Source organism: Streptomyces sp. NPDC002884 (genome assembly GCF_040295245.1).
In the GTDB taxonomy this organism is placed as follows: domain Bacteria; phylum Actinomycetota; class Actinomycetes; order Streptomycetales; family Streptomycetaceae; genus Streptomyces.
In genome coordinates this window covers 114,643-167,337 of record NZ_JBEOVB010000017.1, presented here as the reverse complement: position 1 = coordinate 167,337, position 52,695 = coordinate 114,643, and the positions used below count along the sequence as shown (strand labels likewise).

At 71.6% G+C, this 52,695-nt stretch carries 48 protein-coding genes (1 of these 48 only partly in view); 19 read left to right on the top strand and 29 right to left on the bottom strand.

Going from position 1 to position 52,695, the window contains the following annotated elements; genetic code table 11:
• Nucleotides 1-658 precede the first annotated feature (658 nt).
• Nucleotides 659-1,696, top strand: coding sequence for a tryptophan--tRNA ligase (gene trpS, locus ABT070_RS29335; protein WP_351764877.1), 1,038 nt, complete (start codon nucleotides 659-661; stop codon nucleotides 1,694-1,696).
• Here the strand turns inward: trpS and ABT070_RS29330 are convergent.
• Entirely contained in the window at nucleotides 1,624-2,604 is a 981-nt protein-coding gene (locus tag ABT070_RS29330; RefSeq protein ID WP_351764887.1) for a GlxA family transcriptional regulator, read from the bottom strand. The two genes, trpS and ABT070_RS29330, sit on opposite strands and share 73 nt — an antisense overlap.
• A 102-nt stretch (nucleotides 2,605-2,706) precedes the next feature.
• On the opposite strand from ABT070_RS29330, the gene ABT070_RS29325 reads away from it, so the two are divergent.
• Nucleotides 2,707-3,294, top strand: a complete 588-nt coding sequence (locus tag ABT070_RS29325; RefSeq protein WP_351764876.1) for a cysteine hydrolase family protein — start codon at nucleotides 2,707-2,709, stop codon at nucleotides 3,292-3,294.
• Nucleotides 3,295-3,308: 14 nt separating this feature from the next.
• Here the strand turns inward: ABT070_RS29325 and proC are convergent, their stop codons facing one another.
• From proC to ABT070_RS29310, 3 genes are all read right to left on the bottom strand, one after another.
• Nucleotides 3,309-4,121: a pyrroline-5-carboxylate reductase gene (gene proC, locus ABT070_RS29320; RefSeq protein ID WP_351764875.1), complete on the bottom strand. Its 813-nt coding sequence runs from the start codon at nucleotides 4,119-4,121 to the stop codon at nucleotides 3,309-3,311.
• A 256-nt stretch (nucleotides 4,122-4,377) separates the two neighbouring features.
• Nucleotides 4,378-5,184: an ABC transporter permease gene (locus tag ABT070_RS29315; protein ID WP_351764874.1), complete on the bottom strand. Its 807-nt coding sequence runs from the start codon at nucleotides 5,182-5,184 to the stop codon at nucleotides 4,378-4,380.
• Nucleotides 5,181-6,056: an ABC transporter ATP-binding protein gene (locus ABT070_RS29310; RefSeq protein ID WP_351764873.1), complete on the bottom strand. Its 876-nt coding sequence runs from the start codon at nucleotides 6,054-6,056 to the stop codon at nucleotides 5,181-5,183. The genes ABT070_RS29315 and ABT070_RS29310 overlap by 4 nt, the downstream gene beginning before the upstream one ends.
• A 552-nt stretch (nucleotides 6,057-6,608) precedes the next feature.
• Here ABT070_RS29310 and ABT070_RS29305 point away from each other — a divergent pair.
• Nucleotides 6,609-7,997 (top strand): SulP family inorganic anion transporter, encoded by a 1,389-nt coding sequence (locus ABT070_RS29305; RefSeq protein WP_351764886.1) that lies wholly within the window; start codon nucleotides 6,609-6,611, stop codon nucleotides 7,995-7,997.
• On the opposite strand, the gene ABT070_RS29300 is transcribed toward ABT070_RS29305, so the two are convergent.
• From ABT070_RS29300 to ABT070_RS29290, 3 genes are all read right to left on the bottom strand, one after another.
• A complete protein-coding gene (locus ABT070_RS29300) occupies nucleotides 7,961-8,749 on the bottom strand; it encodes a class I SAM-dependent methyltransferase (RefSeq protein ID WP_351764872.1) in 789 nt (262 codons plus the stop codon). The genes ABT070_RS29305 and ABT070_RS29300 overlap by 37 nt on opposite strands.
• A gap of 153 nt (nucleotides 8,750-8,902) precedes the next feature.
• On the bottom strand, nucleotides 8,903-9,487 hold the full coding sequence (locus tag ABT070_RS29295) for an EamA/RhaT family transporter (RefSeq protein ID WP_351764871.1): 585 nt from the start codon (nucleotides 9,485-9,487) through the stop codon (nucleotides 8,903-8,905).
• A 385-nt stretch (nucleotides 9,488-9,872) separates the two neighbouring features.
• Nucleotides 9,873-10,196 carry an SH3 domain-containing protein gene (locus ABT070_RS29290; protein WP_351764870.1) on the bottom strand — a complete coding sequence of 108 codons (324 nt, stop codon included), beginning with the start codon at nucleotides 10,194-10,196 and terminating at the stop codon, nucleotides 9,873-9,875.
• Nucleotides 10,197-10,378: 182 nt separating this feature from the next.
• Here ABT070_RS29290 and ABT070_RS29285 point away from each other — a divergent pair, with 182 nt between their 5' ends.
• Nucleotides 10,379-12,538 (top strand): serine/threonine-protein kinase, encoded by a 2,160-nt coding sequence (locus ABT070_RS29285; RefSeq protein WP_351764869.1) that lies wholly within the window; start codon nucleotides 10,379-10,381, stop codon nucleotides 12,536-12,538.
• 91 nt (nucleotides 12,539-12,629) lie between these two features.
• Here the strand turns inward: ABT070_RS29285 and ilvD are convergent, their stop codons facing one another.
• From ilvD to ABT070_RS29265, 4 genes are all read right to left on the bottom strand, one after another.
• Nucleotides 12,630-14,483, bottom strand: coding sequence for a dihydroxy-acid dehydratase (gene ilvD, locus ABT070_RS29280; RefSeq protein WP_351764868.1), 1,854 nt, complete (start codon nucleotides 14,481-14,483; stop codon nucleotides 12,630-12,632).
• 157 nt (nucleotides 14,484-14,640) lie between these two features.
• A complete protein-coding gene (locus ABT070_RS29275) occupies nucleotides 14,641-15,246 on the bottom strand; it encodes a TetR/AcrR family transcriptional regulator (protein ID WP_351764867.1) in 606 nt (201 codons plus the stop codon).
• Complete coding sequence (locus tag ABT070_RS29270) at nucleotides 15,243-16,100, bottom strand: sugar phosphate isomerase/epimerase family protein (protein ID WP_351764866.1); 858 nt, start codon at nucleotides 16,098-16,100, stop codon at nucleotides 15,243-15,245. Before ABT070_RS29270 ends, ABT070_RS29275 begins: the two co-directional genes overlap by 4 nt.
• A 205-nt stretch (nucleotides 16,101-16,305) precedes the next feature.
• Nucleotides 16,306-17,238 (bottom strand): Ppx/GppA family phosphatase, encoded by a 933-nt coding sequence (locus tag ABT070_RS29265; RefSeq protein ID WP_351764865.1) that lies wholly within the window; start codon nucleotides 17,236-17,238, stop codon nucleotides 16,306-16,308.
• Between the two features lie 71 nt (nucleotides 17,239-17,309).
• On the opposite strand from ABT070_RS29265, the gene ABT070_RS29260 reads away from it, so the two are divergent.
• Nucleotides 17,310-18,188, top strand: a complete 879-nt coding sequence (locus ABT070_RS29260) for a DUF3109 family protein (protein WP_451101601.1) — start codon at nucleotides 17,310-17,312, stop codon at nucleotides 18,186-18,188.
• A 115-nt stretch (nucleotides 18,189-18,303) separates the two neighbouring features.
• Here ABT070_RS29260 and ABT070_RS29255 read toward each other — a convergent pair whose 3' ends face one another.
• Entirely contained in the window at nucleotides 18,304-20,124 is a 1,821-nt protein-coding gene (locus ABT070_RS29255; protein ID WP_351764864.1) for a hypothetical protein, read from the bottom strand.
• A gap of 386 nt (nucleotides 20,125-20,510) precedes the next feature.
• On the opposite strand from ABT070_RS29255, the gene radA reads away from it, so the two are divergent.
• On the top strand, nucleotides 20,511-21,920 hold the full coding sequence (radA, locus tag ABT070_RS29250; RefSeq protein WP_351764863.1) for a DNA repair protein RadA: 1,410 nt from the start codon (nucleotides 20,511-20,513) through the stop codon (nucleotides 21,918-21,920).
• Between the two features lie 93 nt (nucleotides 21,921-22,013).
• Nucleotides 22,014-23,138 carry a DNA integrity scanning diadenylate cyclase DisA gene (gene disA, locus ABT070_RS29245; RefSeq protein WP_351764862.1) on the top strand — a complete coding sequence of 375 codons (1,125 nt, stop codon included), beginning with the start codon at nucleotides 22,014-22,016 and terminating at the stop codon, nucleotides 23,136-23,138.
• Nucleotides 23,139-23,168: 30 nt separating this feature from the next.
• On the opposite strand, the gene ABT070_RS29240 is transcribed toward disA, so the two are convergent.
• Nucleotides 23,169-24,011, bottom strand: a complete 843-nt coding sequence (locus ABT070_RS29240; protein WP_351764861.1) for a hypothetical protein — start codon at nucleotides 24,009-24,011, stop codon at nucleotides 23,169-23,171.
• 258 nt (nucleotides 24,012-24,269) lie between these two features.
• Between ABT070_RS29240 and ABT070_RS29235 the strand changes: the two genes are divergently transcribed.
• The 5 genes from ABT070_RS29235 to cseC all read left to right on the top strand — a co-directional run bounded on the left by ABT070_RS29235 (nucleotide 24,270) and on the right by cseC (nucleotide 29,057).
• A complete protein-coding gene (locus ABT070_RS29235) occupies nucleotides 24,270-25,202 on the top strand; it encodes an HhH-GPD family protein (protein WP_351764860.1) in 933 nt (310 codons plus the stop codon).
• 300 nt (nucleotides 25,203-25,502) lie between these two features.
• Complete coding sequence (locus ABT070_RS29230; RefSeq protein ID WP_069773156.1) at nucleotides 25,503-26,045, top strand: SigE family RNA polymerase sigma factor; 543 nt, start codon at nucleotides 25,503-25,505, stop codon at nucleotides 26,043-26,045.
• Entirely contained in the window at nucleotides 26,030-26,692 is a 663-nt protein-coding gene (locus ABT070_RS29225; RefSeq protein WP_351764859.1) for a hypothetical protein, read from the top strand. Before ABT070_RS29230 ends, ABT070_RS29225 begins: the two co-directional genes overlap by 16 nt.
• A gap of 300 nt (nucleotides 26,693-26,992) precedes the next feature.
• Entirely contained in the window at nucleotides 26,993-27,694 is a 702-nt protein-coding gene (gene cseB, locus ABT070_RS29220) for a two-component system response regulator CseB (RefSeq protein WP_351764858.1), read from the top strand.
• A gap of 28 nt (nucleotides 27,695-27,722) precedes the next feature.
• Nucleotides 27,723-29,057, top strand: a complete 1,335-nt coding sequence (gene cseC, locus ABT070_RS29215) for a two-component system sensor histidine kinase CseC (protein ID WP_451101605.1) — start codon at nucleotides 27,723-27,725, stop codon at nucleotides 29,055-29,057.
• A gap of 225 nt (nucleotides 29,058-29,282) precedes the next feature.
• Here the strand turns inward: cseC and ABT070_RS29210 are convergent, their stop codons facing one another.
• Nucleotides 29,283-30,869, bottom strand: coding sequence for an MDR family MFS transporter (locus ABT070_RS29210; protein WP_351764856.1), 1,587 nt, complete (start codon nucleotides 30,867-30,869; stop codon nucleotides 29,283-29,285).
• Nucleotides 30,870-31,034: 165 nt separating this feature from the next.
• Here ABT070_RS29210 and ABT070_RS29205 point away from each other — a divergent pair, with 165 nt between their 5' ends.
• The gene (locus tag ABT070_RS29205; RefSeq protein ID WP_351764855.1) at nucleotides 31,035-31,622 is read left to right on the top strand and encodes a TetR/AcrR family transcriptional regulator; all 588 of its coding nucleotides are present in this window, start codon (nucleotides 31,035-31,037) and stop codon (nucleotides 31,620-31,622) included.
• 11 nt (nucleotides 31,623-31,633) lie between these two features.
• Here ABT070_RS29205 and ABT070_RS29200 read toward each other — a convergent pair whose 3' ends face one another.
• Nucleotides 31,634-32,218 carry a M23 family metallopeptidase gene (locus ABT070_RS29200; RefSeq protein ID WP_351764854.1) on the bottom strand — a complete coding sequence of 195 codons (585 nt, stop codon included), beginning with the start codon at nucleotides 32,216-32,218 and terminating at the stop codon, nucleotides 31,634-31,636.
• 518 nt (nucleotides 32,219-32,736) lie between these two features.
• Here ABT070_RS29200 and ABT070_RS29195 point away from each other — a divergent pair.
• On the top strand, nucleotides 32,737-33,390 hold the full coding sequence (locus ABT070_RS29195) for an HAD family acid phosphatase (protein WP_351764853.1): 654 nt from the start codon (nucleotides 32,737-32,739) through the stop codon (nucleotides 33,388-33,390).
• A gap of 93 nt (nucleotides 33,391-33,483) precedes the next feature.
• Here the strand turns inward: ABT070_RS29195 and ABT070_RS29190 are convergent, their stop codons facing one another.
• The gene (locus ABT070_RS29190) at nucleotides 33,484-36,012 is read right to left on the bottom strand and encodes an ATP-dependent Clp protease ATP-binding subunit (protein ID WP_351764852.1); all 2,529 of its coding nucleotides are present in this window, start codon (nucleotides 36,010-36,012) and stop codon (nucleotides 33,484-33,486) included.
• Between the two features lie 430 nt (nucleotides 36,013-36,442).
• On the opposite strand from ABT070_RS29190, the gene ABT070_RS29185 reads away from it, so the two are divergent.
• Entirely contained in the window at nucleotides 36,443-37,084 is a 642-nt protein-coding gene (locus ABT070_RS29185) for an SCO3374 family protein (RefSeq protein WP_351764851.1), read from the top strand.
• Here ABT070_RS29185 and ABT070_RS29180 read toward each other — a convergent pair.
• The 10 genes from ABT070_RS29180 to ABT070_RS29135 all read right to left on the bottom strand — a co-directional run bounded on the left by ABT070_RS29180 (nucleotide 37,063) and on the right by ABT070_RS29135 (nucleotide 45,330).
• Entirely contained in the window at nucleotides 37,063-37,398 is a 336-nt protein-coding gene (locus ABT070_RS29180; RefSeq protein WP_351764850.1) for a histone-like nucleoid-structuring protein Lsr2, read from the bottom strand. The two genes, ABT070_RS29185 and ABT070_RS29180, sit on opposite strands and share 22 nt — an antisense overlap.
• A gap of 226 nt (nucleotides 37,399-37,624) precedes the next feature.
• Nucleotides 37,625-38,173 carry an amino-acid N-acetyltransferase gene (locus tag ABT070_RS29175; RefSeq protein ID WP_020132477.1) on the bottom strand — a complete coding sequence of 183 codons (549 nt, stop codon included), beginning with the start codon at nucleotides 38,171-38,173 and terminating at the stop codon, nucleotides 37,625-37,627.
• A gap of 9 nt (nucleotides 38,174-38,182) precedes the next feature.
• Entirely contained in the window at nucleotides 38,183-38,623 is a 441-nt protein-coding gene (locus tag ABT070_RS29170; RefSeq protein ID WP_351764849.1) for a BlaI/MecI/CopY family transcriptional regulator, read from the bottom strand.
• Between the two features lie 147 nt (nucleotides 38,624-38,770).
• Nucleotides 38,771-38,950 carry a hypothetical protein gene (locus ABT070_RS29165; protein WP_351764848.1) on the bottom strand — a complete coding sequence of 60 codons (180 nt, stop codon included), beginning with the start codon at nucleotides 38,948-38,950 and terminating at the stop codon, nucleotides 38,771-38,773.
• Between the two features lie 51 nt (nucleotides 38,951-39,001).
• The gene (locus tag ABT070_RS29160; protein ID WP_351764884.1) at nucleotides 39,002-39,691 is read right to left on the bottom strand and encodes a hypothetical protein; all 690 of its coding nucleotides are present in this window, start codon (nucleotides 39,689-39,691) and stop codon (nucleotides 39,002-39,004) included.
• Nucleotides 39,692-39,833: 142 nt separating this feature from the next.
• On the bottom strand, nucleotides 39,834-40,631 hold the full coding sequence (locus ABT070_RS29155) for a type III pantothenate kinase (RefSeq protein WP_351764847.1): 798 nt from the start codon (nucleotides 40,629-40,631) through the stop codon (nucleotides 39,834-39,836).
• A 16-nt stretch (nucleotides 40,632-40,647) separates the two neighbouring features.
• The gene (gene nadC, locus ABT070_RS29150; protein ID WP_351764846.1) at nucleotides 40,648-41,649 is read right to left on the bottom strand and encodes a carboxylating nicotinate-nucleotide diphosphorylase; all 1,002 of its coding nucleotides are present in this window, start codon (nucleotides 41,647-41,649) and stop codon (nucleotides 40,648-40,650) included.
• Between the two features lie 5 nt (nucleotides 41,650-41,654).
• Nucleotides 41,655-43,370 (bottom strand): L-aspartate oxidase, encoded by a 1,716-nt coding sequence (locus ABT070_RS29145; RefSeq protein WP_351764845.1) that lies wholly within the window; start codon nucleotides 43,368-43,370, stop codon nucleotides 41,655-41,657.
• Entirely contained in the window at nucleotides 43,367-44,368 is a 1,002-nt protein-coding gene (panC, locus tag ABT070_RS29140; protein ID WP_351764844.1) for a pantoate--beta-alanine ligase, read from the bottom strand. Before panC ends, ABT070_RS29145 begins: the two co-directional genes overlap by 4 nt.
• A complete protein-coding gene (locus tag ABT070_RS29135; protein WP_351764843.1) occupies nucleotides 44,365-45,330 on the bottom strand; it encodes a Rossmann-like and DUF2520 domain-containing protein in 966 nt (321 codons plus the stop codon). Before ABT070_RS29135 ends, panC begins: the two co-directional genes overlap by 4 nt.
• A 197-nt stretch (nucleotides 45,331-45,527) precedes the next feature.
• Between ABT070_RS29135 and ABT070_RS29130 the strand changes: the two genes are divergently transcribed.
• Both ABT070_RS29130 and ABT070_RS29125 read left to right on the top strand, forming a co-directional pair.
• Nucleotides 45,528-46,706: a threonine aldolase family protein gene (locus ABT070_RS29130; RefSeq protein ID WP_351764842.1), complete on the top strand. Its 1,179-nt coding sequence runs from the start codon at nucleotides 45,528-45,530 to the stop codon at nucleotides 46,704-46,706.
• Between the two features lie 204 nt (nucleotides 46,707-46,910).
• A complete protein-coding gene (locus ABT070_RS29125; RefSeq protein ID WP_351764841.1) occupies nucleotides 46,911-48,017 on the top strand; it encodes a DUF5937 family protein in 1,107 nt (368 codons plus the stop codon).
• Between the two features lie 93 nt (nucleotides 48,018-48,110).
• On the opposite strand, the gene ABT070_RS29120 is transcribed toward ABT070_RS29125, so the two are convergent.
• Together ABT070_RS29120 and ABT070_RS29115 are read right to left on the bottom strand one after the other, a co-directional pair.
• Nucleotides 48,111-48,782 carry a response regulator gene (locus tag ABT070_RS29120; RefSeq protein WP_351764840.1) on the bottom strand — a complete coding sequence of 224 codons (672 nt, stop codon included), beginning with the start codon at nucleotides 48,780-48,782 and terminating at the stop codon, nucleotides 48,111-48,113.
• A 98-nt stretch (nucleotides 48,783-48,880) separates the two neighbouring features.
• A complete protein-coding gene (locus tag ABT070_RS29115) occupies nucleotides 48,881-50,083 on the bottom strand; it encodes a sensor histidine kinase (RefSeq protein WP_351764839.1) in 1,203 nt (400 codons plus the stop codon).
• A 118-nt stretch (nucleotides 50,084-50,201) separates the two neighbouring features.
• Here ABT070_RS29115 and ABT070_RS29110 point away from each other — a divergent pair, with 118 nt between their 5' ends.
• Nucleotides 50,202-51,299: an SAM-dependent methyltransferase gene (locus tag ABT070_RS29110; protein ID WP_351764838.1), complete on the top strand. Its 1,098-nt coding sequence runs from the start codon at nucleotides 50,202-50,204 to the stop codon at nucleotides 51,297-51,299.
• Between the two features lie 31 nt (nucleotides 51,300-51,330).
• On the opposite strand, the gene ABT070_RS29105 is transcribed toward ABT070_RS29110, so the two are convergent.
• A complete protein-coding gene (locus ABT070_RS29105; protein ID WP_351764837.1) occupies nucleotides 51,331-52,482 on the bottom strand; it encodes an NADH-quinone oxidoreductase subunit D in 1,152 nt (383 codons plus the stop codon).
• Between the two features lie 43 nt (nucleotides 52,483-52,525).
• Here ABT070_RS29105 and ABT070_RS29100 point away from each other — a divergent pair, with 43 nt between their 5' ends.
• Nucleotides 52,526-52,695 carry the 5' portion of a PH domain-containing protein gene (locus tag ABT070_RS29100; protein ID WP_351764836.1) on the top strand. Its footprint extends 334 nt past the window's final position, so only the first 170 of its 504 coding nucleotides appear in the window; the start codon lies at nucleotides 52,526-52,528; the stop codon falls past the right edge of the window.

Below are 52,695 nucleotides of genomic sequence, written 5' to 3'. Positions count from 1 at the left end.
TTTGTACTCACCCGAGAGACTCTCTCAGGCTTTCCTCCGGGCGCTTCCCTTCGGTCTTGCGTTTCCGACTCTATCAGATCTTTTCTCGACCCGATCTCCTCGGTGCTTTCCAGGTTCTCGCTTTCGCGTTTCCCTTTCCGGCGGTTCCGACTCTATCAGATCCTTTCGGCGCTGATTCCCAGTCAGAGGGGGTTTGTCTTCCCGGCTGTTGGGCCGTTCCGACGAGTGAGACTTTAGCGGATTCCCGTCCCCCGAAGCCAATCGGGGTCCTGCGTCCTTTCGAACACGGATTCCTCATTCGTGAATACACACGCCAACGACACGACGGCAGACGAATCGACTGTACGTCGAGAAGTGGTTGGTACTTACGGAATGGCTGTCCGGGGACCGACCGGGGTCGGCGCTCACGTCGAACAACTCGGAGAACACTACGTAGCCGGTCGGGGTGTGTCAACTCATGTCCCTCGGACACCCCGCAGGCGTACTCTCACGGACATGACTACGCGTACGTGCACCCAGCTGTGGTGGGCCGCCTGACGGCGGCCGTGCTCACGTATGCACTCAACGGCCGCCGCTTCGGCGGCCGTTGTCGTTTCTCCCTCCAGGGTTCCAGGGGGTCGGCCGGCCGGAGCGGCGGTCTCGACCAGGAGGTGGAGAGATGAAGCGGGTCTTCAGCGGGGTCAAGCCGACCGGGCATCTGACGCTGGGGAACTACCTGGGGGCGCTGCGGCAGTGGGCCGAGGTCGACCAGCACCGGGCGGACTCACTGTTCTGTGTCGTCGATCTGCACGCGCTGACCGTGGACCACGATCCGGCACGGGTGCGCCGGCTCAGTCGGCAGGCGGCGACGCTGCTGCTGGCGGCGGGACTGGATCCACAGCTGTGCACCGTGTTCGTGCAGAGTCATGTGGACGAGCACGCGCGGTTGTCGTATCTGCTGGAGTGCGTGGCCACGGACGGCGAGATGCGGCGGATGATCCAGTACAAGGAGAAGTCCGGGCGGGAGCGGGCGCGCGGGGGCAGTGTGCGGCTGTCGTTGCTCACCTATCCCGTGCTGATGGCGGCGGACATCCTCGCCTACGGGGCCGACGAGGTTCCGGTGGGCGACGACCAGGCCCAGCACGTCGAGCTGACCCGTGATCTGGCGGTGCGGTTCAACCAGCGGTACGGGCACACGTTCGTCGTGCCGAAGGCCACGCATCCGGCGGTGGCGGCGCGGGTGATGAACCTGCAGGAGCCGACGTCGAAGATGGGCAAGAGCGACGACTTCGGGCCGGGGATCGTCTATCTGCTCGACGAGCCCGATGTGGTGCGCAAGAAGGTCATGCGGGCCGTCACCGACAGTGGGCGGGAGGTCGTGTACGACCGGGAGGAGCGGCCGGGGCTCGCCAATCTGCTGGAGATCCTCGCCGCGTGTACGGGCGGGGAGCCGGAGGCGCTGGCCGGTGCCTATGCCTCGTACGGCGCGTTGAAGAAGGACACGGCCGACGCGGTGGTCGAGGTGCTGCGGCCGGTGCAGGCCAGGCACAGCGAGCTGTGCGCGGATCCCGTCCATGTGGAGGGGGTGCTGCGGGACGGGGCGGCGAAGGCTCGGGCCATGGCCCGGCCCGTCGTGGACAGCGCCTATCGCGCGATCGGGTTGCTGCCGCCCGCGCCGGAGCCGGCCACGGATCGGGTGCTGAACGCGGTGCGGTAGGCGCGTGGGCTGGTGGCGAGGCGCGATGCGAAGTGCTGGCGCATCGTGACCTCGCTGCCGAAGCCGGAGCGCCGGGCCACCTCGGGCATGGGGAGGTCGGTGCGTTCGAGGAGTTTCTGGGCCGCCGCGATGCGCTGGTCGAGGAGCCAGCGCAGGGGGGTGGCGCCGGTCTCGGCCGTGAAGTGGCGGGCGAAGCTGCGGGGGGACATTCCCGCCCGCGCCGCCAGGCCGGCGACGGTGAGTGGTTCGTGCAGGTGGCGCAGGGCGTGGTCGCGTACGGCGGCGAGGGTGTCGGCGTCCCGGTCCGCGCGCGGGGTGGGGTGTTCGATGAACTGGGCCTGGGTGCCGGTGCGGATGGGCGCGGTGACCATCGAGCGGGCGATGGTGGCGGCCGCTTCGGCGCCGTGGGAGCGGCGGACCAGGTGGAGGCAGAGGTCGATGCCGGCTGCCGTGCCGGCGGCGGTCCAGATGTTGTCGTCCTCGATGAAGAGGGCGTCGGGGACGACGTTCACCAGGGGGTGGTGTGTGCGGAGGAGGTCGATCAGGCCCCAGTGGGTGATCGCTCGGCGGCCGTCGAGGAGGCCCGCCTGGGCGAGGGTGAAGGCTCCGCCGCAGAGGGCCGCGAGGGTGGTGCCGCGGGCGTGGGCGCGGCGGAGGGCGTCCAGCACGGGGGCGGGTGCGGGGGTGACGTGGTCGTCCAGGCCGGGGACCAGGATCAGGTCGGCTCGGGAGAGCCAGCCGAGGGTGCGGTCGGGGGCGAGGGCCAGGCCGCCGCGCATCGGGACGGAGGCGCTGTCGACGGCGACGCGGCGCAGGTCGAAGGCGGGGGCGCCGCGGTCGGTGCGGTCGGTGCCCCAGACCTCGGTGATGACGGAGACGTCGAAGGCGCGGATGCCGGGAAAGGCCATGAGGGCGACGCGGTACGCAGGGTCCACGCTTGGCAGTAAACCATCGATCGCTGTCTTCTGACCCGCTGGGGCGCGGGCGGTCCCGGCGGCAGGATCGAGGGCATGGATATCGCGGAGAACGCAGCGCTGGTGGTCGTCGATGTACAGAAGGGCTTCGAGGAGCTGGACTTCTGGGGGGCGCGGAACAATCCCGGGGCGGATGACAACATCGCCGCGCTCATCGACGTATGGCAGGGGACGGGGCGGCCGGTCGTGTTCGTGCGGCACGACTCGGTGAAGCCGGGGTCGCCGTTGCGGCTGGGATACGAGGGGAACGAGTTCAAGGAGTACGTGGAGGAGAGGCGGGGGAAGGGCGCCGGGGCCGAGCTGTTCCTCACGAAGACGGTGAACTCGGCGTTTCTCGGGACGCCGGATCTGGGGGCCTGGCTGACCGCGGAAGGGGTCTCGCAGATCGTGGTGGCCGGGATCCAGACCAACATGTGCGCGGAGACGACGGCGCGGATGGGCGGCAATCTCGGGTACGACGTGCTGTTCGCGTACGACGCGACGTACACGTTCGACCTGGAGGGGCCGTTCGGCTGGCGGCGGAGTGCGGACGAGATCGCGCAGGCGTCGGCGGTGTCCCTGCACGGGGGCGGGTTCGCGCGGGTGGTGACGACCGAGGAGCTCGTGGGGGCGGCCGGTGCCTGACCGCCCCGGCGACGTCAGTCCTTCTTGCCGGAGGCCAGTTCGCGGCTGCGGTCGCGGGCGGCCTCGAGGGCGGCGATGAGGGCGGCCCGTACGCCGTGGTTCTCGAGTTCGCGGATGGCGTTGATGGTGGTGCCCGCGGGGGAGGTGACGTTCTCGCGGAGCTTGACCGGGTGTTCGCCGCTGTCGCGGAGCATCGTCGCGGCGCCGATCGCGGACTGGACGATGAGGTCGTGGGCCTTGTCGCGGGGCAGGCCGAGCAGGATGCCGGCGTCCGTCATGGCCTCGACCAAATAGAAGAAGTACGCCGGGCCGGAGCCGGAGAGCGCGGTGCAGGCGTCCTGCTGGGACTCGGGGACCCGGAGGGTCTTGCCGACGGCGCCGAAGATCTCCTCGGTGTGGGCGAGGTGGGCGGCGGTGGCGTGGGTGCCGGCGGAGATGACGGACATGGCCTCGTCGACGAGGGCGGGGGTGTTCGTCATGACGCGGACGACCGGGGTGCCGGTGGCGAGGCGCTCCTCGATGGAGGCGGTGGTGATGCCCGCGGCTCCGCTGATGACCAGGCGGTCGGCCGGGACGTGCGGGGCGAGCTCGTCGAGGAGGGCGCCCATGTCCTGCGGTTTGACCGTGAGGATCAGGGTGTCCGCGTGCTTGGCGGCCTCGGCGTTGGTGACCGGCGTGACTCCGTGGCGGGTGCGGAGTTCTTCGGCCCGTTCCGGGCGGCGGGCGGTGACGAGGAGGTCGGCGGGGGCCCAGCCGCCTCGGATCATGCCGCTGAGAAGGGCTTCGCCGATCTTGCCGGTGCCGAGGACTGCGACTTTCTGGGTCATGGCTGGGGGGTCCTCCGGAGGTGTGCGTCGTCCGTCGTCCGGGATCATCCTCGCACCGGGGTGGGGGGACGGGGGTGGGTGTCCGGTGGGCGGACGGCGGTTTCCTCGCCCCCGCCGCTCCTTCCCGTTCCCGTTCCCGTCTCCGTTCCCGTCCCTGTCCCTGTCCCCGGGAGCCGTGCCCCCAGATCTCCTTTCGGCCTGAACGGCCTCGTCCTCGAACGCCCGACGGGCTGGAGGGGCTGGAGGGGCTGGACGGTCACGCTGTGCGGCGTCGGAGGGTCGCCGCGCCCAGGCAGAGGACCAGAAGGGCGCAGCCGCCGACGATGAGGACGTCCCGTACGAAGGTGGCCGTCATGTCGGTGTGGGTGAGGACCTCGTTCATGCCGTCGACCGCGTAGGACATGGGGAGGACGTCGGAGACGGCTTCCAGCGCGGGGTGCATGGTGTCGCGCGGGGCGAAGAGGCCACAGAGGAGCAGTTGCGGGAAGATCACCGCCGGCATGAACTGGACCGCCTGGAACTCCGAGGCCGCGAAGGCCGAGACGAAGAGGCCGAGGGCGGTGCCGAGGAGGGCGTCGAGGAGGGCGACCAGGAGGAGGAGCCAGGGGCTGCCCGTGACGTCCAGGTCGAGGAACCAGACCGCCAGGCCGGTGGCCAGGGCCGACTGGATGATCGCGAGGATGCCGAAGGCGAGGGCGTAGCCGGCGATCAGGTCGCCTTTGCCGAGGGGCATGGCGAGGAGGCGTTCGAGGGTGCCCGAGGTCCGTTCGCGCAGGGTGGCGATGGAGGTCACCAGGAACATCGTGATCAGCGGGAAGATGCCCAGGAGGGACGCGCCGATGTTGTCGAAGGTGCGCGGGCTGCCGTCGAAGACGTAGCGGAGCAGGAACAGCATCACGCAGGGAATGAGGACCAGCAGCGCGATGGTGCGCGGGTCGTGGCGCAGTTGGCGCAGGACCCTGGCCGCGGTGGCGGTGGTGCGGGAGAGGCTCAGGGCGCTGGTGGTGGGTGCGGGGGCCGGAGCGGCGGTGGTGGCGGTGGTGGTGGGTGATGCCGTGGTCATCGGGTTGTCTCCTTCGTGCGGGTCTCCGCCGTGCGGGTCTCCTTCGTGCGGGCTGCCTCTGTCGCCGCGTCCACCAGGTGCAGGAAGGCCGACTCGACCGTGTCGGCGCCGGTGCGGGTGCGCAGGGCCTCGGGGGTGGCGTCGGCGAGGATCTCGCCCTCGCGCATCAGGAGCAGGCGGTGGCAGCGCTCGGCCTCGTCCATGACGTGCGAGGAGATGAGGAGGGTCGCGCCCCGGGTGGCGGCGATGTCGTGGAAGAGGTTCCACAGGTCGCGGCGCAGGACCGGGTCCAGGCCGACGGTCGGTTCGTCGAGGACCAGGAGCTCCGGGGTGCCCAGCAGCGCCACGGCCAGGGAGACACGGTTGCGCTGGCCGCCTGAGAGGTTGCCGGCGAGGGCGTCGGCGTGGGTGGTGAGGTCCACGTCGGCGATGGCCCGGGTGACGTTCTCGTGGCGGCGGTCCGCTGCCGCTCGGCCCGGGTCGAGGATCGCGGCGAAGTAGTCGAGATTCTGGCGGATCGTCAGGTCGTCGTAGACGGAGGGGGCCTGGGTGACGTAGCCGATGCGGGTGCGGAGCGTGGGGTGGCCCGCGGGGCGGCCGAGGACGTCGAGGGTGCCGGTGACCTTGTCCTGCGTGCCGACGATCGAGCGCATGAGGGTCGACTTGCCGCAGCCGGAGGGGCCCAGCAGGCCGGTGATCTGGCCGCGGGGGACGGTGAAGTCGAGGGTGCGCAGGACCGTGCGGGGGCCTCGCACGACGGTCAGGTTCTCGGCCCGTACGGCGGGCGCGGCGGGCACTGCGGGCACGACAGCGGGTGGGGCCAGGGTTGTGTCCTCGCCCGGTGGGCGGGAGTCCGGGTTAAAATTCATCATGCGATGAATAATGCTCCGGGGTGCGCGGAGGCGTCAAGTGGCGCCAAGTGGCGCCGACGGGTGGGGGCATCGGCGTGCGTGTGGAGTGGCGGTGCGGGGGTGTGGGGTGGCGGTGCAGGGGTGTGGGGTGGCGCGGGCGTGTGGGGATGACTCAGGCGCAGGGGTGGTGGCTCGGGCGCAGGGGGTGGTGCGGGTACGTGGGGGTGGCCTCGGCGCAGGGGGGTGGTGCGGGTACACGGGGGTGGCGCGGGCGCAGGGGGGTGGTGTTGGAAGCGGATGTTCCGGTTCCTTCGCTTTCGTGTTCACCAGGCCGCCACAGGAACCTCCCGTCCGGCCGGGCGTTTCAACTGACAATGGAATTCATGCGCTGCTGGAGCGTCGCCATCGCTCTCGCTCCGGTCCGCGCAGCTTCGTCGCCGTGCCCTCCCCCGGTGCGGCGCGCCCACGCATCTCCCGTTTCCTCCTGGAGGTGCCGCTGTGTCGCTCCGTGGTGTCCGCAAGGCTGATCTGTTCGCTTCCTTCCTCGTGTTTCTCGTCGCGCTCCCCCTCTGTATGGGCATCGCCGTGGCCTCCGGTGTGCCCGCCGAGCTGGGGCTGATCACCGGCATCGTCGGCGGGCTGGTCGTCGGGGCGCTGCCCGGCGGCAGCCTTCAGGTGAGCGGGCCGGCGGCCGGGCTGACCGTGCTCGTCCACGAGGCCGTGCAGCGGTACGGCCCGGCGGCGCTCGGCGTGCTCGTGTTCGCCGCCGGACTGGTGCAGCTCGGGCTCGGCGCGCTCCGGCTGGGGCGGTGGTTCCGGGCCGTGTCGGCGGCCGTCGTGCACGGGATGCTCGCCGGGATCGGGCTGGTGCTGGTCACCGGGCAGCTGTACGCCCTCGGGGACGCGGCCGCTCCGGCGGGCGGGCTCGACCGGCTCACCGGGTTGGTGTCGCTGCCCGGGCGGGTGGATCCAGTGGCGTTGTCAGTGGGCGGTGCCACCATGGTCGTGTTGCTGCTGTGGGGGCGGTGGCGGCGCGGTGCGCGGCTGGTTCCGGCGCCGTTGGTCGCGGTGGCGTCGGCGGCGTGCGTGACATGGGTGTTCGACCTGGATGTGCGGCGGGTCCAGGTGCAGGGGCTGTGGAATGCCGTACGGGTGCCGGAGGCGGCGGATCTCGGACGGCTGACGGAAGTGGGGGTGATCGGGACCGTAGTGGCGTTCGCGCTGATCGCGTCGGCGGAGTCGCTGTTCGGCGCCGCGGCGGTGGACCGGCTGCCCGACGGACGGGGGACGGACTACGACCGGGAGTTGATGACACAGGGCGCGGGCAACGCCGTCTGCGGGGTGCTGGGCGCGCTGCCGATGACGACCTTCATCGTGCGGAGCGCGTCCGCGGGAGCCGGGGGTGCCGTCTCCGAGAGGGCGCGGACGGGGGCGCGGACCAAGGCCTCGCGGGTGCTGCACGGGGTGTGGCTGCTGCTGTTCGCGGCCGCGCTGCCCGGCGTGCTGGGAACCGTTCCGGTCGCGGCGCCGGCCGGGCTGCTCGTGTACGTCGGCTGCAGGCTGGTGCCCTGGCGGGAGGCACGGAAGCTGTGGCACGGGCAGCGCGCGGAGGCTGTCGTGCTCGGGGTCACGGCGGTGGCGATCGTGGCGGGGAACCTGTTCCAGGGGGTGTTGGTCGGGCTGGCGCTGGCCGTGGCGAAGACGGCGTGGGAGATCAGCCATGTGCACATCGAGACGGAGGACCGGGAAGACGCCGGGCTCGTCGTACGGGTGCTGGGACACGCGACGTTCCTGCGGCTGCCGAAGCTGCTGGACGCGTTGGACGCGCTGCCGCACGACCGCGCGGTACGGCTGGAGTTGGGCGGGCTGCGGCACGTGGATCACGCGTGTGCGGCGGCCCTGGACGGGTGGGCCGCCGCGCGCGGTCAGGCTCTGGTCGCGAACAGCAGGATGACGTCGTAGACCTCTTCGACGAGTCCGTCAGGGAAGGCCCGCATCAGGTGGTCGCGTTCCTCCGCGAGGAAGGCGGTGCTCGCCTCCTCGCCGTGGACGAGGAACAGCGAGTGGCTGCCGAGGTTGGCCAGGTGCGTGTCGACAGGGACGCGGCGGCTCCAGCGGACCTCACGACGGATCAGTCCGAGGCGGCCGGTGGGGTCGACGACCCGGGCGTTCACGTTCCTGGTGTTCGCGGGGGTGCTCTCCCCGAAGTACCGGTCGACGCGCCGGGCCGCCTCCGCGAGCCAGGGCACGTCGAGGGCGTCGGTGTTCCACCACAGCGCCAGCGCGCCGCCCGGGCGCAGGACGCGCAGGGCCTCCGGGACCGAGCGGGCCGGGTCGGTCCAGTGCCAGGACTGGGCGTAGGTGAGGAAGTCGAGGGAGGCGGTGGCCAGCGGGAGGTGGTTGCCGTCGCCCCGGACGATCGGCACGCCGGGCAGGGTCCGGCGGAACTGTGCGGCCATGCCGTCCCCGGGCTCCACGGCGATGACGTCGGCGCCTCGGGTGTGCAGCAGGGCGGTCGCTATGCCGGTGCCGGCCCCGATGTCCGCGACCCGTGCGCCGGTGAGGGGGCGGCCGGCGAGGTCCTCGATGGTGTCGAGGAGCGCGGTCGGGTAGGAGGGCCGGTTGGCGGCGTACTGGGCCGCGGCGGAGTTGAAGGAGTGGGCTCGGGTGGTGTGCGAGGGGGTGTGGGAGGGGGTGTGGGAGGAGGCCGTCATGGGGCCATGGTGAACGGAGGAGGGTGAGAAGGGGAACGGGGCCGGGTCTGTGGGCGGGGTCGGCCGCGCCGACAGGTCGGTCCTTGCGCCGACAGGTCGGTCCTCCCACCCGCCTCGTGCCTTGCCCGGCGACACCAGGTCCCGGTGACGGGGTCAGCCGCGGCGGCGCTTCTTCGACGGGTTGCCGGTGCGGCGGGTGGAGCGGCGTTCGTACTGGTCGCGAGCCGTCTCGTACTCCTCGCGGTGGAGCTTCTCGCCGGGCGCCTCGGTGAGGGTGCGGAAGAAGTACGCGAGCAGCGAGCCGACGAAGCCGACGGCCAGCAGACCGCGCAGGGAAGCCTGACGGTCGGGGTCGGGACGCTTGGCGAAGCCTTCCCAGGTCTGGCGGAAGGCGAGCGCGGTGCAGACCGCGAACATCACGACGACCAGGACCGTCACGAAGCCGCCCAGGTCGGCGATCGCGATGCCCTCGTAGGCGAAGCGGAGGACGAGGCAGGAGACGGCGACGGCGGCCAGCGAGCCGACGGCGGCGGCGGTGCGGCGGGCCGCGTAGCCCCGGTGACCGGGGTCGTGGTCCACCCAGGTGGTGCCGAAGAAGCGGAGGGGCTCCGGGCGGGGACCGGCGCCGGCGGGGCTTCCCGACCGGCCGGCGGGGGTGCCGGTGGGGATGCCCGTCGCGCCGGCCGAGGTGTCCCGGGAGCCGGCCGAGGTGTCCGGGGTGCCGTTTTCGTCGCTCACGGGACGATTATGGCTCCGGGCGGCGGCGGGCTCCCGGGTGGGTCGTTCCCAGGCCGGTCGAAGGCCGTTCCGAAACGCATGCCGCAGGCCGCCGGTCCAGAGCCGGTCCACAGCCGGTCCGAGGTCGCGGCCTCATACCGGCGATCGAGTCCGGCTCCGGATCGGTGTCGGGATCCACGCCCCGGTCCGGCTCCGGATCGGTGTCCGGATCAGCGCCCGGTCCGGATCAGCGCCGGGTCCGGGTCGGTGTCCGGGTCAGCGCCCGGTCCGGATCAGCGCCGGGTCCGGGTCGGTGTCCGGGTCAGCGCCCAGCTCCGGGTCGGTGTCAGGCACAGTGCCCGGGTCCGGGTCGGTGTCAGGCACAGTGTCCGGGTCCGGATCGGTGTCAGGCGCAGTGGGCGGCGACGTAGCCGTCGCTGCCGGTCCGGACGTACGCGTCCGAGACGAACTGGCCGTCGGCGATGTTGTCCCAGATGTTCGTCGTGCCGTACGGGCCGGTCACCGAGGTGCCCGGGGTCTGGCAGAAGATCGGGACCTTCGCGCCCTCGGCCAGGACCTTGACGACCGGGTAGCTCGTACCGGGGCCGCTGCGGACGTTCAGCCGGACGCCCGGGGCGACCGGGTAGTAGGTGAGGGACGCCGCCGCGGCCGTCGTGACCGCCTCCGCCGTCTCGCCGCTCGCGACCTCTTCCACACGGTCAACAGACATGAAAAACCTCCCCCGTCGAACCCCATGACTGCCATGGGGTCACGTTGATTCCCCTAAAACACGCAATGAAACACATGTACAGGATTCGCACACGGAGGCTAGCAAGCCGCCTCGGTGCCGTACGAGTCATCGACTAGGCTCCGTGCGTCGCGCGCGCCGGTTGAACAGCACGGGGGTGGTCCATGACGCCACAGCGCAACACCGGGGCAGGCGCGGAAGCGGAACTTCCGGAGTACGCCGGTCACTACCGCCTGGAGGAGCGCCTGGGCTCCGGTGGCATGGGTGTGGTGCACCTGGCCCGGAGCACCTCCGGGATGAAGGTCGCGGTGAAGGTCGTCCATGCCCAGTTCGCCCGGGATCCCGAGTTCAGAGGCCGTTTCCACCAGGAGGTTGCCGCCGCTCGACGGGTGAGCGGGGCTTTCACCGCGCCCGTCGTCGACGCCGATCCGGAGGCCGAACGGCCTTGGATGGCCACCCTGTTCATTCCCGGTCCGACGCTCGCCGAGCAGGTGAAGCGGAACGGGCCCATGCGCTCGGGCGAGTTGCGGCGGCTGATGGCCGGGCTCGCGGAGGCGCTGCGGGACATCCATCGGGTCGGGGTCGTGCACCGCGATCTGAAGCCGAGCAACGTCCTGCTGGCCGAGGACGGGCCGAAGGTCATCGACTTCGGTATCTCCCGGCCGAAGGACAGCGAACTGCGCACGGAGACCGGCAAGTTGATCGGTACGCCACCGTTCATGGCGCCGGAGCAGTTCCGGCGGCCGCGGGAGGTGGGGCCGGCCGCCGACATCTTCGCGCTCGGGTCGGTGATGGTGCACGCGGCGACGGGACGCGGGCCGTTCGACTCCGACAGCCCGTACGTCGTCGCCTACCAGGTCGTGCACGACGAGCCTGATCTGACCGGCGTTCCGGGGAACCTCGCGCCGCTGGTGGTGCGTTGCCTGGCCAAGGAGCCCGAGGACCGGCCCACGCCGGACGAGTTGATGCGGGAACTGCGGTCGGTGGCGGCCTCGTACGACACGCAGGCGTTCATACCGTCACAGCGGGCGCTGGAGGAGACGGCCGGGGACGGGCCGAAGGGGTCGGAGGAGCCCGAGCGTGCGTCGGCCCGGGCGGAGGTGCGGCCGCGCAGCCGGCGTGGGCGGGTGGCCCTGGCCGTCGGCGCGCTCGTCGTCGTCCTCTCGGGCGGTGCGGTCCTCGCCACGCAGATGCCCGGCGCGGAAGACCCGGGCCGCGACGCACGGGGCGACGCGGGCGGCTCGCGGTCCGCGTCGCCGGCCTTCACGCCCTGGAGCACGCGGCCGGCGAAGAGCAGCACCGGTGCGGGTACCGGCGCGGGCACGGGCGGCATGCCCCAGTGCGCGTACGACACCCGGCGGCTGATCTGTGTCCAGTCGGGGCTGGTGTCGGCGCTGGACGCGTCCGACGGGCGGGTGTTGTGGCGGCACGTCCTCACCGACGACGACGGGCCGAGCCAGGCGCCGGTGCTCGCGGGCGGGCTGGCTCAGGTGATCACCCACTCGGGCAAGCGGATGGAGGCGCTCGACCCGGCGTCGGGCGCCACCCGCTGGCAGCGCGACCTGTCGGACTTCCCGGGTGTCCGGACCGTCGGCGGCACCGTGCTGCTGACCGCGGCCGACGACACGGTGACCGGGGTCGACGCCGCGACGGGGAAGTCGGTGTGGAGCCGGCGCGTTCCCGGGCTGAGCGAGCCGTACTTCACGGCGTTCCCGAAGGATCCGCTGGCGTACGCGTCGAGCACGTCGGACGACGGGCGCACCCGGATCACGGCCGTGGATCCCGCGACCGGGCAGGTGCGCTGGGACGAGCGGCTCGACGGCGCGCTGCGTCTGGTGGGCACCGCCGACGGCAGCCTCGTCCTGCTGTCCCAGGGCGACGACTACGGCACGGTCGACGCCGTGGTCCGCTACTCCCCGCGGGACAAGGAGTCGCTGCGGGTGAAGCTGCGCGTCGCGCTCCAGGAGGCGCAGGCCACCGTGCAGGGCGACCGGGTCTACCTGCTGGCCTTCGACGGATCGCTCGTCGCCGTCGACACGGGCCTCGACAAGCAGGTGTGGTCGCTCCAGACGGCGGTGAGCCGGGGTTCGGTGCCCGCCGCCGACGGTGAGCACGTCTACTTCAGCGCGGCCGACGGACGGCTCCTCGCCGTGGACGCCGAGAAGGGCAAGCTCGTGGGGCAGACGGCACTGCGGCTCGGCGCCAACTCCGACGAGGTGGTGGCCACGCTGCCCGCGCCCGAGGCGGTCGACGGCCATGTCTACGCCGGGGCCCCCGACGGAACGGTCTTCGCGGCGGACGGACGGGACCCGGCGAACTGGTGAGACGCGCCGAGGGCCGCCTCCGTACTACGGAGACGGCCCTCGCGTCAGCGCTCCGGCTGCCCGGCGGTGACTGCCCGGGCGTCCGGTGGTGTCAGCCCAGCTTCGACACGTCCCGCACCGCGCCCTTGTCGGCGCTCGTCGCCATAGCGGCGTAGGCCCGCAAGGCGGCGGACACCTTGCGCTCGCGGTTCTTCGGGGCGTAGACGCCGCCGAGGGCCGCCTCGCGCCGGGCCAGCTCGGCGTCGTCGACGAGGAGCTCGATCGTGCGGTTCGGGATGTCGATGCGGATGCGGTCGCCGTCCTCGACGAGGGCGATGGTGCCGCCGGAGGCCGCCTCGGGCGAGGCGTGGCCGATCGACAGGCCCGAGGTGCCGCCGGAGAAGCGGCCGTCGGTGATCAGGGCGCAGGTCTTGCCGAGCCCGCGGCCCTTGAGGAAGGACGTCGGGTAGAGCATCTCCTGCATGCCCGGGCCGCCCTTGGGACCCTCGTAGCGGATGACGACGACGTCGCCGTGCGTCACCTGCTTGTTGAGGATCTTCTCGACGGCCTCCTCCTGCGACTCGCAGACGACGGCCGGGCCCTCGAAGGTCCAGATCGACTCGTCGACGCCTGCCGTCTTGACCACGCAGCCGTCGACGGCGATGTTGCCGCGCAGGACCGCGAGACCGCCGTCCTTGCTGTAGGCGTGCTCGGCGGAGCGGATGCAGCCGCCCTCGGCGTCCACGTCCAGCGCCTCCCAGCGCTCGGACTGGGAGAACGCCTCGGCGGAGCGGACGCAGCCGGGAGCCGCGTGCCACAGTTCGAGCGCCACGGGCGAGGGGGATCCGCCGCGGACGTCCCAGGTCTTCAGCCAGTCCGCCAGGGACGGGCTGTGTACCGAGAACACGTCCTCGTTGAGCAGGCCCGCGCGGTGCAGCTCGCCGAGCAGGGCGGGGATGCCGCCGGCGCGGTGCACGTCCTCCATGTAGTACGTGCGGTCCTTCGCCACGTTCGGCGCGACCTTCGCCAGGCAGGGCACGCGGCGCGAGACCTCGTTGATCTCCTCCAGGCCGAACGGGACGCCCGCTTCCTGGGCGGCGGCGAGGAGGTGGAGGATCGTGTTGGTCGAGCCGCCCATCGCGATGTCGAGGGCCATCGCGTTCTCGAAGGCCGCGATGGTGGCGATGTTGCGGGGCAGGACCGTCTCGTCGTCCTGCTCGTAGTAGCGGCGGGTGATGTCCATCACCGTGCGCCCGGCGTCCTCGTACAGCGCCTTACGGGCCGTGTGGGTGGCCAGGACCGAGCCGTTGCCGGGGAGGGAGAGGCCGATGGCCTCGGTCAGGCAGTTCATCGAGTTGGCGGTGAACATGCCGGAACAGCTGCCGCAGGTCGGACAGGCGTTCTCCTCGATACGGAGGATGTCCTCGTCCGAGATCTTGTCGTTCACGGCGTCGGAGATCGCGTCGACCAGGTCGAGCGTGCGGACGGTGCCGTCGACGAGGGTGGCGCGGCCGGACTCCATCGGGCCGCCGGAGACGAAGACCGTGGGGATGTTCAGGCGCAGGGCCGCGTTCAGCATGCCCGGGGTGATCTTGTCGCAGTTGGAGATGCAGATCAGGGCGTCGGCGCAGTGCGCCTCGACCATGTACTCCACGCTGTCCGCGATCAGGTCGCGGGAGGGCAGGCTGTAGAGCATGCCGCCGTGGCCCATCGCGATGCCGTCGTCGACGGCGATCGTGTTGAACTCGCGCGGGATGCCGCCGGCCGCGGTGATCGCCTCGCTGACGATCCGGCCGACCGGCTGGAGGTGGGTGTGTCCGGGCACGAACTCGGTGAAGCTGTTCGCCACCGCGATGATCGGCTTCCGGCCGATGTCCGCACCGGGTACACCGGAGGCGCGCATAAGGGCGCGGGCGCCCGCCATGTTGCGGCCGTGGGTGACTGTGCGGGACCTCAGCTCGGGCATCGTCGCTCGCTCCTTCAGAGACTGCGATCAGAGACTTCTGACTGCTAACGAGCGTACGCCGGTCATCCAGGGGTCGGACACGGTGTCCGTATACCGGGACGAACGTCTCACCCTCCTGGGACGACCGGGGCGGCGTCCCACCCTCCCGCGCCGCGTCTCACGGCCCGGTCAGATGCCCCTGTACGACCGGCGCCACGCGCGCGATGATCAGCTCCAGGTCCGCCGAGGCCAGCGGCTCCACCTTGATCACGTACCGCAGCATCGCGCAGCCCACCAGCTGCGCGGCCGCCAGTTCGGCGCGCAGCTCGGCGTCCGGCAGGTCGAGCCGGCCGGCGATCCGGCGCAGCACCAGGGAGGCGACCAGGCGGCGGAAGACGGCGGCCGCGGTGTCGTTGTTCACGGCCGAGCGCACGATCGCCAGCAGGGGCTTACGGGTCGTGGGGTTCTCCCAGACGCCGAAGACGAAGCGGGCGAGCCGCTCGCCGACCTGGTCCAGCGGGCCGTCGGCGACCGCTTCCGGGGCTCCCAGCGCGGGCGCGAAGGCGACCTCGATGGCCGCCTCGAAGATCTGCTCCTTGGTGCCGAAGTAGTGGTGCACCAGCGCAGGGTCCACACCGGCGGCCTTCGCGATACCGCGTACGGACGTCTTGTCGTAGCCCCGCTCGGAGAACTCCTCGCGGGCGGCCGTCAGGATGCGGTCACGGGTGTCCGCCGACTCCGTACGAGGGGGGCGGCCGCGTTTACGGGCGGTGACGCCGGTCATCGGCGGGGCACCTTCGCCGCGGGGGACGGGGGAGACTGCGCCGTCGAGGACGCGGAGGCCAGGTGCAGGCGCGTGAAGGCCAGCGCCTCCGCCAGGTCGGCCTCACGTTCGGCGCTCGACATCGCGCGCCGCGTGTTGACCTCGATGACGACATGCCCGTCGAAGCCGGTCAGCGCGAGCCGTTCCAGCAGCTCGGCGCAGGGCTGGGCGCCGCGGCCCGGGACCAGGTGCTCGTCCTTGGCCGAACCGTTTCCGTCGGCCAGGTGGACGTGGCCCAGGCGGTCGCCCATGCGGTCGATCATCTGCATCGCGTCCGCGCGGGCCGTGGAGGCGTGGCTGAGATCGATCGTGAAGTGCCGGTAGTCGTCCTTCGTGACGTCCCAGTCGGGCGCGTACGCGAGCATCTCGCGGTCGCGGTAGCGCCACGGGTACATGTTCTCGACGGCGAACCGTACGTCCGTCTCGTCCGCCATCCGCCAGATGCCCGTGACGAAGTCCCGCGCGTACTGGCGCTGCCAGCGGAACGGCGGGTGGACGACGACCGCGCTCGCGCCGAGCTTCTCCGCCGCCGAGCGGGCCCGCTGGAGCTTGGTCCACGGGTCGGTCGACCAGACCCGCTGCGTGATGAGCAGGCAGGGGGCGTGGACGGCGAGGATCGGGATGCGGTGGTAGTCGCTGAGTCTGCGCAGCGCGTCTATGTCCTGGCTGACGGGGTCGTTCCAGACCATGACCTCGACGCCGTCGTATCCGAGGCGCGCGGCGATCTCGAAGGCCGTCGCCGTCGACTCCGGGTAGACCGAGGCCGTCGACAGGGCGACCTTCGCATCCGGGATCCGCACGACTGGCTCTGCCATGGGGGACAGGTTACGGGGTGCGGTCACCCGGGTGCCGGGCCCCCGGCCGCCGTTGTGGTGTTCGCCACGGGCGGGTGCGCGCACGGCCCGGTGGCTCACACCCGCGCGGCGGAGGCGGCCAGGTCACGGCCGCACGGCGGAGGCGGCCAGGTCACGGCCGCACGGCGGAGGCGGCCAGGTCACGGCCGTGCGCGCCGCAGGCCCGTCACTCCGACGCCAGGTGATCGAGTTTGCGCAGGATGACGCCCTCCCTGAGCGCCCAGGGGCAGATCTCCAGGTCCTCCACGCCGAAGAGGTCCATCGCCCCCTCCGCGACCAGCGCGCCCGCGAGGAGCTGGTTGGCGCGGCCCTCGGAGACGCCCGGGAGCTCCGCCCGCTGGGCGGTCGTCATGCCCGCCAGGCGGGGCACCCAGGCTTCGAGCGACTCGCGCTTGAGCTGCCGCTGGGCGTACGGGCCGTCGACGGAGCGGGCGGCGCCTGCGATGCGGGCGAGCTGCTTGAACGTCTTCGACGTGGCGACGACGTGATCGGGGGTGCCGAAGCGCTTGAACTCCCCGACCGTGCGGGCGATCTGCGCGCGGGCGTGGCGGCGCAGCGCTCGTATGTCCTCGGGGTCGGGCGGGTCGCCGGGCAGCCAGCCCGCGGTGAGCCGGCCGGCGCCGAGCGGCAGCGAGACGGCCGCGTCGGGCTCCTCGTCGATGCCGTAGGCGATCTCCAGTGAGCCGCCGCCGATGTCCAGGACCAGCAGCTTTCCGGCCGACCAGCCGAACCAGCGGCGGGCGGCCAGGAAGGTGAGCCGGGCCTCCTCGGCGCCGGTGAGGACCTGGAGCTCGACGCCGGTCTCGGCCTGCACGCGCGCGAGGACGTCGTCGGCGTTGCTGGCCTCGCGCACGGCGGAGGTCGCGAACGGCAGCAGGTCCTCCACGCCCTTGTCCTCGGCGGCCTGGAGCGCCTCCTGGACCACGGCGATCAGTTTGTCGACGCCCTCCGGGCCGATCGCCCCGTCCTCGTCGAGGAGTTGGGCAAGGCGCAGTTCCACCTTGTGCGAGTGCGCGGGCAGGGGGCACGCGCCCGGGTGTGCGTCCACCACCAGCAGATGCACCGTGTTCGATCCCACGTCGAGGACACCGAGTCTCATGTAGGGAACGCTACTGCCCACAGCACCCCCGGCCGTCCCCGAAGCGGCTCCCGGCGACTTACCCTGGACGAGTGCCAAAGACGAACAAGGCGAAGACCGACAAATCGACCGACGGTTCTTCGCGGGCGAAGCCGGTGAAGCCACCGAAGAAGTCGAACAAGGCCCAGGCAGCGGCGGCGGAGGCGCTTGCCGCGGACGAGAAGGGTCTGGACTTCGCGCGCGCGTGGGTGGAGTTCCCCGACCCGGCGGACGACGAACAGGTCTTCCGGTGCGACCTCACCTGGCTGACCTCTCGCTGGAACTGCATCTTCGGCAGCGGCTGCCAGGGCATCCAGCCGGGCCGCGCGGCCGACGGCTGCTGCACCCTGGGCGCCCACTTCTCCGACGAGGACGACGAGAAGCGCGTCGCCGGACATGTGGCGCGGCTCACGCCGGACATCTGGCAGCACCACGACGAGGGCGTCCGGGACGGCTGGGTCTCGGAGGACGACGAGGGCTCCCGCCAGACCCGCCCGTTCAACGGCTCGTGCATCTTCCAGAACCGCCCCGGTTTCGCGGGCGGCGCCGGCTGCTCGCTGCACATCCTGGCCCTCAAGGAGGGCCGCGAGCCGCTGGAGACCAAGCCGGACGTCTGCTGGCAGCTCCCGGTGCGCCGGACGTACGACTGGATCGACCGGCCGGACGACACGCGCGTGCTCCAGGTGTCGATCGGTGAGTACGACCGCCGCGGCTGGGGTCCGGGCGGCCACGACCTGCACTGGTGGTGCACGTCCGCGACCTCGGCACACGGTGCGGGCGACCCGGTGTACGTCTCCTACCGCCCGGAGCTGACCGAGCTGATGGGCAAGGCCGGCTACGACCGCCTGGTCGAGCTGTGCGAACAGCGCCTCGCCTCGCAGCTCCCGCTGCTGGCGCCGCACCCGGCGGACCCGGCACGCCCGACCGGCTGACGGGCCGCCGGGCTGGCGGGCCGCACGAGCCGCCGGCCCGGGCTCCTCGGCCCCGGTGGACCTCCGGGGCCCGACCCGTGCGGCCCGTGCGGCCCGTGACGCCCACGGCGGACCCCTACGACGACTCCGGGATCGAGGAGTCGCTGTCGTCGGACGGCGAAGTCGAGTCCTCCGAGTCGCTCGGGGACGGGTCGCCCTCCGTGGGCTCCGGGTCGGCGGAGGGCGGCGGATCGCTCGGGGTGGGGTCCGGGGAGGACGGCGCCGTGGGCGTCGGTTCCGGGTCGGACGACGGAGGCTGACCGCCGGGGCCGCCCGGGCCGGGGCCGTTGCCGGGATCCGAGGGGCCGGGTGCGGTGCCGTAGCCCTCGATGGAGACGACGGCGCCCGCCGGAGCGACGGCCACGCGCGCGTGCCACCGCCCGGAGGGCTCGCGCAGATGATCGACGTACACCTTGACCGTCACCGACTCGCCGGGCTTCAGCGTGTCCGTGGAACGGCTCAGATAGAGCCAGGAGGCCGCCGTGGTGGCCGACCAGCGGACCGGCCCGTCGCCGTCGGCCGCCGCGGTGAGGGTGATGAGGGTGGTGTCGCCGCTGTTGGCGGCCGTCACCGAGAGCTTCCCGGCGGCGCTCCGGCCGAGTCCGGTGACGCTCACGACCTCCACGGAGACATCCGGTCCGTCGCCCTTGGGGAGACCGGTGCCGGGGCGGGTGCTGGCGTTTCCCGCGTTCTCGTAGCCGCCGACCGTCTCGCCGTCGAGGCTGTCGGGACCCTGCGCCTCACTGGCGCTGGCCGAGCGGCCCTCGACCCCCTCCCCCGTCGGTGTGCCCCGGTAGGCCGCCCACAGGGCGAGCACCGGAGCGGCGACGACCGTGGCGACGACGGTCGTGGTGACGGCACGCGCGCGGAGCCGCTCCCGGCGGGCGGCCCGGTCCTTGGGGTCCATCGGGAAGCCCCGCCGGTCGTAGCGGGGTACGGCGGCGCCCCGCGCGCGCGGGAGGTGGGTCATGGCCATGTGCAGCTCCGCGCGGGGCGCCGCCAGGACGGGCAGCTCGGCGGGGGTGACACCGGCGCCGGGCCAGCGGCCGGGGACGGCGCGTTCGGCGGCCCTGCGGCAGCGCGGGCAGTCGTCGACGTGCCGGACGAGTTCGCGGCGCAGGGCGGCGCTGAGCACCAGCTGGTTCTCGCCGGTGAGACGGGCCACACCGGGACAGCCGCCGGTCTCGACGACGGCGAGCGCCGCGCGCGTGCGCTCGACCTCGCAGGCGGCGGAGGCGAGCAGTTCGCGGGCGGCGGCCAGGTCCTTGCCGAGGACGGCGGCGACCTCGTGGGGGGCGAGGTGGTGGCGTACGGCGAGTTCGAGCGCCTCGCGCTGTTCCGGGGTGGTGCCGGCGGCCTCGGGCCAGGCGAGCTGGGTCAGCTCACGTCGCCGCTGCTCCGTGGCCTCGTCGGAAGCGGGCAGGCCCGCCGACGACATGGCGCTCGGGGTGCTCGGGGCGGTCGTGGCGCCCGCGGCCGTCGCCTGCTTCGCGGCCGGCTGCCCGCGAGCGCCGTTACGGGCCGCGGCGTGCGTGCCCTGACGTTTCTGCACGCCCTGACGCCTCTGTGTGCCCTGACGTCTCTGCTTGGCCTCGGTGAGCCTGCGCAGGCACGCCCAGCGGGCCAGCGCGTACAGCCAGGCCCGGCGGTCGCCCGCCGCGTCGGGACCACGCTGGCCACGCCGTTCCGCGAAGGCGAGGACGTCACCGAGGGCGGCGGTGGCCGACTCGTGGTCGCACAGGACGGACAGGCAGTAGGTGAACAGGCCGTCCAGGTAGGGCTCGTAGCGCGCGGGGGGCCGCTGCGCGAGCGTGCGCGCCGGAGCGCCGTCGCGCACCTCCCGGTGCGCCCGGTGTGCGCCGGTCGTGCGGGTCGAGGTTTCCGGGCTGCTGCTCATCACCCGTGCGACCGTAGGCGGCGCGGAACTAGGTCTACTTGTCCCTTGAGTCCTTTTAATCCGTACGGGTGAAACGATCCCTCATAAGGGGACAGGGAAGGGGGGTCCCATGGCTCGTTCGTGACGGGGCGTGGCCGAATCACAAGGGGTGCCTGCCCTCTTCCGGGGGGCGCGGGCCCACGCGGGGCGCCGCCGAGACTCCGCCGGAGCGCTGCCGAGGCACCTCCGGAGCCCTGCCGAGGCACTTCCGGAGCACCGCCGAAGCCCTGCCGAAGCCCTGCCGAAGCCCCTCCGGAGCACCGCCGGAGCGCTCTGGACCGGTGTCCGGCGAGGACGGTCGTCCACAGGCGGGTCGGGCTGTCGGTGGCGGCGGTTACGGTTTCCCCATGGCTGCCCGTACGAAGACCACCAAGGACCGTCCGTCCTACCGCTGCACGGAGTGCGGCTGGCAGACGGCCAAGTGGCTCGGCCGCTGCCCCGAGTGCCAGGCCTGGGGGACGGTCGAGGAGTACGGCACGCCCGCGGTCCGTACGACGACGCCGGGGCGCGTCACCACGTCCGCCCTGCCCATCGGCCAGGTCGACGTGCGCCAGGCCACCGCCCGCCCCACCGGCGTGCCCGAGCTGGACCGGGTCCTCGGCGGCGGACTCGTACCGGGCGCGGTCGTCCTGCTGGCCGGCGAGCCGGGCGTCGGCAAGTCGACCCTCCTGCTGGACGTGGCGGCCAAGTCGGCGAGCGACGAACACCGCACGCTGTATGTGACCGGTGAGGAATCGGCCTCCCAGGTCCGGCTGCGCGCCGACCGCATCGGCGCCATCGACGACCACCTGTATCTGGCCGCCGAGACCGATCTGGCGGCCGTCCTGGGTCACTTGGACGCGGTGAAGCCGTCACTGCTGATCATGGACTCGGTGCAGACGGTGGCCTCTCCGGAGATCGACGGAGCGCCCGGCGGCATGGCGCAGGTCCGCGAGGTCGCCGGCGCCCTGATCCGCGTCTCCAAGGAACGCGGCATGTCCACGCTTCTGGTGGGCCATGTCACGAAGGACGGCGCGATCGCCGGTCCCCGTCTCCTCGAACACCTCGTGGACGTCGTGCTGAGCTTCGAGGGGGACCGCCACGCGCGTCTGCGCCTGGTGCGGGGCGTGAAGAACCGCTACGGCGCCACCGACGAGGTCGGCTGCTTCGAACTGCACGACGAGGGCATTACGGGCCTTGCGGACCCGAGCGGACTTTTCCTGACCCGACGTGACGAACCGGTCCCGGGCACCTGTCTGACGGTCACCCTGGAGGGCCGCCGCCCCCTGGTCGCCGAAGTGCAGGCCCTCACCGTCGACTCCCAGATCCCCTCGCCCCGTCGCACGACGTCCGGCCTGGAGACCTCCCGGGTCTCGATGATGCTGGCCGTCCTGGAGCAGCGCGGGCGGATCAGCGCCCTGGGCAAGCGGGACATCTACTCGGCGACGGTCGGCGGCGTGAAGCTCTCGGAGCCCGCCGCGGACCTGGCGATCGCCCTCGCCCTGGCCTCCGCCGCGAGTGACACCCCACTGCCCAAGAACCTGGTCGCGATCGGCGAAGTCGGGCTTGCGGGCGAGGTCAGACGGGTCACCGGCGTCCAGCGCAGGCTCTCGGAAGCGCACCGTCTGGGCTTCACGCACGCGCTCGTGCCGGGCGATCCCGGCAAGATCCCCGCGGGCATGAAGGTCCTGGAGGTCGCGGACATAGGGGACGCCCTGCGGGTCCTGCCGCGCTCCCCTCGACGAGACGCCCCACGGGAGGCGGAGCAGCGCCGGTAGACTTTGCCCTGGTCTCGCCCGTCCGTACGAAACGAGTGCGCGAAACGAGTGCGCGAAACGGGGGCGTCCCAGACCTGTGACCGGAGGAGTGCAGTGGCAGCCAACGACCGGGCGGCAGCTCCCGGAAAGTCCGGCGGGAGTTCCGGTGCCGACGGCCTGATGCGCGCCGCGCTGAGCGCGGTGGCTCCCGGCACCGCCCTTCGCGACGGCTTGGAGCGGATCCTTCGCGGCAACACCGGCGGACTCATCGTGCTGGGCTCCGACAAGACGGTCGAGTCGATGTGCACGGGCGGGTTCGTCCTGGACGTGGAGTTCGCGGCCACGCGCCTGCGTGAGCTGTGCAAGCTCGACGGCGGCATCGTGGTCTCCTCCGACCTGTCGAAGATCCTTCGGGCCGGAGTCCAGCTGGTGCCGGACCCCACGATCCCCACGGAGGAGACGGGCACCCGGCACCGTACGGCGGACCGGGTCAGCAAGCAGGTCGGCTTCCCGATCGTCTCGGTGTCCCAGTCCATGCGTCTGATCGCCCTGTACGTCGACGGACAGCGCCGCGTCCTGGAGGACTCCGCGGCGATCCTGTCCCGCGCGAACCAGGCGCTGGCGACCCTGGAGCGCTACAAGCTCCGCCTGGACGAGGTCGCGGGAACGTTGTCAGCGCTGGAGATCGAGGACCTGGTGACGGTCCGGGACGTCTCCGCGGTGGCCCAGCGGCTGGAGATGGTGCGCCGCATCGCCACCGAAATCGCCGAATACGTGGTCGAACTGGGCACGGACGGACGACTGCTCTCCCTCCAGCTCGACGAGTTGATCGCGGGCGTGGAGCCGGAGCGCGAGCTGGTGGTCCGGGACTACGTGCCCGAGCCCACCGCCAAGCGCTCCCGCACGGTCGACGAGGCGCTGTACGAGCTGAACGCCCTGAGCCACGCCGAACTCCTCGAACTGTCCACGGTGGCGCGCGCGTTGGGCTACACCGGCTCCCCCGAGGCACTCGACTCGGCGGTCTCCCCTCGCGGCTTCCGTCTGCTGGCCAAGGTGCCGCGGCTGCCCGGCGCCATCATCGACCGCCTCGTCGAGCACTTCGGCGGCCTCCAGAAGCTCCTCGCCGCGAGCGTCGACGACCTCCAGACGGTCGACGGCGTGGGCGAGGCGCGGGCCCGCAGCGTCCGCGAGGGCCTGTCACGGCTGGCGGAGTCGTCGATCCTGGAGCGGTACGTCTAGGGCCTGTCCGGCCGACTCCGCCGGGTCGGTCTAGTCGTCCTTCAGCACGAACGACGTCTGCGCCTTGGCGAACCCGGGGGCCTTCGCCTCCACCAGATACGTACCGGCTTTCGCCGCCCCCGCCGGAGGCGTCGCGCACTCGGGGGCGCTCGGCTTGCGGTCCCACTTCACGGTGTACGTGAAGCTGTCCCCGGCCGGCACCCGGTACAGCAGGCTCCCGGCCGTCCTGGGGCAGTCGGCGGAAGACCAGTACGCGTCGTCGCCGCCCGTCTGAGTGATCGTCAACACCGCGGCCTTCGGGCCGAGATCGACCTTGCAGTCGCTCCCCGAGGCGTTCTTCGCGATCAGTTGGAACGTGGGCGCCTGGTCGGGCGAGTAGGAGTTCTGGACGCTCCGCAAGGTCAACGTGACCACGCCCGCGGTGCAGTTGGGCAGGGTCGTCCCGGCCGGCAGCGTCGTCCCCGTGCCGCCGGCGCCGGCACTGCCACCGCTGCCACTGCCGCTGTCACTGCCGTTGGCACCGTCGTCGGTACTGCCGGCACCCGCCGAGTCGCCGTCAGAGCCGCCCGAGCCGGCGCCGTCGCCCGAGCCTGATCCCGAACCGGACCCGCTGGAGGTGCCGTCGCCCGACTCGTCGCGGCCCCCCGGATTCTGGCTGATCGCGGGCCCCGATCCGGACGGCCCCGGCGTGATCGAGGAGGCGGGATTCTTGCCTCCGCCGCCGTCGGCGCCGTTCTTGCCGCCGCCCCCGCCCGAGGTCACCACCCACAGGGTCACCAGTGCCAACAGGGCGCACACGGACAGCAGTACGACCCTCCGACGCCAGTAGATGGAGGAGGGAAGCGGCCCGACCGGATTGCGCAGAGATCCCACGGCGCAAACTGTACGAGAGATCGACGGGTTAACCGGCCCCACCCGCCGCTCGGAGCGCAACTTTTCCGGATCATCATCCCGGAAACCGTCTCCCCGTACCCGACTTCGGTCCGCGCGGCCACCCTCCTCGCCGATCACACCCGTTGCACCTCTGGCCACGACCCCGGGCACGCGCGCGTGACGCGCCCGCGGGGCCCCGCCCGGGCGAGTGGCGGTACGCGCGCGTGCCCCGTTCCGCATGGCAGGATCGGAAGAGCCATGACTGCGCCCACGAAGCCCCCGCACCGATCCCCCGCCCGCGCCGACGTCGACGCCACCGCGGCGGACCTCCACTCCCCGGTGATCGACTGGTTCGACGAGAACGCCCGTGACCTGCCCTGGCGACGCCCCGAGGCCGGCGCGTGGGGCGTGATGGTCAGCGAGTTCATGCTCCAGCAGACACCGGTCAGCCGTGTCCTGCCGGTCTACGAGCAGTGGCTCGCCCGCTGGCCGCGCCCCGAGGACCTGGCCGCCGAGGCCCCGGGCGAGGCCGTACGCGCGTGGGGGCGGCTCGGCTATCCGCGCCGCGCCCTGCGGCTGCACGGCGCGGCGGTGGCGATAACGGAACGGCACGGCGGCGACGTGCCCTCGGGCCACGCGCAGCTGCTCGCACTGCCCGGCATCGGCGAGTACACGGCCGCGGCGGTCGCCTCCTTCGCCTACGGGCAGCGGCACGCCGTCCTGGACACCAACGTCCGCCGCGTCTTCGCGCGCGCCGTCACGGGCGTGCGGTACCCGCCGAACGCCACCACGGCCGCCGAGCGCAAGCTGGCCCGCGCCCTGCTGCCCGACGACGAGCCGACCGCCGCACGCTGGGCGGCCGCGTCCATGGAGCTCGGCGCACTCGTCTGCACGGCGAAGAACGAGACGTGCGTGCGCTGCCCGATCGCGGCGCAGTGCGCCTGGCGGCTCGCGGGCAAGCCGGAGCACGACGGCCCGCCGCGCCGGGGCCAGACGTACGCGGGCACCGACCGGCAGGTCCGGGGCAAGCTGCTGGCCGTCCTGCGGGACGCGCACACCCCCGTGCCGCAGGCCGCCCTGGACCAGGTGTGGCACGAGCCGGTGCAGCGCGCGCGTGCGCTGGACGGCCTCGTCGCGGACGGACTCGTGGAGCCGCTCCCGGGCGGGCTGTACCGCCTGCCGCTGACCTGACGCACGGTCATTTCACAGGTGTGCGGCTTCATCACGGCCGTCACCGGCCCTTTGTCACGCCCAACAGCCGGACAAATCACCGCACAGTCGAGCCATTCGGCCTGTTCCTTTACCCCAAACCTATTTCCGTTACACAACCGACGGACAGCTGAGCGCTGGCCGCAGGCTGCCTCGGACAACGCCGTGACAACACCTCCGTAGCTTCATTTGCGTACCCGGCAGGACCACGGGGGCGACAGACCACAGGCAGTGAACCGGCGGCGGCAGTCCGCCGGTACGGGGAATCGGAGGCGGTTGACCATGGCACAGGGCGAGGTGCTCGAGTTCGAGGAATACGTCCGTACGCGGCAGGACGCGCTGCTGCGCAGCGCCCGGCGTCTGGTCCCGGACCCGGTCGACGCGCAGGACCTCCTCCAGACCGCGCTGGCCCGGACGTACGGCCGCTGGGACGGCATCGCGGACAAGCGGCTCGCGGACGCCTACCTGCGCCGGGTCATGATCAACACGCGCACCGAGTGGTGGCGGGCCCGCAAGCTCGAGGAGGTCCCCACCGAGCAGCTCCCGGACGCCTGTGTGGACGACTCCACCGAGCAGCACGCCGACCGCGCCCTGCTGATGGACGCGATGAAGGTGCTCGCTCCGAAGCAGCGCAGTGTCGTGGTGCTGCGACACTGGGAGCAGATGTCCACGGAGGAGACGGCCGCCGCCCTCGGCATGTCGGCCGGAACGGTCAAGAGCACGCTGCACCGGGCGCTCGCCCGGCTCCGCGAGGAGCTGGAAGCCCGCGATCTGGACGCACGCGCGCTGGAGCGTGAGGAGCGGGAGCGTTGCGCGGCGGCCTGACCGAGGCCGGGCCCACACCGGCCCGAAGCACCATCCAGGCGGCGATCACGGCGATGTCCGTGCTCGCCGCCCTCGCCCTTTTCGCCTCCGCCTGCGCCACCGGCGGCACCGGCGCCCGTGACGAGGGCCCGGCTCACTCCGACGCGGTGGCGGGCGCCGGCATCTCCCCGTCGGCCGCCTCCACCGGCCCCCCCGACCCGACGGAGGCGGTCCGGCTGATCAAGGACGACCCCGAGGTCTCGGCGGAGGTCAAGCGCGAGCTGCAGCCCTGCGTCGGCGACGAGTACCCGGTCGACGTGTCGTACGGCGACCTCACCGGCGGCTCCGGCGACGACATCATCGTCAACGTGCTCACCTGCGGTGACGTCGTCGGCATGGGCTCGTACGTGTACCGGAAGGACGGCGGCGGCGGCTACCGGAACGTGTTCCAGGCCGAGGAGCCTCCCGTCTACGCGGAGATGGACCGGGGCGACCTGGTGGTGACCAAGCAGGTGTACGAGAAGGGCGACCCGGTCTCCGACCCGTCCGGCGAGAACGTGATCACGTACCGCTGGACCTCGGGCCGCTTCGTGAAGGAGTACAGCTGGCACAACGACTACAGCAGCGTCGTCGGTGACGAGCCCACGGTGGCGCCGGAACCGAGCTGACCTGCCCGGACGCGGCCGGCCGAAAAATTCTCCGGCAGCGTGAACCGATCGGGCCGCTCGTTCCGATCAATGGATGGACGGGCGAGGACGGGCAGTGACGAGCGGGGGCGCGCGAGGACGGACCGCACGGAGAAGGACAGGGATCGTGCGCGAAGTGAACGCTCGCCGCGCTCCACGCGTCCAAGCAAGGGACACACACGACAGTTCACCGACAGGTGAGCGACTGGGCGCGGGCGGAAGCCCGTCAGACTGACGACCCGCACGCACACGAGACCGCATACGAGAACTGAGAGCACCGGGATGGCAGACCAGACCCACGTCCTGTTCGTCGAGGACGACGACGTCATCCGCGAGGCCACCCAGCTCGCCCTCGAGCGGGACGGCTTCGTGGTCACCGCGATGCCCGACGGCCTGTCGGGCCTGGAGGCGTTCCGTGCCGACCGCCCCGATATCGCGCTGCTGGACGTCATGGTGCCCGGCCTGGACGGGGTGAGCCTGTGCCGGCGCATCCGGGACGAATCCACCGTGCCGGTGATCATGCTGTCGGCGCGCGCCGACTCCATCGACGTCGTCCTCGGTCTGGAGGCCGGCGCCGACGACTACGTGACCAAGCCCTTCGACGGCGCCGTGCTGGTCGCCCGGATCCGCGCCGTGCTGCGGCGCTTCGGACACGCGGGCGGCGGCGACCGTACCGAGCCCGAGGTCTCCGCGGCCGGCGGTGTGCTGTCGTTCGGCGATCTGGAGATCGACACGGAGGGCATGGAGGTGCGCCGGGCCGGGCAGCCGGTGGCGCTGACCCCGACCGAGATGCGCCTGCTGCTGGAGTTCTCCTCCGCTCCGGGCACGGTCCTCTCGCGCGACAAACTGCTGGAGCGGGTGTGGGACTACGGCTGGGGCGGCGACACCCGGGTCGTGGACGTCCATGTGCAGCGGCTGCGGACGAAGATCGGCCAGGACCGTATCGAGACGGTCCGCGGTTTCGGCTACAAGTTGAAAGCCTGAGCGGGGCAGGGGCGGAAGGATGCGGGGGATGATCCGGCAGCTGGTTCCGGCTCGCAGAGAGCGGGTGGGCATCCGTACGGGGCTGCGGTGGAAGCTGAGCGCGGCGATCGCGCTGGTCGGTGCGCTGGTGGCGATCGCGCTCAGCCTGGTCGTGCACAACGCCGCACGCGTGTCCATGCTGGACAACGCGCGCGATCTCGCCGACGAGCGCATTCAGATCGCCCAGCGCAACTACGAGCAGTCGGGGCGGCCGAACTTCCCCAACGTCAAGATCGACGACTCCAGCCTGCCGCAGTCCTTGCGGGAGAAGGTCCACGAGGGCCGTCGGGCCACGTTCGTCTCCGACCGCACGCGCGGGGTGCCGGACATCTGGGCGGCCGTGCCGGTCAAGGACGGGCACGTGCTGTCCCTGCACACCGGCTTCACCGACCGCAGCACGGACATCCTCAAGGACCTCGACCAGGCCCTGGTGATCGGTTCCATCGCGGTCGTGCTCGGCGGCAGCGCGCTCGGCGTGCTCATCGGCGGGCAGCTCTCGCGCCGGCTGCGCAAGGCGGCGGCCGCGGCGAACCAGGTCGCGAGCGGCGAGTCGAACGTGCGGGTGCGGGACGCCATCGGCGGGGTCGTACGGGACGAGACCGACGACCTGGCGAGCGCGGTGGACGCCATGGCGGACGCGCTGCAGGAGCGGCTGGAGGCCGAGCGCCGGGTCACCGCCGACATCGCGCACGAACTGCGCACCCCGGTGACGGGGCTGCTGACGGCCGCCGAGCTGCTGCCGCCCGGCCGGCCGACCGAGCTGGTCCTGGACCGGGCGAAGGCGATGCGCACCCTGGTCGAGGACGTGCTGGAGGTGGCCCGTCTCGACGGTGCCTCGGAGCGCGCGGAACTGCAGGACATCGTGCTGGGCGAGTTCGTGGCTCGCCGGGTCGCGGCCAAGGACCCGGACGTCGAGGTGCGGGTGGTGCACGAGTCGATGGTCACGACCGACCCCCGGCGCCTGGAGCGCGTGCTGTTCAACCTGCTGGCCAACGCCGCCCGGCACGGCAAGCCGCCGATCCAGGTCACCGTCGAGGGCCGGGTCATCCGGGTCCGCGACCACGGCCCCGGTTTCCCCGAGAACCTGCTCGCGGAGGGGCCCAGCCGCTTCCGCACCGGCAGCGCCGACCGGGCCGGGCACGGACACGGGCTCGGGCTCACCATCGCGGCGGGCCAGGCGCGGGTGCTCGGCGCCCGGCTGACCTTCCGCAACGTACGGCCCGCGGGGGCCCCTGAGCACATACCCGCCGAGGGTGCCGTCGCCGTCCTGTGGCTGCCCGAGCACGCGCCGACGAACACGGGAAGCTACCCGACGATGCCGTGACGGCGGCCACCGTCCGGGCGCGTGGCACGACGGGATCAGGGAGGCGGCGCGCACGACACGGGCGGTCCGGTGCCGGGTACCGGCGGTCGCCAGCCCCTCTCACCGCCGGGAGAGCGGCGCCGCCGGCTCACGACAGGCAGAGCCGCGCCGGGTCGGGCGCACAGCACAGACCGCAGGCCCCCCGGGGCGGACACCGCCGGGGGGCCTGCGTGTACAGCAGCGCGGTCAGACGGCCTCGACCAGGGGCGGCTGCGTCGCGGCAGCGCCGTCGGCCGGCTCGTCGCCGTCCTTCTGCGGCCCAGCTCCCTTGAGCGGGACCTCCTTGACGAACACCGCCGCCACCAGCGCGACCACCGCCACCACGGCTCCCAGCAGGAACGCCGAGTGGGTGCCGGACGACACCGCGTGCTGGTAGGCCTCCCGGGCCGCGGCGGGCAGCTTGGCCAGGCTGGCCGCGTCCAGTTGCGCGGACTGCTCGGTGACCTTCGAACCCAACGCGCCGGCCCGCTCGGACATGACGTCCTGGACGCGGTTGTTGAACAGCGCACCCATGATCGCGACACCGAAGGAGGAGCCGAGCGTACGGAAGAGGGTGGTGGACGAGGAAGCGACGCCCATGTCCTTCATCTCGACGCTGTTCTGCGCGACCAGCATCGTGATCTGCATGAGGCAGCCCATGCCGAGACCGACGACGGCCATGAACACACCGGAGGTGAGGCGGCTGGTCCCGGTGTCCATGGTGGACAGCAGGTACAGGCCGATGACCATCGCGACACTGCCGACCAACGGGAAGATCTTGTACTTGCCGCTGTTGGTGGTCACCCGGCCCGCCACCATCGAGGTGACCAGCATGGCGCCGAGCATCGGCAGGAGCAGCAGACCGGAGTTGGTCGCGGAGGCGCCCTGCACCGACTGCTGGTACAGCGGCAGGAAGAGGGTGGCGCCGAACATCACGAAGCCGGTGACGAAGCCGATGATCGACATCAGGGTGAAGTTGCGGCTGCGGAAGATGTGCAGCGGCACGATCGGCTCGGCGGCCCTGGTCTGCCAGAACACGAACCCGATGAGGGAGGCGACGCCGATCCCGATGAGCTCCATGATCCGCGCGGACGACCAGGCGTACTCCGAGCCGCCCCAGGTGGTGACCAGGACGATGGAGGTGATGCCGACGGTCAGCAGCGTGGCGCCCAGGTAGTCGATCCGCGACTGCGAGCGCTTCCTCGGCAGGTGCAGAACGGCGCTGATGAGGGCCAGCGACACCACGCCGAGCGGCAGGTTGATGTAGAAGGACCAGCGCCAGCCCCAGTTGTCGGTGATGGTGCCGCCGACCAGCGGGCCGCCGATCATCGCGAGCGCCATGACGCCAGCCATCATGCCCTGGTACTTGCCGCGCTCCCGCGGCGGGATGAGGTCACCGATGATCGCCATGACGCCGACCATCAGACCACCGGCGCCGAGGCCCTGGATCGCGCGGAAGCCGATCAGTTCGCCCATGTTCTGGGCCATGCCGCTCAGCGCGGAGCCGATCAGGAAGATCACGATGGACGTCATGAAGGCGCCCTTGCGCCCGTACATGTCGCCGATCTTGCCCCAGATCGGGGTGGAGGCCGCGGTCGCGAGGGTGTACGCGGTCACGACCCACGACAGGTGTTCGAGCCCGCCGAGTTCGCCGACGATCGTCGGCATCGCCGTGCCCACGATCATGTTGTCGAGCATCGCGAGCATCATCGTGATCATCAGCGCGAGCAGGACGACCCGCACGCTCCTCGGCTGTTTCTCCGCCTCGGTCTCGACTGTCTTTGTGTCCGCCATGGTTGCCACTCCCCTGGGCTTCCCCCCGGCCGGCTACTTACTTGCCGCCCGGCTAGTTCACTACACTGGGAAGGTAGACCTGCAACTAGCCGGGCGTCAAGTAAGTTTCCGCATCTAACTAGCCGGACGGCAAGTAAGTTTCGCGGGAGCGCGAGGACCACGAGAATGGACGTCAGCATGGACGGCACGAAGCAGCAGCGGCGCGGCAACACCCGCCAGCGCATCCAGGACGTCGCACTCGAACTCTTCGCGGAGCAGGGCTACGAGAAGACCTCTCTCCGCGAGATCGCGGAGCGACTGGAGGTCACCAAGGCGGCCCTGTACTACCACTTCAAGACCAAGGAAGAGATCATCGTCGGCATCTTCACGGATCTGACGAAGCCGATCGAGGACCTGATCGAGTGGGGCGGGAACCAGCCGCACACCCTGGACACCAAGCAGGAACTCATACGGCGCTACAGCCGGGCCCTCTCCGAGGCGACCCCGCTCTTCCGCTTCATGCAGGAGAACCAGGCGACGGTGCGGGAGCTCCAGATCGGCGACTCGTTCAAGGACCGCCTGCGGGGCCTGCGCGACATCATCATCGACCCGGACGCCCCCCTCGCCGACCAGGTCCGCTGCGTGAGCGCCATCTTCACGCTGCACGCCGGCATGTTCTTCCTCCAGGACCTCGAAGGCGACCCCGAGGACAAGCGCGCAGCCGTCCTCGAGGTCGCCATCGATCTGGTGACGCAGGCGCATCAGGGCACCTGATCACATCGGCGTCAGACCTTCACGCCCTTGCCGTGCAGGAAGGTGACCGGGTTGATCGCCGAGCCGTAGTTCGCGGTCGTACGGATCTCGAAGTGCAGGTGGGGACCGCTGGAGTTGCCGGTGCTGCCGGACAGCCCGATCTTCTGGCCCGTCTTGACGACCTGGCCGACCTTCACGTGGATGCTCGAGAGGTGGGCGTACTGCGAGTAGACGCCGTTGGAGTGCTTGATCACGATGGCGTTGCCGTAGGCGGGGCCGTCACCGGCGCCGTTGCCGCCGGCCTTGACCACGGTGCCGCCGTGCGCGGCCATGACCTTGGTACCGGTCGGCACGGCGAAGTCCTGACCGCTGTGGGTGGACTGCCACATCGCGCCGGCCTGGGCGTAGCCGGCGGACAGCGTGTACTTCTTCACCGGGTCGATCCAGGAAGCGGCCGAGGCGGCCGTCTTCGCGGCGGCGGGTGCGGCAGCAGGCGCCGCGGCGGACGCCACTCCGCTCCCCAGCACGACCGAGGCGCCCAGGGCGGCGGCGCCGACGACCACGCGAGTGCGGAGCTGGGACGTACGGGAAGAACGGAACGTGACGCGCTGGAACATCGAAGACCTCATGGGGACGGGGACAGAAGAAACCACCCGGCGTGAACCTCCGCCGAAGTGGCCATCCCTTGGTAACCCCGGGGCCCACAGACCCCCAAACGTGTGATCTACGACGGAACCTAGTACTTCACCCCAAAACTTCCCACTTCTTGACAGAACCCCCTTTCCGGACACATTCGACACTCGCCCACACCGGAGGCCCGAGTGGGGATCGAGACCTCTGGGGTATACGTCCGTTTTAGTCCGATTCAGGTTACGACTAACCGGCCTAGTAGGGTCCGAATCGCCTGTGCGCCATGTCACCGGCCGTCCCCTGCAAGGGACTTCGGAATGTGACGGCGACTACTCCCGTACCCCGCAGGGCACTTGTGACCCCGCTCACGTTCGCATGCACGGGTCTGTGACCGGGCTCTCATCGGCCTCTACCGTCCAGTAACCCGCTGGTTCCCCCCAGGCCACCCCCAGCGATCAGCATGCTCACGACACCGGTAGCGCAAGGACGCGAGAGGACCCCACACATGACCAGAGGCAGCTGGACGCGCCGCATCGCCATGACCGCCGTGGCGACGGCGGCCGTCACGGCGATGGCCGTACCGGTCGGCGCCCAGGCCGCGACGGCCACCGGCACCTCCACCGTCTCCACCGCAGCCGCAGCCGCAGCCGCAGCCGCAGCCGAGGACGTCGACTACGCCACCTGGCAGCAGGACTGCCAGGCCGTGATGAACCAGGCCCTGCCGACGCTGAAGCAGCGCATCGCCGCGACCAAGCCGGGCGAGAAGCAGGCGATCGTCTTCGACATCGACAACACCACCCTGGAGACCGACTTCGGCTTCAGCTACCCCCAGCCGGCCAACAAGCCGGTCCTCGACGTGGCCAAGTACGCCCAGGAGCACGGCGTCTCGCTGTTCTTCGTCACCGCCCGCCCGGGCATCATCTCCGGGGTGACCGACTACAACCTCAAGTACGTCGGCTACAAGGTCTCCGGTCTCTACGTACGCGGCTTCCTGGACCTCTTCAAGGACGTCGCCACCTACAAGACCGCCCAGCGCGTCGACATCGAGTCCAAGGGCTACACGATCATCGCGAACATCGGCAACAGCGCCACCGACCTCTCGGGCGGCCACGCCGAGACGACGTACAAGCTGCCGGACTACGACGGCCAGCTGTCGTAGTACTCGCACGGCCGTGCGGGGCCTGCGGAACGCATGCGAAAGGGGCCGGTGCTGTGAAGCACCGGCCCCTCTCCGCGCTCTGTCCCCGGAGGGTCAGGCGTCCTTGCTCAGGTTCGGTCCGGCGCCGCCGGCCGCCTGCTCGATCGGCGGGACGTCGGGCAGGGCCGACTTCTCCTCGCCACGGAAGGTGAAGGTCTTGGTCTCACCCTCGCCCTCGGTGTCCACGACCACGATGTGACCGGGGCGCAGCTCGCCGAAGAGGATCTTCTCCGAGAGCGTGTCCTCGATCTCGCGCTGGATGGTGCGACGCAGCGGACGCGCACCCAGCACCGGGTCGTAACCCTTCTTCGACAGCAGCTCCTTCGCGGCCTGGGAGAGCTCGATGCCCATGTCCCGGTCCTTGAGGCGCTCGTCGACCTTGCCGATCATCAGGTCGACGATCTGGAGGATGTCCTCCTGCGTCAGCTGCGGGAAGACGACCACGTCGTCGACACGGTTGAGGAACTCGGGCCGGAAGTGCTGCTTGAGCTCGTCCGAGACCTTGTTCTTCATGCGCTCGTAGTTCGACTTCTTGTCGCCCGAGGCCGCGAAGCCCAGGTTGAAGCCCTTGGAGATGTCCCGGGTGCCGAGGTTGGTCGTCATGATGATGACCGTGTTCTTGAAGTCCACGACCCGGCCCTGGGAGTCGGTCAGACGACCGTCCTCCAGGATCTGGAGCAGCGAGTTGAAGATGTCCGGGTGGGCCTTCTCGACCTCGTCGAAGAGGACGACGGAGAACGGCTTGCGACGGACCTTCTCGGTCAGCTGGCCGCCCTCTTCGTAGCCCACGTATCCGGGGGGCGAACCGAAGAGCCGCGACACCGTGTGCTTCTCGCTGAACTCCGACATGTCGAGGGAGATCAGCGCGTCCTCGTCACCGAAGAGGAACTCGGCGAGCGCCTTGGACAGCTCGGTCTTACCGACACCGGACGGACCGGCGAAGATGAACGAACCACCGGGACGCTTCGGGTCCTTGAGGCCGGCACGCGTACGACGGATCGCCTTCGACAGCGCCTTGACGGCGTCGATCTGGCCGATGACCCGCTTGTGGAGCTCGTCCTCCATGCGCAGCAGGCGGCTCGACTCCTCCTCGGTCAGCTTGAAGACCGGGATACCGGTGGCGGTCGCGAGGACCTCGGCGATCAGCTCGCCGTCGACCTCGGCGACGACGTCCATGTCGCCGGCCTTCCACTCCTTCTCCCGCTTGGCCTTGGCGGCCAGGAGCTGCTTCTCCTTGTCGCGGAGGGAGGCGGCCTTCTCGAAGTCCTGCGAGTCGATCGCGGACTCCTTGTCGCGGCGGACGCCGGCGATCTTCTCGTCGAACTCGCGCAGGTCCGGCGGCGCGGTCATCCGGCGGATGCGCATCCGGGAACCGGCCTCGTCGATCAGGTCGATCGCCTTGTCCGGCAGGAAGCGGTCCGAGATGTACCGGTCGGCCAGGGTGGCGGCCTGGACCAGCGCCTCGTCGGTGATCGAGACACGGTGATGCGCCTCGTACCGGTCGCGCAGACCCTTGAGGATCTCGATCGTGTGCGGCAGGGACGGCTCCGCGACCTGGATGGGCTGGAAGCGGCGCTCGAGGGCCGCGTCCTTCTCCAGGTGCTTGCGGTACTCGTCCAGCGTGGTCGCACCGATGGTCTGGAGCTCACCGCGGGCCAGCATCGGCTTCAGGATCGAAGCGGCGTCGATGGCGCCCTCGGCGGCACCCGCACCGACCAGCGTGTGCAGCTCGTCGATGAACAGGATGATGTCGCCGCGGGTGCGGATCTCCTTGAGGACCTTCTTCAGGCGCTCCTCGAAGTCACCGCGGTAGCGGGAACCGGCGACCAGGGCGCCGAGGTCCAGGGTGTAGAGGTGCTTGTCCTTGAGGGTCTCGGGCACCTCGCCCTTGACGATGGCCTGGGCGAGGCCCTCGACGACGGCGGTCTTGCCGACACCGGGCTCACCGATCAGGACCGGGTTGTTCTTGGTACGGCGGGACAGCACCTGCATGACCCGCTCGATCTCCTTCTCGCGCCCGATGACCGGGTCGAGCTTGGACTCACGAGCGGCCTGGGTGAGGTTCCGGCCGAACTGGTCGAGGACCAGGGACGTCGAGGGCGTGCCCTCGGCAGGGCCACCACTGGCGCCGGCGGTCTCCTTGCCCTGGTAACCGGAGAGCAGCTGGATGACCTGCTGCCGCACCCGGTTGAGATCTGCGCCCAGCTTGACGAGGACCTGGGCGGCGACGCCCTCGCCCTCGCGGATCAGGCCGAGCAGGATGTGCTCCGTGCCGATGTAGTTGTGTCCCAGCTGAAGGGCCTCGCGGAGCGACAGCTCCAGGACCTTCTTGGCACGGGGGGTGAAGGGGATGTGCCCGGACGGGGCCTGCTGGCCCTGGCCGATGATCTCCTCCACCTGCTGGCGGACCGCCTCGAGCGAAATCCCGAGGCTCTCAAGGGCCTTGGCGGCGACACCCTCACCCTCGTGGATCAGGCCCAGGAGGATGTGCTCGGTGCCGATGTAGTTGTGGTTGAGCATCCGGGCTTCTTCCTGAGCCAGGACGACAACCCGCCGCGCGCGGTCGGTGAACCTCTCGAACATCGTTAATCGCTCCTCAGAGCGGTCAGGCAGTGGGGGGAACTTCCCCTCCCTGTCCTTCCGCAGCTTAGTCCCGCAAGCGGGGACCGCTCATTCCAACTGCCGACACCGTCGATGGCCTCCTGACCCCGAACGCCGACATCTGCTCCAACCCGATGGTGCGAGACGATGTTCCCGCAGGCCAGGCAGTTACCCCAGTCGCCAGTACGCCGATGGCGAACGTGAGACGGCCTTTCCTGCGTGTCGCCCCCTCCCACTAGGGATGTCTTACCCGCTGCTACCGACAGTCCATGCCGTGCGCACCGGTCCCCTCCGCTATGGGCGAACAACCTTCCGCCTCCCGACACCCCCACGCGCCCCGTTTGTCGACACAGGGCGCATCCGTCCAAACACCCACCGTAACCCGCGGGCCTTTTCGGCGGTTGCACTTGGCATGGTTGGCTCAGTCCCACCGGCTGTCTGCTCGGCCGCCGCTGCGATCCTCACGGTCCCCCTCCCCCGACGGCCGCTCGACCCGGATGATCCGGCCGACCGGATCCGCGGCTGGTACGAGAACGAACTGGGCTGGCCGACGGTGCCCGGGGAGCCGGTACGACTTTTGGTGGGCGAGCGCTTCGACGTGCTGGAAGTGCCGGCCGAGGCGGGCCTCGCCGCGCTGCGGCGACTGGCGCCGGGCTCGCCGGTGGCCGTGCGGGGCGACCGGATGCGGCTGCTGGTGGCGGCGGGCGGCGCGGAGGAGGTGCCGGGGATCCTCCAGTGGCTGGAGTGGGGCGCGCTACCACTGGATCTGACGGCGATCGGCGCGGGCGAACTCATCGAGGCCCCGCTGCCGCCCCCCGCCGGGGGCCAGGGCCGCGATCCGGGCCCGCACCGTCCCGGAGCGGTGCAGGGGGCCGCCGTCTGGCTGCGGCCCCCCGTGGCAGGGCGCGAGGCCGAGGCCTCGCTGCCGACGATGTCGGCACTGGGGGGCGTTGGGGGCGCCCCCGATCTCGTACGGCTGGTGGACACGCTGGCGACGCACTGTCACCGTGTCCGGCTGCGGCGCGCGAGCGCTCAGCCGTTGGCCTTCTCGTAGGCCTCGCGAATGGACGCCGGAACGCGGCCGCGGTCATTGACCTCGTGACCGTTTTCCTTGGCCCACGCGCGGATCTGGGCCGTGTCCTGGCTGCCACCGGTAGCGGCACGCGCCTTTCCACGCCCGCCCGCGGCACGGCCTCCGGTACGGCGGCCACCCTTCACGTAGGGCTCGAGAAGTCCACGGAGCTTGTCCGCATTGGTAGTCGTGAGATCGATCTCGTAGGTCTTGCCGTCCAACGCGAACGTCACGGTCTCGTCCGCCTCGCCGCCGTCGAGGTCGTCGACAAGAAGGACCTGAACCTTCTGTGCCACCGGATTTCCTTTCATCGAAAACGTGAGGGCCGGGGGTCCGCGGCGTACGCCGTTTAGCCGCGCCCTGTTATATGCAGTACAGCAGTACGTCGGAAAGCAAACCGCTTTTGCTGGGAAAACACAAACCCCCGGCAGGGGCCCGCAGCCCGCCCCTCGCCCGGAAACGTGCGCGTTTCGGACATAGGGAACCCGGGCAAGACGGGTCGGTGTGAATGGACGTCGACGATCACAGATGCAGAAGCATCCGGCTGTTGCCCAAGGTGTTCGGTTTCACTCGTTCGAGTCCGAGGAACTCCGCGACGCCCTCGTCATAGGAACGCAGCAGCTCCGCGTAGACATCGGTGTCGACCGGCGTCTCACCGATCTCCACGAAGCCGTGCTTGCCGAAGAAGTCGACTTCGAAGGTCAGACAGAAAACCCGTCGAACGCCGAGCCAGCGCGCGGTGTGGAGCAACTTCTCCAACAACTGGTGGCCGATGCCCGCGCCCTTGAGCCCGGGCTTCACCGCGAGAGTGCGGACTTCCGCCAGGTCTTCCCACATCACGTGCAGGGCGCCGCAGCCGACCACCTCGGCGTTGTCGTCGCGTTCGGCGACCCAGAACTCCTGGATGTCCTCGTAAAGCGTCACCGTCGCTTTGTCCAGCAGGATGCCGCCGCGGACATGGGCGTCAAGGAGACGGCGCACGGCGGAGACATCGCCGGTCCGGGCCCGGCGGACGGTGATGGCTTTAGCGGTGACTTCGGGGTTCTCGGCCGAGGGACTCTCTGCTGACATGAGCGGACGCTATCGCCCGTCGGCCTCCGTCGCCGAGCCGGGGTTCTCACCGGTACTCCCCGTACTCTCCGGACTCCCCGCAGTCGCGGGTTCGGCAGTTTCCGGACCCTGGACCATGCGCACGGCGTCGCGAAGCGCGTGGCGCTGTTCCTCGCTCATCATCCCGAAGAAGGCGACGAGAGCGGCGGCGGGGTTGTCGCTCTGCGCCCAGGCGTCGTTCATCAGGGCGGCCGCGTAGGCGGCCCGGGTCGAGACCGCCTCATATCGATAGGCCCGGCCTTCGGCTTCACGCCGTACCCAGCCCTTCTGATGGAGATTGTCCAAAACGGTCATCACCGTGGTGTACGCGATGGACCGTTCCTGCTGAAGGTCTTCCAGGACTTCTCGAACGGTCACCGGGCGGTTCCACTTCCACACCCGCGTCATGACCGAGTCTTCGAGTTCTCCCAATGGACGAGGCACAGCTCAGAACAATAGTGGGAGATCTCGCCAATCGCGTGCCGGACGTGCGCTTTCATCGGCAAACGGGAACAAAAAGGGCGTGCGGCTCCGAAAAGAGCCGCACGCCGTGGGCGGTGCGGGAGCGTCGCGGGCCGGTCAGGCGTCGGGGCTCACCGAGGCCTGACGCGCGCCGTCCGCGCGCGCGAGGACGGCGTCGACCGCCGCGTCCTCCTTGGCCTTGTTCGCTCCGCCCTGGGTCTTCACGATCACCCTGATCACACCGATGAAGAACACGGCCATGACGACGGGAGGCACGAGCGCGGAGACGTAGTCCATGGAACCAGGGTAGCCAGGGCGGAACGGGACATCGGGGCGGGGTCGCCCGGGTCAGCCGGCCGCCAGCCGCTGCTGCTCCGGACCGGCGGGCGGCGGGGTCGGTCTGCGGCGCGGGAAGACCTCGCCCGGCGTGGGAACGGGCCGCCGGGCGGGCTCCGGGGCGGGCTCGGCGGGGACCGGACCGGGGGCGGGCGTGGCGGGCTTCCCGGCGGGTTTACTGCGCGGCTCCTCGTCCGGGCGTCCGCCCGGATCACCGGCGGCGACGGGCGGACGGGCGCGGCCGTCCCCGGAGAGGCCCCCGGGAAGGGCCAGGAGCCGGGTACGGGACGCCGGGACGGTGGGGGCGGCCTCCGGGGCCCTGTGGGCCGCCCGGCGGGCCAGACGGGCGCGTACGTCCCGTTCGGCGAGCGTCTGACAGCGGCCCAGGAGGGCAGCGGCCGTGGGGTTGCCGCGCAGGGCGCGGAGGGCGGCGAGGTCGTCGGGCTCGGGCCGGTATCCGGTGGGCAGTACCTCCTCGAGGAGCGTGAGGTAGCCGGCGGCCGTGCCGGGGAGAGCGGCGCGGTACCGGGTGAGGTCGGCCACCAGGAAGGCCCGCAGTCGGGCGGCCTCGTGCATCGCCTCGTCGAGGGACTCGGCGAGGCGATGGCAGTCCTGGATGTCCTCGGCGGAGACGGGGCCGGGGTGGAGGGCGAGGGCGAGGGCGCGGCGGAGCACTCGCAGCTCCTCCGTGCCGAACGCCATGCCGCCGCGGGATCCGTAGGGCGTGGGCATGCCGCGACGATACGCGCTAATCAGACAAATTCGACATAGGGGACGGGTGTGGCGCGTCCGCAATCCGCCCCGGTGGCCCCGGCACCCGGGTCACCCGCCCCCACCCGTCCGCTCACATGCGGGACACGTTCCGCTCGTACACCAGGCGCAGCCCGATCAGGGTCAGCCACGGCTCGTGCTCGTCGATCACGGAGGACTCGCCGAGCACCATCGGCGCCAGCCCGCCCGTCGCGATCACCGTGACCTCGTCCGGGTCGTCCGCCAGTTCGCGGGCCATCCGGGTCACCACACCGTCGACCTGGCCGGCGAACCCGTAGACGATCCCGGACTGCATCGCCTCGACCGTGTTCTTGCCGATCACGCTCCGCGGCCGGGCCACCTCGATCTTGCGCAGCTGTGCGGCCTTGACGCCCAGCGCCTCGACGGAGATCTCGATGCCGGGGGCGATGACCCCGCCGACGTACTCCCCGCGCGCGCTGACCGCGTCGAACGTCGTCGCCGTGCCGAAGTCGACGACGATCGCCGGGCCGCCGTAGAGCTCGTTCGCCGCGACCGCGTTGATGATGCGGTCGGCGCCGACCTCCTTGGGGTTGTCGAAGAGGATCGGCACCCCCGTCTTCACACCGGGTTCGACCAGCACGGCGGGCACGTCGCCGTAGTAGCGCCGGGTCACCTCGCGCAGTTCGTGCAGCACGGAGGGCACGGTCGCGCAGATCGCGATCCCGTCGACGCCGTCACCCAGTTCCTCTCCGAGCAGCGGGTGCGTACCCATCAGGCCCTGCAGGAGCACGGCCAGTTCGTCCGCGGTCCGGCGGGCGTCGGTGGAGATCCGCCAGTGCTCGACGATCTCCTCACCGTCGAACAGGCCGAGCACGGTGTGCGTGTTGCCCACGTCGATCGTCAGCAGCATGGCCGGTCCCCGTTCCCTACTCCGCCGCTCGCAGATCCAGACCGATGTCCAGGATCGGCGAGGAGTGCGTCAGGGCGCCGACGGCGAGGAAGTCGACGCCGGTGTCGGCGTACGCCTTGGCGTTGACGAGGGTCAGCCGGCCCGACGCCTCCAGCAGGGCGCGCCCGCCGACGACCCCGACGGCCTCCGCGCACTCGCCCGGCGTGAAGTTGTCCAGCAGGATCAGGTCGGCGCCTGCTTCGACCACCTCGCGCAGCTGGTGCAGGGTGTCGACCTCGACCTCGATCGGGACGTCCGGGAACGTCTCCCGCACCGCCTCGAAGGCCTGGGCGACGCCGCCCGCGGCGACCACGTGGTTGTCCTTGACCAGCGCCGCGTCGGACAGCGACATGCGGTGGTTGACGCCGCCGCCGCAGCGGACGGCGAACTTCTCCAGGGAGCGCAGGCCGGGTGTCGTCTTGCGGGTGTCCCGCACGCGCGCCTTGGTGCCCTCCAGGACGTCCGCCCACGCGCGCGTGGCGGTGGCGATGCCGGAGAGCCGGCACAGCAGGTTGAGCGCGCTGCGCTCGGCGGTGAGGAGGTCACGCGTGCGCGTGGTGACCGACAGCAGCTTCTGGCCGGCCTCCACGCGGTCGCCGTCCTCCACGTGCCGCTCGACCTCGAACTCGTCCGTGCAGACGACCGAGACGACCGCCTCGGCGATCCTGAGGCCCGCCACCACGCCCGCCTCGCGCGCGGTGAAGTCGGCGGTGGCGACCGCCTCCTCGGGGATGGTCGCGACGGTGGTCACGTCGACGCCGTGGGCCAGGTCCTCCTGGATGGCGACGTTGGCGATGTCCTCGACCTCCACGGGGTCGAGTCCGGCGTCGGAAAGCAGCTGGGCGAGCGCGGGGTCGAGGCCGCACTCCGCGTATTCGGCGTATCCCTCGCCTGCGAAGTCCGTGTCTGCGTCGGCGCCACAGGCACAGCCGTCGCCGCAGCCGCCGCTCTGGGCGAGGGGAAGGTCGGGGGTGCTCACGTCTGTCACTGCTCCTGGGGGTGCTGCCGGGTCGGGGGGAAGTCTGCGGTATCGGTGGTGTGTACGGCGAGCGTGCGGTCCGGATTCAGCCGTACGACGATGTGCCGGCGCCAGTTCGCGTCGTCTCGGTCGGCGTGGTCCTCGCGCCAGTGGCAGCCGCGGGTCTCCTCGCGCTGCCGGGCGGCGGCGACCAGGACCCGTGCCACGCACAGGAGGTTCGTGGCCTCCCAGGTGTCGACGCCGGGCTCGGCCGTCTTGCCGTTCTCGTCGAGGGCGTCGCGGGCCTCGGCGTGCAGCCGCACCAGCTGGCCGGCCGCCTTCTCCAGGGACTCGGCGGAACGCAGGACGCCCGCGCCGTCCGTCATGATCCGCTGGATGGCGAACCGGGCCTCCGGGGCGAGCAGCGGGTGCGCGGGCTTCTCCGGGTGCTCGACCGGCGCGGGCACCCGCGCGTGCAGGCCGTCGTCCGTGCGGCTCTCCACGATGTCGGTGACGATCCGCTCGGCGTAGACGAGGCCTTCCAGGAGCGAGTTCGACGCGAGCCGGTTCGCACCGTGCACGCCGGTGCAGGCGACCTCGCCGCACGCGTACAGGCCCGGCACGGTCGTCCGGCCACGGGAGTCGGTGCGCACGCCCCCGGAGGCGTAGTGGGCCGCCGGGGCGACCGGGACGGGCTCGGTGACCGGGTCGATGCCGTGGACCCGGCAGGCGGCCAGGATCGTCGGGAAGCGGTGCTCCCACATGTCGGCGCCGAAGTGGCGGGCGTCGAGGAACATGTGCTCGGCGTCCTGCTCCTGCATGCGGCGCATGATGCCCTTGGCGACGATGTCCCGGGGCGCCAGTTCGGCCAGCTCGTGCTGCCCAACCATGAAGCGCACGCCGTTCGCGTCGACCAGGTGGGCGCCCTCGCCGCGTACGGCCTCGGAGACGAGGGGCTGCTGGCCCTCGGCGTCCGAGCCGAGGAACAGCACGGTCGGGTGGAACTGGACGAACTCCAGGTCGGAGACCTCCGCGCCGGCGCGCAGGGCGAGCGCCACGCCGTCGCCGGTGGACACCGACGGGTTGGTGGTGGCGGAGAACACCTGGCCCATGCCGCCGGTCGCGAGGACGACCGCGGGGGCGTGCACGGCGCCCACGCCGTCGTGCTGGCCCTCGCCCATGACGTGCAGGGTGACGCCTGCCGTACGGCCGTCGGCGTCGGTCAGCAGGTCCAGCACGAGCGCGTTCTCGACCGTGCGCAGACCACGTGCGCGGACCGCCTCGACGAGCGCCCGGGAGATCTCCGCGCCGGTCGCGTCGCCGCCCGCGTGCGCGATCCGGCGTCGGTGGTGGCCGCCCTCGCGGGTGAGCTCCAGGCCGCCTCCCTCGGACTCGTCGAAGTGGGCGCCGGTCTCGATCAGCCGATGCACGGCGTCGGGGCCCTCGGTGACGAGGATCCGTACGGCGTCCTCGTCGCACAGGCCCGCGCCGGCCACCAGCGTGTCGTCCAGGTGCTGTTCTGGCGTGTCGCCCTCGCCCAGGGCCGCGGCTATGCCGCCCTGCGCCCAGCGGGTCGAGCCGTCGTCGAGCCGGGCCTTGGTGACGACTACCGTCGTCAGGCCGGCGGCCTCGCAGCGCAGGGCCGCGGTCAGGCCGGCGACGCCGGAACCGACGACCACCACGTCCGCGGCGATGCTCCACCCGGGCTCGGGCGCGTGCAGTCGTATGCCTGTGCTGGTCACGAGGCGGCTCCGAAGGTGAGGGGGAGGTTGTCGATCAGCCGGGTCGTCCCGACCCTGGCGGCGACGGCGAGGACGGCCTCGCCGGTGAAGTCGTCCTCGAGCTCGGTGATCTCCGTGAAGTCCGACGGATCGACCAGCGCGAGGTAGTCCAGTTCCAGCGGCGGGTCCAGCCGGGCGGCCTCGTCGAGGACCAGGCGGGCCGCCGCGCGGATGGCCGCCGGGTTGCCGGGGGCGGCCTTGGCGACAGCGTGCGCGTCGGCCGCCGCGCGGGACTCCCCTATGGCGCTGAGCGCCTCGGCACGCGCGCGTGTGGCGGGCACGGCACGCGCCCGTGCCCGCAGCGCCTCCTGTGCGGCGTGCCGGTCGCGGCCCGCGAACAGGGCCTGGGAGAGGGCCAGTGCGGTGCGCCGGCCCCCGGCGGACAGATAGCGGTTGCGGCTGGACAGGGCCAGCCCGTCCTCCTCCCGCACGGTGGGCACGGCGACGATGTCCACGCCGAAGTTCAGGTCCCGTGCCATGCGGCGGATCAGGGCGAGCTGCTGGGCGTCCTTCTGTCCGAAGAGGGCGGTGTCGGGCCGGGTGAGGTGCAGCAGCTTGGCGACGACGGTGAGCATGCCGTCGAAGTGCCCGGGACGGGAGCTGCCTTCAAGTCGCTCGCCCATGGGGCCCGCGGTGATGCGGACCTGGGGCTCTCCGCCCGGGTAGACCTCGTCCACGGACGGGGCGAACACGACGTCCGCGCCGGCCTGCTCGGCGAGCTTGAGATCGGCGTCCAGGGTGCGCGGGTAGCGGTCGAGGTCCTCGCCCTGGCCGAACTGGAGCGGGTTGACGAAGACCGTGACGACGACCTCGCCGTCCGGCCCGGCGAGTTCCCTGGCGGTGCGGACAAGGGTGGCGTGGCCCTCGTGCAGGGCGCCCATGGTCATCACGACGGCCCGGCGGCCGCCACGCGTGCGTGCGTGCAGTTCGGCGGCGGTGCGCAGCAGGGTGGTGGTCATCCGGCATCTCCTTCGGTGCCGTGCGGGCCCGAGGCGCCGGGGTTCTCGGGGGTGCCGTGGGCTTCGTCGGCGAGCACCCCGAGGAGGTCCTCGGCGAGTTCGGGCTTGAGGAGCCCGTGGGCGAGCGCGCGGTCGGCGGTGGCGCGGGCCATCGCCAGGTAGCCGGCCACGGTCTGCGGGGCGTGCTCGCGCAGCTCGGCGACGTGTGCGGCGACCGTGCCCGCGTCTCCGCGCGCGACGGGGCCGGTGAGCGCGCCGTCGCCGGAGCGCAGCGCGTTGTCGAGGGCGGCGCCGAGCAGCGGGCCGAGCATCCGGTCGGGGGCCTCGACGCCGGCCGCCCGCAGCAGCTCCATGGACTGGGCGACCAGCGTGACCAGGTGGTTCGCGCCCAGGGCCAGGGCCGCGTGGTAGAGCGGCCTGCTGTCCTCGGCGATCCACTCCGGCTCGCCGCCCATCTCGATCACCAGGGCCTCGGCGGCCAGCCGCAGCTCGTCGGGCGCCGTGACGCCGAAGGAACAGCCCGCCAGGCGCTGGACGTCGACGGGGCTGCCCGTGAAGGTCATCGCCGGGTGCAGGGCCAGCGGCAGCCCGCCCACGCGCAGGACCGGGTCGAGGACCCTCGCGCCGTACCGGCCCGAGGTGTGCACGATCAGCTGGCCGGGCCGTACGGCGCCGGTCTCGGCGAGCCCCTCCACGAGCCCGGGCAGGGCGTCGTCGGGGACGGTCAGCAGCACCAGGTCGGCGCGCTGGAGAACCTCGGCGGGCGGGACCAGGGGCACGTCGGGCAGCAGCAGCGCGGCCCGCCGCCGGGAGGCGTCGGAGACACCGGAGACGGCGACCGGACGGTGCCCGGCGAGCTGGAGGGACGCGGCCAGGGCCGGGCCCACCCGGCCGGCGCCGACGACGCCGACGGCGAGCCGTGCCGGACGGTCCCTGGGGTCTGGCTGTTGGGCTGTACTCACGCGACGGAGGCCTTCCGTTCCAGTCCGCTCCGGGTACCGGACGATTTCTCGTCATGTTAACGCTATCCGTCCGGGGAGCGTCCGGTTGTCCACAGGCTGTGGGTTATCCCACCCGTTGCCGACCGGCGGCCCCGGGGGCGGGCGGGGGCCGGAAACGCCCGTGACCCCGCGAGCCGCCGCACGGCATCATCCGGGGCATGACGAACACGGCGGAACACGGCGAGGCGAAGTCGGCGCAGCAGCGCCTGCGGGAGCGGCGGGCGGCCGCCTACCGGACGGCGGAACGCGTCCTGTCGCGCGACGGCGCCCGGGGCACGCTGCGGGACCGGCTCGCGCTGCTGCACGAGGCCGCGCCGCAGGTCCACGACCTGGACGAGCCCGCGGACCTCTACGGCGACGGGGTCGTGGCGGCGCTGGAGGAACGGGTCGCCGGGCTGCTGGGCGCGGAGGCCGCCGCGTTCTTCCCGACCGGCACGATGGCCCAGCAGGTCGCCCTGCGCTGCTGGGCGGGACGCACCGGCAACCCCACGGTCGCGCTGCACGCGCTGAGTCATCCCGAGGTATGGGAGCGGGGCGCGTTCACCGCCGTCAGCGAACTGCGTACGGTCCGGCTGACGCGCGAGCCGCGGCTGCCCACGGCCGAGGAGGTGCGCGCCTTCGAGGAGCCCTTCGGGGCCCTGATGCTGGAACTGCCCCTCAGGGACGCCGGTTATGTGCTGCCCTCCTGGGAGGAGCTGACCGAGGTCGTGGCGGCGGCCCGCGAGCGCGACGCGGTGGTGCACTTCGACGGCGCGCGCCTGTGGGAGACGACGCACCACTTCGGCCGCCCCCTGCGGGAGATAGCGGACCTGGCCGACAGCATCTACGTGTCGTTCTACAAGTCCCTCGACGGCTTCGGCGGCGCCGCGCTCGCCGGCCCGAAGACGCTGGTGGAGGAGGCGAAGACATGGCGGCACCGCTACGGCGGGATGGTCTTCCAGCAGTTCCCCACCGCCCTGGCGGCGCTCGTCGGCCTGGAGCGGGAACTGCCCCGGCTGCCGGAGTACGTGGCCCACGCGCGCGTGGTGGCCGCCGCGCTGCGCGAGGGCTTCGCCGGAGCGGGCGTGCCGTGGGCGCGCGTGCACCCCGAGGTGCCGCACACCCACGAGTTCCAGGTCTGGCTGCCGTACGAGGGCGAGGTGCTCGCCGAGGCGGCGGCGCTCCAGGCCGAGCAGACGAGGGCGATGCTCTTCGCCGGCGCCTGGAGCCGCGGCGGGCCGGGACTGTCGTACACCGAGGTCACCGTCAGCGCCGCCGGACTGACGTGGACGGCGGACGACGTGCGGGCGGCGGTCGTGGACTTCGTGGGCCGGGTGGCCGAGGTGGTCGGCAGCTAGGCCGCGGGCGCAGCCGCCGGGGCAGGGCCTGCCGCGGCGGCCCGCGCGTGGGACGGCCTCTGGCCCGCAGCGTGGGAGGGCCTCTGGGCCGCAGCGTGGGACGGCCTCTTCAGGCTGCGTCCGGCCCGCGCCCGGCGTCGCGTCGATTGACGGCGGCCGTCAATCGAGGATCGCGTTGTCGGTGGCGGGGTGCACCATGAGGTCATGAGCCTGAGCATCGACATCGCGGGGCTGCGGCCGGAGAGGGTCGCGGTCGTGCCCTCACCGCTGGCCGAGCTCGGCATGGCGCTGCACGCGCTGTCCGAGCCGGGGCACCATCCCGGCCTTCAGGGCTGGGTCACCGGTGTGACCGCGGGGCTCGACTCGCATCTGGCGGACCAGATGTGCGAGGCCGACTTCCTGTGGCGGACGACGTTCTCGGACATCTTCCTGCCGTACGCGGGCATCCCGGGCAGAAGCACGCTCCCCGGGGCCTCGCTCGCCGAGGAGCTCGATCTCCTGGACAAGCTGACGGACGAGCAGTTCGTGGACTCCGCCCTGGAGTTCACCTGCGCGCCCGGGTACGACGTGCTGAGCCCGAGCGTGCTCGCCGACCCGGCGCTGCGGCGGCGCGCCTTCGAGCTGGCCGCCACGCGCGGGCCTCGGCAGGTGCGGTTCACTCAGCGGCTGCTCGACGACCCGCCCCGCGTACGTGCCTGGCTCAGGCAGTTCCTGGAGGACTGCGACGAGGCGTTCTTCGCCGATGTCTGGGCCCGGGTGCGCCTCCCGCTCGCCACGGACGCCCGCTACAAGACGGATCTCCTGCGCCGCAAGGGCCTGGCGGAAGCCCTCGCCGCGGTGTCCTCGGCGGTGACGCTCGACGCGGAGGCCGCGCGGATCACCGTGGACAAGCTGATCCAGGGCCGCAGCGCCACCGGGGACGGCGGCCTGCTGCTGGTGCCGACGAGTCTCGGCTGGCCCCACCTGATGGTGCTGCACCGGTACGGCTGGCAGCCGGTGCTGCACTATCCGGTGGGCTCGCCGGAACTGGCCTCGCCGCCCTCGGTGGAGCAGCTGACACTGCGGATGACGGCGCTGTCCCACCCCGTCCGGATGCGGATCTGCCGCCTGCTGGCCCGCAGCGCCTACACCACGACCGAGCTGGCCCAGGTGCACGGCATGACGGCCCCCGAGATATCCCGGCACCTCGCCGTCCTCAAGAAGGCGGGCCTGCTCACCACCCGCCGGCGCGGCCGCTATGTGCTGCACCAGCTCGACGTGACGGTGGTGGCCCGGCTGGGCAGCGACTTCCTGGAAGGGATGCTCCGCTAGCCCGCGGCCGTCCGCCCCGCTGCCGTGCCCGAACGAGATGCGCCCCGCCGGAGCCGCGTGACCGCGTGCGGGTCAGCCGTGACCGCGTGCGGGTCAGCCGTGGCCGCCGGCCCGGACGATCCCCGTCTCGTACGCGAGGACCACCACCTGGACCCGGTCGCGCAGCCCCAGCTTGGTCAGGATGCGGCCCACGTGGGTCTTCACGGTCGCCTCGGACAGCACCAGCCGGGCCGCGATCTCCCCGTTGGACAGCCCCTGCGCGACCAGCACCATGACCTCGCGCTCGCGCTCCGTGAGCCGCTCCAGCTCCTTGTGGCGGGGCTCCCTGCCGGTGGTGGGCAGCATCGGCGCGAACCGGTCGAGGAGACGGCGGGTGGTGGACGGGGCGACCACCGCGTCACCGCTGTGCACGGAACGGATGGCGGCGAGGAGCTCGCCCGGCGGCACGTCCTTCAGCATGAAGCCGGAGGCGCCCGCCTTCAGCCCGGAGAACGCGTACTCGTCCAGGTCGAAGGTGGTCAGGATCAGCACCTTCGGCGGTTCGGGCTCGGCGCAGATGCGCCGGGTGGCCTCCACGCCGTCCAGCTTCGGCATGCGGACGTCCATGAGCACGACGTCGACCGCCGTGGAACGCACCACCTGGAGGGCCTCGACGCCGTCGCCCGCCTCCGCCACGACCTCCATGTCCGGCTGGGCGGCGAGCACCATCCGGAACCCGGTGCGCAGCAGCACCTGGTCGTCGACGAGCATCACGCGGATCGTCATCGAGTCCTCTTCCGTTTCTTCTGCTTCTTGCGTTTCGTCAGCTGGTGCGGGTGGCGCCGAGGGGGCGTGACAGGTGTCACCAGGGGCGTGCGTCGGCGTCAATGCGCGGGTTTGAGCGGGAGCAGGGCGCTGATGCGGAATCCTCCGCCGGGCCGCGGGCCGGCGTCCAGGGTGCCGCCCACCATGCCGACCCGCTCGCGCATGCCGATCAGGCCGTGACCCGCGCCGTCGGCGCCGCCCTCCTCGTACAGCTCGTGCGGGGCGCCCTTGCCGTCGTCCTCGACGAGCAGCCCGAGGCCGTCGTCGAAGTAGACCAGGCGCACGCTCGCGCCCGTGTTGGGCCCCCCGTGCTTGCGCGTGTTCGTCAGCGCCTCCTGCACGATGCGGTACGCCGTCAGCTCGACGCCGCTCGGCAACGGCCGCGGCGTGCCCTCGACCTTGAAGTCCACGGGCAGGCCCGAGCCGCGGCACTGCTCGACGAGGTCCTCGATCTGCTCGACGTCCGGCTGCGGCACGTACTCGCCGCCCTCCTGGTGCTCGCCGGTGCGCAGCACGCCCAGCAGGCGGCGCATCTCGGCGAGTGCCTGGCGGCCCGTGGAGGAGATCGTCTCCAGGGCCTTCTTCGCCTGGTCGGGCGCGGCATCCAGGACATAGGCGGCGCCGTCGGCCTGCACCACCATCACCGACACGTTGTGCGCGACGACGTCGTGCAGCTCCCGCGCGATACGGGCGCGCTCCGCGGCGACCGCGACCTTCGCCTGCGCCTCGCGCTCCTTCTCCAGGCGGGCCGCGCGCTCCTCCAGCTGCGCGAAGTACGCGCGACGGGTGCGAATGGAGTCGCCCAGCACCCAGGCGAGGGCGAACGGCACCGTCTGGAAGACGATGACCGCGACCTGGCCCGGCACGCTCGCGTTCTCGTGCGGCCAGCGCAGCTGCGCCAGGGTCGCCGCGCTCAGCGCCATGACCAGGGCGAGCCGGGAGGCCCAGCGGGCGCCGGTCGCGGCGACGGTGTAGACGATCACCAGCAGGGCGAAGTCGGCTGCCGTGACCCCGACGTCCAGCACCAGCTGAGCCAGTCCGAGCGCGGCGGCGAGCACGAGCATCTGCTCGGGCATGCGGCGACGCAACGCGATGACCAGGCACAACAGGAACACGACGGGCACCAGTAGCGCCATGGAGTCGGTGCCGCCGCGGTCCTGACCGGCGGTTCCGGCAGCCGCGGAGATCCCGAACAGGACGAGGGCCCAGAAGGCGTCCACACCTGTCGGGTGTCTGCGGAGGAAGTCATAGAGGCGCTGCACGTGACCCAGCGTAGGGAAGCCCGATGCGTGCAGGGGTCAACCGGAGGGCCGATCCGGTCCGGGCGCGTGTACTCCGCAAGGTGGATGCCGTGATCACCTGTACGCCTAGTCTGACCGGGTGGTGGACAAGGTGACCGACTCGGGCGGGTGGCGCGGCTGGCGGGCGGCGACGCAGGCGGCACTGTACGGCTCGGACGGAACGGGCGGCTTCTACCGGCGCTCCGAGGGCCCGGCCGGGCACTTCCGTACGTCCGTGCACGCGTCGCCGCTGTTCGCCGAGGCCGTGGCCCGGCTGCTGTGCCGGGTCGACGAGGCGCTCGGCCGGCCCGCGTCGCTCGACTTCGTCGACATGGCCGCCGGGCGGGGCGAACTGGTCACCGCGGTGCTGGCCGCGCTCCCCGCCGACGTGGCGGCTCGCACGCGCGCGTGCGCCGTCGAGATCGCCGACCGGCCGGTGGGCCTCGCTGACGGGATCGAGTGGCTGCCCGAGCCCCCACGGCAGGTCACGGGGCTGCTGTTCGCCAACGAGTGGCTGGACAACGTGCCCGTGGAGGTCGCGGAGGTCGACTCCGCGGGCGTGGCTCGACTGGTGCTCGTCCGGGACACCGGGGCCGAGCGGCTCGGGGAGCGGGTGTCCGGCCCGGAGGCGGAGTGGCTCGCGCGCTGGTGGCCGACAGCGACCGAGGAAGGCCTGCGGGCGGAGATCGGGCTGCCCCGGGACACGGCGTGGGCGTCCGCAGTGTCCTGCGTCCGGGGCGGGCTCGTGGTGGCGGTGGACTACGCGCACACGGCGGACGCGCGCCCCCCGTTCGGAACGCTCACCGGCTTCCGGGACGGGCGCGAGACGGCACCCGTGCCGGACGGCTCCTGCGACATCACGGCCCACGTCGCGCTGGACGCGTGCGCCCAGGCGGGATCGACGGCAGCAGCGAGGTCGGGAGCGACGGCGGCGGCGACGGCGGGGAAGGGCGCGGCGCGGGCACTCACCGACGCGCGCCTGCTCACCCAACGCGCCGCGCTGCGCGCCCTGGGCATCACCGGCGCACGCCCCCCGCTGGCAATGGCGTCCACGCATCCCGCCGCGTACGTGCGCGCCCTCGCGAGCGCCGGAGAGGCCGCCGAGCTCATCGCGCCGGGCGGACTGGGCGATTTCGGATGGCTGCTCCAGCCGGTCGGGATCTCCCACCCGCTCGACCCGGAACGCGAAACCGGCTGACCGCCCGCGGCCTGCCCGTCCGTCGGCCGCCCTACTTGTCGATGTCCCCCACCACGAAGAACATCGACCCCAGGATCGCCACCATGTCCGAGACGAGCGTGCCCGGCAGCAGTTCGGTGAGCGCCTGGATGTTGTTGAACGAGGCCGAGCGCAGCTTCAGCCGGTACGGCGTCTTCTCGCCCTTGCTGACGAGGTAGTAGCCGTTGATGCCGAGGGGGTTCTCGGTCCACGCGTACGTGTGCCCCTCGGGCGCCTTGAGGACCTTCGGGAGCCGCTGGTTGATCGGACCGGGCGGCAGCTCCGCGAGACGGTCCAGGCAGGCGTCCGCGAGGTCGAGCGCGTTGTGCGTCTGCTCCAGGAGGCACTCGAAACGCGCGAGGCAGTCGCCCTCGGTCCGGGTCACCACCCGGAGGGTGTCCCGCAGCTCCCCGTACGCGAGATAGGGCTCGTCCCGGCGCAGGTCGAGGTCGACACCCGACGCGCGCGCGATGGGCCCGCTCACGCCGTACGCGTGCACGTGCTCCGGCGCGAGCGTTCCCACGTCCCGCGTGCGGCCCCGGAAGATCTCGTTGCCGAGCACCAGGTCGTCGAAGACGTCCATGCGTGAGCGCACGGCGGTGACGGCTCCACGCGCGCGTGCGGCCCATCCGGCCGGCAGGTCCTCCTTGAGGCCGCCGACGCGGTTGAACATGTAGTGCATGCGCCCGCCGGAGACCTCCTCCATCACGTTCTGGAGCACTTCGCGCTCACGGAAGGCATAGAAGACCGGGGTGATGCCGCCCAGTTCCAGGGGGTAGGACCCCAGGAACATCAGGTGGTTCAGCACCCGGTTCAGCTCGGCGAGCAGGGTGCGGGTCCACACCGCGCGCGGAGGGACCTCCATACCGAGCATCCGCTCCACCGCGAGGACCACGCCCAGCTCGTTCGAGAACGCCGACAGCCAGTCGTGGCGGTTGGCCAGCATGATGATCTGGCGGTAGTCGCGTGCCTCGAACAGCTTCTCCGCGCCGCGGTGCATATAGCCGATCACCGGCTCCGCCTGCCGGATGCGCTCACCGTCCAGGACGAGCCGCAGCCGCAGCACACCGTGCGTGGAGGGATGCTGGGGGCCGATGTTGAGCACCATGTCGGTGCTCTCCGCGGCACCGCCGATCCCGACCGTGGTCTCCGTCGTAGGAGTCATGGGCACAGTCTCCCCTACGGGTTCCCCTACGTACGCTGACGGTATGGAAACGGGGAGCCCGGGTGGCGTGGGGACGACGGCGGCCGGACCGGTGTGGATCGGACTGCCGCCGGGACTGCTGCGGATGCGGCGACTGCTGCTGGTGGTGTGGCTGGGGTTGACGGCCGTCGGCGTCGGCCTGCTGCTCGGGCTGCTCGTCGGCCCCGCGTGGGC

Coding starts and splice junctions, on each gene's coding strand:
- ABT070_RS29265 (WP_351764865.1), bottom strand. CDS start 17,238: ATGAGACTCGGTGTCCTCGACGTGGGATCGAACACGGTGCATCTGCTG.
- trpS (WP_351764877.1), top strand. CDS start 659: ATGAAGCGGGTCTTCAGCGGGGTCAAGCCGACCGGGCATCTGACGCTG.
- ABT070_RS29230 (WP_069773156.1), top strand. CDS start 25,503: ATGGCACAGGGCGAGGTGCTCGAGTTCGAGGAATACGTCCGTACGCGG.
- ABT070_RS29305 (WP_351764886.1), top strand. CDS start 6,609: ATGGGCATCGCCGTGGCCTCCGGTGTGCCCGCCGAGCTGGGGCTGATC.
- ABT070_RS29300 (WP_351764872.1), bottom strand. CDS start 8,749: ATGACGGCCTCCTCCCACACCCCCTCCCACACCCCCTCGCACACCACC.
- ABT070_RS29210 (WP_351764856.1), bottom strand. CDS start 30,869: ATGGCGGACACAAAGACAGTCGAGACCGAGGCGGAGAAACAGCCGAGG.
- panC (WP_351764844.1), bottom strand. CDS start 44,368: ATGACCACCACCCTGCTGCGCACCGCCGCCGAACTGCACGCACGCACG.
- ABT070_RS29330 (WP_351764887.1), bottom strand. CDS start 2,604: ATGGCCTTTCCCGGCATCCGCGCCTTCGACGTCTCCGTCATCACCGAG.
- ABT070_RS29200 (WP_351764854.1), bottom strand. CDS start 32,218: ATGTTCCAGCGCGTCACGTTCCGTTCTTCCCGTACGTCCCAGCTCCGC.
- radA (WP_351764863.1), top strand. CDS start 20,511: ATGGCTGCCCGTACGAAGACCACCAAGGACCGTCCGTCCTACCGCTGC.
- ABT070_RS29105 (WP_351764837.1), bottom strand. CDS start 52,482: ATGACTCCTACGACGGAGACCACGGTCGGGATCGGCGGTGCCGCGGAG.
- ABT070_RS29315 (WP_351764874.1), bottom strand. CDS start 5,184: ATGACCACGGCATCACCCACCACCACCGCCACCACCGCCGCTCCGGCC.
- ABT070_RS29270 (WP_351764866.1), bottom strand. CDS start 16,100: ATGGCAGAGCCAGTCGTGCGGATCCCGGATGCGAAGGTCGCCCTGTCG.
- ABT070_RS29205 (WP_351764855.1), top strand. CDS start 31,035: ATGGACGTCAGCATGGACGGCACGAAGCAGCAGCGGCGCGGCAACACC.
- ABT070_RS29285 (WP_351764869.1), top strand. CDS start 10,379: ATGACGCCACAGCGCAACACCGGGGCAGGCGCGGAAGCGGAACTTCCG.
- ABT070_RS29155 (WP_351764847.1), bottom strand. CDS start 40,631: ATGCTGCTGACGATCGACGTGGGCAACACGCACACCGTGCTCGGCCTG.
- ABT070_RS29255 (WP_351764864.1), bottom strand. CDS start 20,124: ATGAGCAGCAGCCCGGAAACCTCGACCCGCACGACCGGCGCACACCGG.
- ABT070_RS29275 (WP_351764867.1), bottom strand. CDS start 15,246: ATGACCGGCGTCACCGCCCGTAAACGCGGCCGCCCCCCTCGTACGGAG.
- ABT070_RS29185 (WP_351764851.1), top strand. CDS start 36,443: ATGGTTGGCTCAGTCCCACCGGCTGTCTGCTCGGCCGCCGCTGCGATC.
- cseB (WP_351764858.1), top strand. CDS start 26,993: ATGGCAGACCAGACCCACGTCCTGTTCGTCGAGGACGACGACGTCATC.
- ABT070_RS29195 (WP_351764853.1), top strand. CDS start 32,737: ATGACCAGAGGCAGCTGGACGCGCCGCATCGCCATGACCGCCGTGGCG.
- ABT070_RS29160 (WP_351764884.1), bottom strand. CDS start 39,691: ATGGCGTTCGGCACGGAGGAGCTGCGAGTGCTCCGCCGCGCCCTCGCC.
- ABT070_RS29290 (WP_351764870.1), bottom strand. CDS start 10,196: ATGTCTGTTGACCGTGTGGAAGAGGTCGCGAGCGGCGAGACGGCGGAG.
- ABT070_RS29175 (WP_020132477.1), bottom strand. CDS start 38,173: ATGTCAGCAGAGAGTCCCTCGGCCGAGAACCCCGAAGTCACCGCTAAA.
- ABT070_RS29325 (WP_351764876.1), top strand. CDS start 2,707: ATGGATATCGCGGAGAACGCAGCGCTGGTGGTCGTCGATGTACAGAAG.
- cseC (WP_451101605.1), top strand. CDS start 27,723: ATGATCCGGCAGCTGGTTCCGGCTCGCAGAGAGCGGGTGGGCATCCGT.
- ABT070_RS29165 (WP_351764848.1), bottom strand. CDS start 38,950: ATGGACTACGTCTCCGCGCTCGTGCCTCCCGTCGTCATGGCCGTGTTC.
- ABT070_RS29120 (WP_351764840.1), bottom strand. CDS start 48,782: ATGACGATCCGCGTGATGCTCGTCGACGACCAGGTGCTGCTGCGCACC.
- ABT070_RS29310 (WP_351764873.1), bottom strand. CDS start 6,056: ATGATGAATTTTAACCCGGACTCCCGCCCACCGGGCGAGGACACAACC.
- ABT070_RS29130 (WP_351764842.1), top strand. CDS start 45,528: ATGACGAACACGGCGGAACACGGCGAGGCGAAGTCGGCGCAGCAGCGC.
- ABT070_RS29190 (WP_351764852.1), bottom strand. CDS start 36,012: ATGTTCGAGAGGTTCACCGACCGCGCGCGGCGGGTTGTCGTCCTGGCT.
- proC (WP_351764875.1), bottom strand. CDS start 4,121: ATGACCCAGAAAGTCGCAGTCCTCGGCACCGGCAAGATCGGCGAAGCC.
- ilvD (WP_351764868.1), bottom strand. CDS start 14,483: ATGCCCGAGCTGAGGTCCCGCACAGTCACCCACGGCCGCAACATGGCG.
- ABT070_RS29125 (WP_351764841.1), top strand. CDS start 46,911: ATGAGCCTGAGCATCGACATCGCGGGGCTGCGGCCGGAGAGGGTCGCG.
- ABT070_RS29235 (WP_351764860.1), top strand. CDS start 24,270: ATGACTGCGCCCACGAAGCCCCCGCACCGATCCCCCGCCCGCGCCGAC.